At 70.9% G+C, this 57,671-nt stretch carries 44 protein-coding genes and 1 pseudogene (2 of these 45 cut by a window edge); 25 read left to right on the top strand and 20 right to left on the bottom strand.

The features are described 5' to 3' along the window. From ACWD3H_RS05815 to ACWD3H_RS05835, 5 genes are all read right to left on the bottom strand, one after another. Window positions 1-1,220 carry the 5' portion of a Na+/H+ antiporter subunit D gene (locus ACWD3H_RS05815; RefSeq protein WP_451954178.1) on the bottom strand. 385 nt of this gene lie to the left of the window's left edge, so 1,220 of the gene's 1,605 nt are visible here — the first part of the coding sequence; its start codon is at window positions 1,218-1,220; the stop codon falls past the left edge of the window. Further along, window positions 1,220-2,038 (bottom strand): Na(+)/H(+) antiporter subunit C, encoded by an 819-nt coding sequence (locus ACWD3H_RS05820; RefSeq protein ID WP_355557956.1) that lies wholly within the window; start codon window positions 2,036-2,038, stop codon window positions 1,220-1,222. The genes ACWD3H_RS05815 and ACWD3H_RS05820 overlap by 1 nt, the downstream gene beginning before the upstream one ends. Continuing rightward, on the bottom strand, window positions 2,035-4,824 hold the full coding sequence (locus ACWD3H_RS05825; protein ID WP_451954179.1) for a Na+/H+ antiporter subunit A: 2,790 nt from the start codon (window positions 4,822-4,824) through the stop codon (window positions 2,035-2,037). Before ACWD3H_RS05825 ends, ACWD3H_RS05820 begins: the two co-directional genes overlap by 4 nt. Before the next feature lie 210 nt (window positions 4,825-5,034). After that, window positions 5,035-5,712 carry an SRPBCC family protein gene (locus ACWD3H_RS05830; protein ID WP_451954180.1) on the bottom strand — a complete coding sequence of 226 codons (678 nt, stop codon included), beginning with the start codon at window positions 5,710-5,712 and terminating at the stop codon, window positions 5,035-5,037. A 108-nt stretch (window positions 5,713-5,820) separates the two neighbouring features. Beyond that, complete coding sequence (locus ACWD3H_RS05835; RefSeq protein WP_451954181.1) at window positions 5,821-6,888, bottom strand: fatty acid desaturase family protein; 1,068 nt, start codon at window positions 6,886-6,888, stop codon at window positions 5,821-5,823. Between the two features lie 261 nt (window positions 6,889-7,149). Here ACWD3H_RS05835 and ACWD3H_RS05840 point away from each other — a divergent pair, with 261 nt between their 5' ends. The 3 genes from ACWD3H_RS05840 to cydB all read left to right on the top strand — a co-directional run bounded on the left by ACWD3H_RS05840 (window position 7,150) and on the right by cydB (window position 10,894). After that, window positions 7,150-8,052: a polysaccharide deacetylase family protein gene (locus ACWD3H_RS05840; RefSeq protein ID WP_451954182.1), complete on the top strand. Its 903-nt coding sequence runs from the start codon at window positions 7,150-7,152 to the stop codon at window positions 8,050-8,052. A 464-nt stretch (window positions 8,053-8,516) separates the two neighbouring features. Then, complete coding sequence (locus tag ACWD3H_RS05845) at window positions 8,517-9,941, top strand: cytochrome ubiquinol oxidase subunit I (protein ID WP_355557945.1); 1,425 nt, start codon at window positions 8,517-8,519, stop codon at window positions 9,939-9,941. 11 nt (window positions 9,942-9,952) lie between these two features. Beyond that, on the top strand, window positions 9,953-10,894 hold the full coding sequence (cydB, locus tag ACWD3H_RS05850) for a cytochrome d ubiquinol oxidase subunit II (protein WP_350929428.1): 942 nt from the start codon (window positions 9,953-9,955) through the stop codon (window positions 10,892-10,894). Between the two features lie 171 nt (window positions 10,895-11,065). On the opposite strand, the gene ACWD3H_RS05855 is transcribed toward cydB, so the two are convergent. Beyond that, window positions 11,066-12,652 (bottom strand): LLM class flavin-dependent oxidoreductase, encoded by a 1,587-nt coding sequence (locus ACWD3H_RS05855; protein WP_451954183.1) that lies wholly within the window; start codon window positions 12,650-12,652, stop codon window positions 11,066-11,068. 119 nt (window positions 12,653-12,771) lie between these two features. Between ACWD3H_RS05855 and ACWD3H_RS05860 the strand changes: the two genes are divergently transcribed. Next, window positions 12,772-13,317 carry a MarR family winged helix-turn-helix transcriptional regulator gene (locus tag ACWD3H_RS05860; RefSeq protein WP_451954184.1) on the top strand — a complete coding sequence of 182 codons (546 nt, stop codon included), beginning with the start codon at window positions 12,772-12,774 and terminating at the stop codon, window positions 13,315-13,317. Window positions 13,318-13,406: 89 nt separating this feature from the next. Here the strand turns inward: ACWD3H_RS05860 and ACWD3H_RS05865 are convergent, their stop codons facing one another. Genes ACWD3H_RS05865 through ACWD3H_RS05890 form a run of 6 tightly spaced genes read right to left on the bottom strand, consistent with a single transcriptional unit; the run spans window position 13,407 to window position 19,383 of the window. Beyond that, entirely contained in the window at window positions 13,407-14,609 is a 1,203-nt protein-coding gene (locus tag ACWD3H_RS05865) for a hypothetical protein (protein ID WP_451954185.1), read from the bottom strand. Continuing rightward, window positions 14,606-15,553 carry an ABC transporter ATP-binding protein gene (locus ACWD3H_RS05870; RefSeq protein ID WP_451954384.1) on the bottom strand — a complete coding sequence of 316 codons (948 nt, stop codon included), beginning with the start codon at window positions 15,551-15,553 and terminating at the stop codon, window positions 14,606-14,608. The genes ACWD3H_RS05865 and ACWD3H_RS05870 overlap by 4 nt, the downstream gene beginning before the upstream one ends. Before the next feature lie 10 nt (window positions 15,554-15,563). Then, window positions 15,564-16,298: an ABC transporter ATP-binding protein gene (locus ACWD3H_RS05875; RefSeq protein ID WP_350916896.1), complete on the bottom strand. Its 735-nt coding sequence runs from the start codon at window positions 16,296-16,298 to the stop codon at window positions 15,564-15,566. Further along, window positions 16,295-17,314, bottom strand: a complete 1,020-nt coding sequence (locus ACWD3H_RS05880; protein WP_451954186.1) for a branched-chain amino acid ABC transporter permease — start codon at window positions 17,312-17,314, stop codon at window positions 16,295-16,297. The genes ACWD3H_RS05875 and ACWD3H_RS05880 overlap by 4 nt, the downstream gene beginning before the upstream one ends. Continuing rightward, window positions 17,298-18,185: a branched-chain amino acid ABC transporter permease gene (locus ACWD3H_RS05885; protein ID WP_451954187.1), complete on the bottom strand. Its 888-nt coding sequence runs from the start codon at window positions 18,183-18,185 to the stop codon at window positions 17,298-17,300. The genes ACWD3H_RS05880 and ACWD3H_RS05885 overlap by 17 nt, the downstream gene beginning before the upstream one ends. A 4-nt stretch (window positions 18,186-18,189) precedes the next feature. After that, entirely contained in the window at window positions 18,190-19,383 is a 1,194-nt protein-coding gene (locus ACWD3H_RS05890; protein ID WP_355557925.1) for an amino acid ABC transporter substrate-binding protein, read from the bottom strand. A 155-nt stretch (window positions 19,384-19,538) separates the two neighbouring features. Between ACWD3H_RS05890 and ACWD3H_RS05895 the strand changes: the two genes are divergently transcribed. The 13 genes from ACWD3H_RS05895 to ACWD3H_RS05955 all read left to right on the top strand — a co-directional run bounded on the left by ACWD3H_RS05895 (window position 19,539) and on the right by ACWD3H_RS05955 (window position 36,464). Then, complete coding sequence (locus ACWD3H_RS05895; RefSeq protein WP_355557922.1) at window positions 19,539-20,597, top strand: LacI family DNA-binding transcriptional regulator; 1,059 nt, start codon at window positions 19,539-19,541, stop codon at window positions 20,595-20,597. 449 nt (window positions 20,598-21,046) lie between these two features. Next, window positions 21,047-22,831, top strand: coding sequence for a PQQ-dependent sugar dehydrogenase (locus ACWD3H_RS05900; protein ID WP_451954188.1), 1,785 nt, complete (start codon window positions 21,047-21,049; stop codon window positions 22,829-22,831). An 89-nt stretch (window positions 22,832-22,920) separates the two neighbouring features. Further along, window positions 22,921-23,970, top strand: coding sequence for a LamG-like jellyroll fold domain-containing protein (locus ACWD3H_RS05905; protein WP_451954189.1), 1,050 nt, complete (start codon window positions 22,921-22,923; stop codon window positions 23,968-23,970). Between the two features lie 319 nt (window positions 23,971-24,289). Continuing rightward, entirely contained in the window at window positions 24,290-24,424 is a 135-nt protein-coding gene (locus ACWD3H_RS05910) for a hypothetical protein (RefSeq protein WP_451954385.1), read from the top strand. A 148-nt stretch (window positions 24,425-24,572) separates the two neighbouring features. After that, window positions 24,573-26,732, top strand: coding sequence for a protein kinase domain-containing protein (locus tag ACWD3H_RS05915; RefSeq protein ID WP_451954190.1), 2,160 nt, complete (start codon window positions 24,573-24,575; stop codon window positions 26,730-26,732). A gap of 373 nt (window positions 26,733-27,105) precedes the next feature. Then, a complete protein-coding gene (locus ACWD3H_RS05920; protein WP_451954191.1) occupies window positions 27,106-27,684 on the top strand; it encodes a GNAT family N-acetyltransferase in 579 nt (192 codons plus the stop codon). A gap of 186 nt (window positions 27,685-27,870) precedes the next feature. Then, window positions 27,871-28,398: an effector-associated constant component EACC1 gene (locus tag ACWD3H_RS05925; protein ID WP_451954192.1), complete on the top strand. Its 528-nt coding sequence runs from the start codon at window positions 27,871-27,873 to the stop codon at window positions 28,396-28,398. After that, entirely contained in the window at window positions 28,391-32,881 is a 4,491-nt protein-coding gene (locus ACWD3H_RS05930; RefSeq protein WP_451954193.1) for a caspase, EACC1-associated type, read from the top strand. Before ACWD3H_RS05925 ends, ACWD3H_RS05930 begins: the two co-directional genes overlap by 8 nt. Window positions 32,882-33,101: 220 nt before the next feature. Further along, window positions 33,102-34,178, top strand: coding sequence for an RNA polymerase subunit sigma-70 (locus tag ACWD3H_RS05935; RefSeq protein WP_451954194.1), 1,077 nt, complete (start codon window positions 33,102-33,104; stop codon window positions 34,176-34,178). After that, window positions 34,175-34,462: a hypothetical protein gene (locus ACWD3H_RS05940; protein WP_451954195.1), complete on the top strand. Its 288-nt coding sequence runs from the start codon at window positions 34,175-34,177 to the stop codon at window positions 34,460-34,462. Before ACWD3H_RS05935 ends, ACWD3H_RS05940 begins: the two co-directional genes overlap by 4 nt. Window positions 34,463-34,494: 32 nt before the next feature. Continuing rightward, a complete protein-coding gene (locus ACWD3H_RS05945) occupies window positions 34,495-35,313 on the top strand; it encodes an alpha/beta fold hydrolase (protein WP_451954196.1) in 819 nt (272 codons plus the stop codon). A gap of 81 nt (window positions 35,314-35,394) precedes the next feature. Further along, the gene (locus ACWD3H_RS05950) at window positions 35,395-35,817 is read left to right on the top strand and encodes a hypothetical protein (RefSeq protein WP_451954197.1); all 423 of its coding nucleotides are present in this window, start codon (window positions 35,395-35,397) and stop codon (window positions 35,815-35,817) included. Then, the gene (locus ACWD3H_RS05955; RefSeq protein WP_451954198.1) at window positions 35,814-36,464 is read left to right on the top strand and encodes a DUF998 domain-containing protein; all 651 of its coding nucleotides are present in this window, start codon (window positions 35,814-35,816) and stop codon (window positions 36,462-36,464) included. Before ACWD3H_RS05950 ends, ACWD3H_RS05955 begins: the two co-directional genes overlap by 4 nt. Before the next feature lie 131 nt (window positions 36,465-36,595). Here ACWD3H_RS05955 and ACWD3H_RS05960 read toward each other — a convergent pair whose 3' ends face one another. Next, window positions 36,596-37,141, bottom strand: a complete 546-nt coding sequence (locus ACWD3H_RS05960; RefSeq protein WP_451954199.1) for an ATP-binding protein — start codon at window positions 37,139-37,141, stop codon at window positions 36,596-36,598. Window positions 37,142-37,504: 363 nt separating this feature from the next. Between ACWD3H_RS05960 and ACWD3H_RS05965 the strand changes: the two are divergent. From ACWD3H_RS05965 to ACWD3H_RS05975, 3 genes and pseudogenes are all read left to right on the top strand, one after another. Beyond that, a pseudogene (locus ACWD3H_RS05965) lies at window positions 37,505-37,702 on the top strand (helix-turn-helix transcriptional regulator); the annotation flags it as partial. 120 nt (window positions 37,703-37,822) lie between these two features. Next, window positions 37,823-38,881 carry a hypothetical protein gene (locus ACWD3H_RS05970; RefSeq protein ID WP_451954387.1) on the top strand — a complete coding sequence of 353 codons (1,059 nt, stop codon included), beginning with the start codon at window positions 37,823-37,825 and terminating at the stop codon, window positions 38,879-38,881. A gap of 634 nt (window positions 38,882-39,515) precedes the next feature. Beyond that, a complete protein-coding gene (locus ACWD3H_RS05975) occupies window positions 39,516-40,904 on the top strand; it encodes an FG-GAP repeat domain-containing protein (protein ID WP_451954200.1) in 1,389 nt (462 codons plus the stop codon). Between the two features lie 190 nt (window positions 40,905-41,094). Here the strand turns inward: ACWD3H_RS05975 and cutA are convergent, their stop codons facing one another. The 6 genes from cutA to ACWD3H_RS06005 form a co-directional block, all read right to left on the bottom strand. Next, window positions 41,095-43,503, bottom strand: coding sequence for an aerobic carbon-monoxide dehydrogenase large subunit (cutA, locus tag ACWD3H_RS05980; protein WP_451954201.1), 2,409 nt, complete (start codon window positions 43,501-43,503; stop codon window positions 41,095-41,097). Between the two features lie 100 nt (window positions 43,504-43,603). Beyond that, complete coding sequence (locus tag ACWD3H_RS05985) at window positions 43,604-44,080, bottom strand: (2Fe-2S)-binding protein (RefSeq protein WP_350916965.1); 477 nt, start codon at window positions 44,078-44,080, stop codon at window positions 43,604-43,606. Beyond that, window positions 44,073-44,942, bottom strand: coding sequence for an FAD binding domain-containing protein (locus ACWD3H_RS05990; protein ID WP_451954202.1), 870 nt, complete (start codon window positions 44,940-44,942; stop codon window positions 44,073-44,075). The genes ACWD3H_RS05985 and ACWD3H_RS05990 overlap by 8 nt, the downstream gene beginning before the upstream one ends. After that, window positions 44,939-46,318: a uracil-xanthine permease family protein gene (locus tag ACWD3H_RS05995; RefSeq protein WP_451954203.1), complete on the bottom strand. Its 1,380-nt coding sequence runs from the start codon at window positions 46,316-46,318 to the stop codon at window positions 44,939-44,941. Before ACWD3H_RS05995 ends, ACWD3H_RS05990 begins: the two co-directional genes overlap by 4 nt. Window positions 46,319-46,647: 329 nt before the next feature. Further along, window positions 46,648-46,869, bottom strand: coding sequence for an RNA-binding S4 domain-containing protein (locus tag ACWD3H_RS06000; protein ID WP_343967406.1), 222 nt, complete (start codon window positions 46,867-46,869; stop codon window positions 46,648-46,650). A gap of 90 nt (window positions 46,870-46,959) precedes the next feature. Then, window positions 46,960-48,522, bottom strand: coding sequence for a PucR family transcriptional regulator (locus ACWD3H_RS06005; protein ID WP_350957043.1), 1,563 nt, complete (start codon window positions 48,520-48,522; stop codon window positions 46,960-46,962). A gap of 190 nt (window positions 48,523-48,712) precedes the next feature. Here ACWD3H_RS06005 and ACWD3H_RS06010 point away from each other — a divergent pair, with 190 nt between their 5' ends. The 5 genes from ACWD3H_RS06010 to ACWD3H_RS06030 all read left to right on the top strand — a co-directional run bounded on the left by ACWD3H_RS06010 (window position 48,713) and on the right by ACWD3H_RS06030 (window position 56,223). Further along, entirely contained in the window at window positions 48,713-49,597 is an 885-nt protein-coding gene (locus ACWD3H_RS06010) for a DUF2877 domain-containing protein (protein ID WP_355560238.1), read from the top strand. Further along, complete coding sequence (locus tag ACWD3H_RS06015) at window positions 49,594-50,979, top strand: FdrA family protein (protein WP_451954204.1); 1,386 nt, start codon at window positions 49,594-49,596, stop codon at window positions 50,977-50,979. Before ACWD3H_RS06010 ends, ACWD3H_RS06015 begins: the two co-directional genes overlap by 4 nt. 70 nt (window positions 50,980-51,049) lie before the next feature. Continuing rightward, complete coding sequence (locus tag ACWD3H_RS06020; protein WP_451954205.1) at window positions 51,050-52,456, top strand: DUF1116 domain-containing protein; 1,407 nt, start codon at window positions 51,050-51,052, stop codon at window positions 52,454-52,456. A gap of 225 nt (window positions 52,457-52,681) precedes the next feature. Continuing rightward, window positions 52,682-54,760 (top strand): protein kinase domain-containing protein, encoded by a 2,079-nt coding sequence (locus ACWD3H_RS06025; RefSeq protein ID WP_451954206.1) that lies wholly within the window; start codon window positions 52,682-52,684, stop codon window positions 54,758-54,760. Window positions 54,761-54,816: 56 nt separating this feature from the next. Further along, on the top strand, window positions 54,817-56,223 hold the full coding sequence (locus tag ACWD3H_RS06030; RefSeq protein WP_451954207.1) for an MFS transporter: 1,407 nt from the start codon (window positions 54,817-54,819) through the stop codon (window positions 56,221-56,223). Between the two features lie 48 nt (window positions 56,224-56,271). On the opposite strand, the gene ACWD3H_RS06035 is transcribed toward ACWD3H_RS06030, so the two are convergent. After that, a protein-coding gene (locus tag ACWD3H_RS06035; protein WP_451954208.1) for a bifunctional 3'-5' exonuclease/DNA polymerase crosses the window boundary here: on the bottom strand, window positions 56,272-57,671 show its 3' portion. 196 nt of this gene lie beyond the right edge of the window; 1,400 of the gene's 1,596 nt are visible here — the last part of the coding sequence; the start codon falls outside the window, past its right edge; the stop codon is at window positions 56,272-56,274.

A 57,671-nucleotide genomic window follows, 5' to 3' on the forward strand; every position in this document is an offset into this window, starting at 1 on the left:
GGACCGCCGTCCGCCACTCCCGCCTGGATCAACCCGAGTTTGCCCAGGAAGCCTGACATCGGCGGGATGCCCGCCAGGTTCATCGCGGGCACGAAGAAGAGCACCGCGATCACGGGTGTCAGTTTCGCCAGACCGCCGAGACCGTCCAGGGAGGTGGTGCCGGTGCGGCGCTCGATCATGCCGGTCACCAGGAACAGGCTCGTCTGCACGGTGATGTGGTGGGCCACGTAGAAGATGGCACCCGCCATGCCCTGGACGCTGAACAGGGCGACTCCGAACACCATGTAGCCGATATGGCTGACCAGGGTGAAGGAGAGCATCCGTTTTATGTCGGTCTGCGCCACCGCCCCGAGCACCCCGACGAGCATGGTCAGCAGCGCCGCCCACATCAGTATGTCGCCCACCGGACCGCCGGGGAACAGCAGTGCCTCCAGCCGGATGATCGAGTAGACGCCGACCTTGGTGAGCAGCCCGGCGAAGAGCGCCGTCGCGGGGGCGGGCGCGGTCGGATACGAGTCGGGCAGCCACGCCGACATCGGGAAGATCGCGGCCTTGACCACGAAGACCAGCAGGAGCGTCAACTCGACCAGCAGCCTGACATGCTGGGGCAGCACCGAGAAGCGCTCGGCCAGCTGCGCCAGCGACACGGTGCCCGTGGCGCCGTAGGCCACCGCGATCGCGACCAGGAACAGCAGTGACGAGGCCAGTCCTATCACCGTGTAGGTGGCGCCCGCCCGGATGCGGGACTCGGTCCCGCCGAAGGTCAGCAGCACGTACGAGCCGCCGAGCAGCATCTCGAACCCGACGAAGAGGTTGAACAGGTCCCCGGAGAGGAAGGCGTCCGACACTCCGGCGACCATGATCAAGTAAGCCGGGTGGAAGATCGACAGTGAGGCCTTGTACTCCTGGTCGGCCCAGGACTGGGAGAGCGAGTAGATCATCACGCAGAGCGTCACCGCGGAGGAGACCGCCAGCATCAGCGTGGAGAGCCGGTCGGCGACGAGCGCGATGCCGATCTGCGCGCCCCAGCCCCCGGCCCGGGCCACCAGCGGCCCCTGCTGATCCGCCGCGAACAGCAGGACCAGCGACACGAGCAGCACCACCGTGAGCGTGCCCACGCTGATGAGCGCCTGCAACCTGCGCAGCCTCTGGCCGATGGCCAGCTTGAGACCGACGGCCAGCAGCGGCAGCACCACGGGCACCGGGATCAGCGCCTCCATCAGTCCTCCCCCTCCAGCTCGGGATCTTCCGCCCTGGCCTGTCGTGCCCGGTCCTCCCGGATCGCGGCGCGCATCTGCCTGCGGGCATCGCGCTGGCGGGCGCGGAGCCTCTTGCGGATCTCACGCTCACGCGCCGCCTGCTCCCGCTGCCTGCGGTCGAACTCGGCGCGCACCTCACGGAGGCGCCTCTCCTGGCCCTCCTTGGAGACGTCCTCCGCCTGCTGGGCCTCGGCGAAACGCTCGGCGAGCCGCTCGGCGGACAGGCCGTCGTTCTTGTGCTCCTGCAACCAGTGGCCCAGGTCCACGTTGACGTCCAGGATCCGCTGCTCCAGCTCCTCGGCCTCCCTGCGCTCCCACTCGTGGTGTTCCTCCTCCAGCCGGGCCAGCTCGGCGCGCTGCTCGCGGACCAGTCGCTGGTACGCCGCCTGCCGGTCGAGCACGGCCTGGCTCAGCTCGCCTTGCCTGGCGCGCAGCCGCACCCGGCGGTCCTCGGTGTCGTCCTGCACCTCGTCGGCGCCGGTGAGCTGCCAGGATCGATGGATCATGGCAAGCAGGAAGGCGGTGACGCCCAGCGTGATGACGATGGAGGTGAGCACCATGGCCTGCGGCAGCGGGTCGGCCATCCGCTCCGGGTCGGAGGCGCCCAGGATCGGCGGTTCTCCCGGCGGCCCGCCCACGGTGAGGATCAGCAGGTTCACCCCGTTGCTGAGCAGGATGACGCCGGCCAGCAGCCGGACCAGGCTCCTCTCCAGCAGCAGCGTGACCCCCGCGGCCACGAGCACGGCGACCACCAGGAGCGGCAGCACGGGCGCGGTCACCGGCCCTCCCCCTCGTCGATCTGCCGATCCAGCTCGGCGCCCAGGCTGCGCAGGATGTCCCGCACCATGCCGATCACCGTGATGTAGACCCCGAGGTCGAACAGGAGCACCGTCGACAGGTGCAGCTTGCCGACCAGCGGGACGTACAGGTCGGCGGAGAGCATGTCCAGCACTCCGGCGCCGCCCAGCAGCCCCACCAGCGCGGTGAGCGTGGACAGCAGGAGCCCCAGCCCGATCATCACTCCGGGGGCGACCGGTGCGGCGGCGGCCAGCTCGTACCTGCCTCCGGCGAGGTAGCGCAGGACCAGGGCGAGGCCGGCCACGATGCCTCCGGCGAACCCGCCGCCCACCCCGCTGTGCCCGGTGAACAGCAGGAAGACCGAGACCAGCATCACGGTGTGGAAGGTCACCCGGGCCACGAACTCGAGGACCACCGTCCGCTGCCCCGGCGGCAGGGTGGTCGCCAGCCAGTACGTCCGGGGCTCCTCCCCGGTTCTCTCCGGCGGGGGTTGCGGCGCGTACGAGCGGCTGCGCAGGAAGATCAGGCCGGTCATGCCGAGGGTGAGCACGACGAGCACGGAGCTCTCCCCCATGGTGTCCCAGGCCCTGATGTCGACCAGGAGCGCGCTGACGATGTTGGCGGCCCCGGCCTCCTTCGCCGCTTCGGCCATCAGCGTGCCGATCGGTGTCGCCTGCCGCGCGTTCATCGCGAACATGCCGGCCCCCGCCACCACGACACCGCTCACGATGCCGAGGGTGAGCCGCGCGCCGAACGACAGCCGCCCCCGCTCCTCCCTCGGCCCGAGGGGAAGCCTCCGCAGCACCAGCACGAACACGACCAGGCTCAGCGTCTCGACGAGGAACTGGGTCAGCGCCAGGTCGGGCGCGCCGTGGACGAGGAAGAGCAGCGCCGTGCCGTACCCGGTCAGGCCGGCCACCAGCACGAGCACGATGTGGGAGCGCACCCTGAGCGCGATGGCCGTCGCGGCGATGATGAGCACGCCGATGACGGGCTGCTCGATGCGGTCCCAGGCCACCACGTCCAGCCGGAGGTCGGGTCCGGGGCCGTACGCCAGCGAGAAGACCCCCACCGCCGCCACCGAGACGAATGCGATCATGAGGTAGTCGGGCAGCGAGCCGCGCTGGACGACGCCGGTCAGCTGCAGGGAGAAACGTTCCAGCCCGCGGACCAGGCCCCAGTAGGCCCGGCCGGAGTCGATCACGTGCAGGCCCTCCCCGATCCGCGCCAGCGGTTTCCTGGCCAGGAAGAGGAGCGCTCCACCCGCCAGCGCGACGGCCGAGAGCAGCAGCGGCACCGGGGCGCCGCTCCACAGCGCGAGGTGGGTGCCGTGGCCGGGCCCGGGGAAGGTGTCGGTGTAGCTCCGCATCGCCTCGCCGTACCGTGCGGCGAACGGGGCGACGGCGAGGCCGAGCACGGAGAGCAGCGCGGGCGGCAGGAACAGCGCGGCGCCGAAGGGGTGCACGGACACCGGCTCGACACCGGGCTTGGCGGCGAAGGCGCCCCACAGGAAACGCGCGCTGTAGCCGGCGGTGAGCGCCGACCCGAGGACGACTCCGGCGAGCACCACCGTGTCGATGCCCCGTCCGGTCAGCAGCGACTCGAAGGCGGCCTCCTTACCGGCGAACCCCAGGAACATCGGGATGCCCGCCATCGAGGCGGCGGCTCCGGTGGCGACCGCGGCCAGCCACGGCGCCGAGCGCCGCAGGCCGCTCAGCTCTCGCAGGTCGCGGGTGCCCGTGGCGTGGTCGATGATGCCGACGACCAGGAAGAGGGAGGCTTTGAACAGCGCGTGCGCGAGCAGCATCCCGACCCCGGCGATCGCGGTGTCGCGGGTGCCCGCGCCGAACAGCACCGTCAGGAAACCCAGCTGGCTCACCGTGCCGTAGGCGAGCAGCTTCTTGAGGTCGTGTTCGCGCAGCGCCCGCCAGGCGCAGAGCAGCATGGTGAGCAGGCCCAGGGGTACGGCGGTCCACCGCCAGGTGGCGAGTTCCCCGAAAGCCGGGCCCAGGCGGGCGAGCAGGTAGATTCCCGCCTTCACCATCGCCGCGGCGTGCAGGTAGGCCGAGACCGGGGTCGGCGCGGCCATCGCGGCGGGCAGCCACATGCTGAACGGGAAGACCGCCGACTTCGACAGCGCGCCGACCAGGATCAGCACCACCGCCACCGCCACCAGGCCGCCGGACGGCGGGCTCTGCACGATCCGCGAGATGCGGTACGTTCCCGCCGCCTCGCCGAGCATGACCATGCCGCCCAGCATCGCCAGGCCACCGGACGTGGTGACGATCAGCGCCTGCATCGCGGCGCGGCGGCTGGTCCTGCTGGCGGGGTCGTGGCCGATCATCAGGTAGGAGAAGACCGTGGTCAGCTCCCAGAACACGTACAGCAGCAGCAGGTCGTCCGCGACCACCAGCCCGAGCATCGCCCCGGCGAAGGCGACGAGCACCCCGGCGAACCGGCCCAGCCCCTCGGCGCCCGCGGAGAAGTAACGCGAGCAGTACAGCACGACCAGCGCGCCCACGCCCGTGACCAGGGCCATCATGAGCAGGGCCAGCGCGTCGGCGCGGAAGGACAGCCCCAGGCCGAGGCCGGGCGCCCAGTCGTGGTGCGACTCGACGGGGATACCGGTCAGGGCGATCCAGATCGTGTAGCCGAACCCGCAGGCCGGTGGCACGGCGAGCATGAGGAACGCGGCCCTGCCGAAGCGGCGCACCAGCGCCGGAGCGAGCATCGCCGCCACGGCATGCAGGATCAGCAGCGGCTCCATGTTCCCCCGTGACCCGTCGTGGCAGACGTACGCCAGGATCCTAAAAGGCGTAAGTTTGCCTGGTCAAACGCGCGGACCGCTGACCCGGACACCGTAGATCCTTCATCGAGGCATGATCGACTCCTCGAACGTTCCTGCTGGCAGGGCCATTGACACCCCTCGGCACCGCCGCCGGCGGAAGCGCTTACCCCTCTCCTTTTGTGAGCGACGTCACCGCTTCCTGCCGGTACGGCCGAGCAGCCAGCCGATCACCGCGCTGCCGAGCGCGACGCCCGCGCCCATGCCGAACGCGGCGAGGAGCGACCAGGCGGGGACTCCGGCTCTGGGCTGTTTCGCCGGGCGCTCGAAGACATGCGCGGGGCCGGCTTCGACCGTCACTCCCGGCGCGGCGGGTGCGGTGGGTGCGGCGGCCTCCGTGGGTACCGTGGCGACGGGGGCCTCGACGGAGACGCCGGAGACGAGGTGGCTCTCCACCGCGGAGAAGAAGTCACCCGCGGTCTTCCTCGCGACGGAGCCGAGCATGCGCTGGCCGACGCCACCGATCATGCCGCCGATCACGGCCTCGGCGTCGTAGTCGATCCGGGTGCCGCCCTCGACCTCGCTGAGACGGACCTGCACCGTGGCGTCCACGGTGCCGGGGGCGCCCTGGCCGCGAGCCCTGAGCACGAACCGTTCCGGAGCCTCGGGCTCCGACAGGGCGACCTCGCCCTGGTAGACGCCCTTGATGGAGGCCACTCCCGCGGTGACGGTCATCCGGTAGGTGTCCGGGCCCGTCTCCTCAAGGCGCTCGCACCCCGGAATCGTGCGTACGAGCACGGCCGGGTTCTGGAGCGCTGACCACACACGATCTCTGTCGATGCCGAGCACGGCACTGCCTGCGAGCTTCACATCAGCACCCTAGGCAATTTCGGGGCGGGCGGATAACAGCAACATCTGCCCGCCGGCACGACCCTTCGTTGTCAGTGCTGCCGCTCTGACGCACGAGACCTGCCGGGGTCAGCCGGGCGCGGGGCTTCCGGCTCGCAGGGACGCGCCCACGTCGTGCAGGTGGCGCAGCGCCTGTGCGTACGAGCTGACGATCCCGGACTCCAGGTAGTCGACACCCAGTTCCTCGCAGTAGGCCCGGACGATCGGCTGGGCGCGGCGCAGGTTGGGCATCGGCATGCTGGGGAAGAGGTGGTGCTCGATCTGGTAGTTGAGCCCGCCGAGCACGGTGTCGAGGACCCTGCCGCCGCGCACGTTGCGCGAGGTCAGCACCTGGCGCCGGAGGAAGTCGAGCTTCTCCTCGCCCCTGAGCATCGGCATCCCCTTGTGGTTGGGCGCGAAGGTGCAGCCCAGGTAGATGCCGAAGATCGCCTGGTGCAGCAGCAGGAAGACCACGGCCTTGCCCGGCGACAGCACGGTGAACAGCGCGCCCAGGTACAGGACGGCGTGCACGGCCAGCAGCGACGCCTCCGCGGCCCGGTTCCTGGTCGTCGGGCGCATCAGGGCCCGGACGCTGGACACGTGCAGGTTGAACCCCTCGAGCGTGAGCAGCGGGAAGAACAGGAACGCCTGCCGGCGGCCCAGGAGCCTGGGCAACCCCCTGCTCTCGGCGGCCTGCTCGTGCGACCAGATCAGGAAGTCGGGGGCGACGTCGGGGTCGTGGTCCTCGTGGTTGGGGTTGGCGTGGTGGCGGGTGTGCTTGTCCATCCACCAGCCGTAGCTCATGCCGATGGCGAGGTTTCCGGCCACCAGCCCGGCGAGCTCGCTGGAGCGGCGGGAGCGGAAGACCTGGCGGTGGGCCAGGTCGTGGGCGACCAGCCCGATCTGCGCGAACACCACCGCGAGGAAGACGGCGACCAGCAGCTGGTACCACGAGTCGCCGACGGCGAAGAAGACGGCCCAGCCGCCGACGAAGGAGGCCGCCACCAGGCCGAGCCGTACGGCGTAGTAACCGGGGCGCCGGTCCAGCAGCCCCGCCTGGACGATCCGGCGCGACAGGCGGGCGAAATCACTACCCCGTTCCACGCTTTCAAGGGGGGCGGGGGGATCCGCGTCGTCGATCGCGGTGGAGTTGGTCACGGTTCTCCTCAGATGGGCCGGATCACTCGAATGATTACGTCAACCGGCGACGCCATATATCTACGTCAACCGAGCATGATGACTTTCCCAGGATTGCGTGCTCGCCGCGCTCGCAAACCCCCGCTCCCACCCCTACTCGTGGTAGTGCTGACCCTACCCCGCCAAATGCTGCGATCAAGGAATTACAACAACATAGCCATTTGAATCGCCCTCGCGCGGCATGATCGAACAGACTCCCGGCTGCTGGCAGGATGGTCGCCCATGGCATCGGGGACGCACTGGACGATAAGAGCGGCGGCGATGGCGACGGCCCTGGCGGTGAGCGCCGGGTGCGCCACCGGCCTGGACGGCGGGGCCGGCGAGGGCGCCGCCGCCGCGCCGGGTGCCTCCTCCGGTGCGGGGAAGGCCCCCGCCGGCGGGGACGGCCGGGCTGCGAAGACCCCGGCAGGGCCGCCGGGTGCGATGCCCAGGCCGGGCGAGGTGGGCGTGATCCCCCGTCCCGCTGACGGCCTGCCTCCGGTGATCAGTTCCATCCCCACCAGGCGGAAGGTCGTCTTCCTGACCATCGACGACGGCTGGGAGCAGGATCCCGGCTTCGTGGCACAGGTCCGTGACCAGCGGATCCCCGTGGCGGCCTTCGTCACCCGCGACGCCGTGGAGGCCAGGGGCGCGACCGATCCGACCGCCCAGGGCGGCAGGTTCCTGGGCGCGGGCAAGTGGAGGTACGTACGCGACCTGCGCGACGCGGGGGCGACGATCGAGAACCACACGCTGACCCACCCGAACCTGCCCGCGCTCGGCTACGAGGGACAGAAGGCCGAGATCTGCGGCACCTCCACACTGATCCGCAGGCACACCGGCACCGCGCCCACCCTGTTCCGCCCTCCGTTCGGCAACCACAACACTCTGACCCGCAGGGCCGCCAAGGCCTGCGGCATCGACGCACTCCTGCTCTGGACCGCGACCGTGCAGCCAGGCGGGAAGATCGCCTACCAGGTGCCCGACAAGAAGCTCCGCCCCGGCGATGTGCTGCTGCTGCACTTCCGTCCGAACCTCGCCCGTGACTTCGAGATCCTCGTCGCCAAGATCAGGCGCCGGGGGTTCGAGCTCGGCAACCTCGACGCGTACCTGAAGGCGGCGACCTCGAAGGCGGCGACCCGCTAGCACCGACCGGGAACCTCGACCGGATTTCCGGTCACCGTCCCGCCGCGGCCGTCACCGGCGACCGGGAGTCGCCGGACACGGTGCTGAGGGCCCTGAATCCGGCGCGGGAGGCTCGCGGTGTCGCCCGCGCGGCGTACCTCGAAATCACTCCGGAGGTGGACGCCCCGGGGGTGCCTCCCGCCCCACCATGGAGTCACGCCTCCGGGGGGATGGCGGGCGGCGGGGATGCGTCCATGTGACGGGACATGCGTGGAGACATTCCCCGCGGCAGGAGGAGCCGGCGCCGCGAGCCGAAGGACGGTCTCGGTCCGGCCGAGAAGTGCGGTCTCGCACCGGACCATGTGACAAAGATCGCACCAGCTCGCGGCGCCCCACCCTCCTGTTGCTCTACAGCTTGTAGTACTACTAAGGATAGAACTACGAGCCGTAGAGCAACAGGCCCGCGAGGGGAACGCGAAGGGAAGATGGACGCACTAGACCTGGCCCGGTGGCAGTTCGGGGTGACCACCGTGTACCACTTTCTGTTCGTACCCCTGACCATCGGCCTCGGCGTCTTCGTGGCCGGCCTGCAGACCGCCTGGCACCGCACGGGCAAGGAGCACTACCTGCGGCTGACGAAGTTCTTCGGGAAGATCTTCCTGATCAACTTCGCGATGGGCGTGGTGACCGGCATCGTGCAGGAGTTCCAGTTCGGCATGAACTGGAGCGAGTACTCGATCTTCGTCGGTGACGTCTTCGGCGCCCCGCTGGCGCTGGAGGCACTGCTCGCGTTCTTCCTGGAGTCGACCTTCATCGGTCTGTGGATCTTCGGCTGGGACAAGCTCCCCAAACGCGTTCACCTGGCCACCATCTGGATCGCGGTCATCGGCTCCACCGTGTCCGCCTACTTCATCCTCGCCGCCAACGCCTGGATGAAGCACCCTGTCGGCTACGAGGTAATCGACGGCAAGGCCCGGATGACCGACCTGTGGGCGGTGCTCACCAACTCCGCCGCCCTCGCGCAGGTGCCCCACGTGGTGGGGGCGGCCTTCGTGGTCGGGGGCGGTTTCGTGCTGGCGATCTGCGGCTACCAGGTCCTGAAGGAGCGGCGCGCCGCCACGGCGCGGCGGAACACCCCGAGCATCTGGCGGACCCCGATCCGGGCCGCGCTGGCCATGACGGCGATCGCCGGCGCGGTGGTCGCGGTCAGCGGGGACATGTCCGCCAAGCTGCTGTACGAGCAGCAGCCGATGAAGCTGGCCGCCGCCGAGGGGCTCACCCACGACACGGCCGGCGCGGCGTTCTCCCCGGTGCCGGGGGTGGAGATCCCCAAACTGCTCAGCTTCCTGTCCACCAACGACCCGAACGCGGTCGTCCAGGGCACGGCGGACATACAGGCCCGGTTCACCGAGCAGTTCGGCCCGGCCGACTACCTGCCCAACCTGCCGGTGGTCTTCTGGTCCTTCCGCGTGATGATCGTCTTCGGGATGGCCACGGTGGGCCTGTCGATTCTCGGCCTCTGGCTGACCCGAAGGCGCCGCGGCGGCAAGCACCCGCAGCAGGAGATCCCGGCCTGGTTCGCCAGGGCCGCCCTGCTGGCGCTGCCGCTGCCGACCATCGCGATGATCTCGGGCTGGCTGCTCTCCGAGATCGGCCGCCAGCCGTGGACCGTCCAGGGTGAGCTGCTCACCGCGGCGAGCGTGTCGCCCGGCGTGAGCCTCACCGAGGTGGCCATCTCACTTGCGGTCTTCACCCTGGTCTACGGCGTGTTCGCGGTGGCCGAGGCCGTACTGATCATCCGCCACGTCAAGGCAGGCCCCGAACCCGCCGTGCCCGCCGTGCCCCTCACCCCGCCCTCGCGCGACGACCAGACCGCGGACGTCCGGCTCCAGCCGACCCTGATGTACTGAAGGCGACCATCATGGAACTCACCACCTTCTGGTTCGTACTCATCGCGTTCCTGTGGATCGGCTACTTCGTGCTGGAGGGTTTCGACTTCGGCGTGGGCATGCTGGCACCGGCGCTGGCCAGGAACGAGGCCGAGCGCAAGCAGGTCCTGGGCACGATCGGCCCGGTCTGGGACGGCAACGAGGTCTGGCTGATCACCGCGGTCGGCGCCATGTTCGCCGCCTTCCCCGCCTGGTACGCCGGGCTGCTCAGCGAGTTCTACCTGCCGATCACGCTGATCCTCGTCGGACTGATCGTGCGCGGCATCGGCCTGGAGTGGCGCGGCAAGGTCCAGCACGCCTCCGACCGCGCCTGGTGCGACCTGAGCGTGCTGGTCGGCAGCGCGCTCCCCGCGTTCCTGTGGGGCGCCGTCTTCGCCGACCTGCTGCGGAACAGCGCGGCGGCCGCGCTGGTCGGCGGGGTGCTCTCCCTCTCGCTGTGCGTGCTGCACGGTGCGGTGTTCGTCGCGCTCAAGACCTCGGGACCGGTGCGCTCCCGTGCCCGGCGTGCCGCGATGATCGCCGCCGCGGTGGCGCTGCCCGCCGCGGTGGTGGCACTGCCGAACATCCCCGCCACGGACGCGGTGGCCGCCGGCTGGTCGGCGGCCCCGTGGCTCTGGGCGGGCGCGCTCGCCTCGATGGCGGCCCTGGCCGCGGGAATCGCGCTGACCTGGCGCGGCCGGGACGGCTGGGCGTTCGCCGCCACCGCCTCGTCCATCGCGCTGGGCGGCGGCGCCCTGTTCGGTGCCCTGTGGCCCGCCCCGCTCCCCGGCCTCACCGTCGCCGAGGCCGCCTCCGGCCCGTACACGCTGGGCATGCTCACCTGGATCGGCCTGATCGCGCTGCCGTTCGTGCTCGGCTACCAGGCGTGGTCGTACTGGGTCTTCCGCAAGCGCCTGGTCGCCGAGGTGTCCTGAGACACCCTGGCCCGCCTCTCACGGGTCAGGCTTCCCGCTTCACCGCCGGTCGCCGGTCGCCGGTCGCCGGTCGCCGGTCGCCGGTCGCCGGTCGCCGGTCGCCGGTCGCCGGTCGCCGGTCGCCGGTCGCCGGTCGCCGGGAGAGCCCTACCCCGAACCCGCGCGTGGCGTTCAGTGCAGGCCGAGCCTGGCGAGCGGCTCGACCAGTTCCCTCTCCTCGTACGACAGGTGGGACAGGAGCGTGTCGGTGAGCAGGTCCATGGCCGCCCGCAGTTCCTTGTGACCGTCCGGCCGGCCGACGAAGGCGACCAGCGCCCGGTCGACGCCTTCGAGGACCTCGTGGATGGCGTGGTGCTCCTGCTGGAGGCGGTCGACGACGGGCGTGAGCCTGGGGTCCGAACGGCGCAGGTGCGGGAAGAGGCTCTGGTCCTCCAGGGTGTGGTGGGTCGTGACGACGCGGCAGTAGGACTCGCAGTACGTGCCGACCGTCCAGTTGTTCTGGCGCATCGTCATCGTGTTGATGTGCGAGCGTGCGGCACCGGGATCCATGGCACCGGTGGTGACCTGGTCGACGAGCCCGCGAATCTCGGTGAGCTCCTTGCGAAGGTGGTCGTGGATGTCGACGAGGTGCTGTCCGGCCGCCCGCTGCCGGGCGGTGTAGGTGCGATCCGGGTCGGGATCAGGACCTGTCGGACGGGTGCTCTCGTCCCAGACCTGGACGTCGGCGAGCCGGACGCCGTCGTCCGGGGTGGGCGTGACTCCCAGGGCGGGAACCGCGCCCCTGACCTGGGCGGGCGGGACGACGGCCGCCGACGTACCGCGTACCTCGGCGTCGGCGGCCCCGGACCGGTCGGCGGCGGACGGCCCCGAACCGCCGCGCTCGGCCTCGACGAGTTCGCGGACGCCGGGAACGACCTCGGCGGCGAAGCGCCGGATGTCGTCGGGGTCGTCGCTCGCCAGGATGTAGGCGCTCATCCCCTGGGTGAGGGTGAGCTCGGCGAGTTGCTCGGCCCAGACCTGCGCCGGTCCCTGGAGGAAGTCGCGTCCCGAGCCGGTGAAGGCGCCGGAGATGTTGTACAGGCGCCGGACGTCACCGGGTGAGCGTCCCGCGTCGACCGCGGCCTCGTCGATGGCGGCGTTCATCGCCGGGAGCGCGTCCAGGGCGGCGTAGGCGCTGCTGGGCAGCCAGCCGTCCGCGAGCCGCCCGGTCAGGTCGAGCATCCGCCTCTTGTAGGCCCCCAGCCAGATGCCGACGTCGTGGGCGGGCGCCGGGCCGGGGTGGGCTCCCCAGACGCGGTGATACCTACCGTCGACCCGTACGGATCCGCCGCCGGTCGCCCAGACGGCCCGGATGACCTCGATGCCCTCCTTGAGGGCGTCGACCCCCTGCGCCGCGTTCAGCCGGGGGCCGCCGACGGCGGCGATGGCGTCCCAGAAGGCACCCGCCCCGAGCCCGAGCTCGACCCGGCCGCCGCTGAGGATGTCCAGGGTCGCGACGCTGCGGGCCAGCACCGCCGGCGGGCGCAGCGGCAGGTTCGCCACGTTCGGCGACACCCGCACCGTCGAGGTGCTCGCCGCGATGACCGACAGCAGCGTCCAGGTGTCGAGGAACCGCGCCTGGTACGGATGGTCCTGCACGGTCACCAGATCCAGGCCGACCTGCTCGGTGAGCTGGGCGAGCGCGACGACCCGCTGAGCCTGCTCGGCGACCGGGGTCAGGAAGGTTCCGAACAGCAGCTCGTGCCCATAGTCGGCCATGTCTCTCCTTGGAACGTCATGTCGGATGTGCGGCACCATGGCACGACAGATCGTATTTAAAACAGATAGATTGTCAAACAGAAGGTCTTTTTCACCTTTAGTACTGATAATCTGGCGACATGCCCGCAACCCAACGTCCCGGCATGGAGACCTCGGACGCCCTGGACAGCGACCTGGGCTGGACCCTCGGGGTGGTCTTCCGCGCCTACGTCAGGACGGCGAACGCGCTGGTCAGCCACCTGCCCGGCGGGCCCAGGGGCTACCAGGTGCTCACCGCGGCCGCCCAGGAGCTCCCCGGCGGCCAGGGAGCGCTGGCGCAGCGCCTCGGCGTCGACAAGACGGTCATGACCTACCTGCTCGACGACCTGGAGCAGGCCGGCCTGGTCGAGCGTCGGCCGGACCCCGCCGACCGGCGCAACAAACGCATCGTCGCCACCGAGCGGGGCAGGGCGACCTGGGCCGACACCCAGACCCGGCTCGAACACGCCGAGGAGCATGTCCTGGCACCGCTGGACCCGGCGGACCGCTCCGTCTTCCGCGAGCTGCTGAGGAAGCTGGCCATCCAGGCCAACACCCTGGACCCGGTGCACGACACCTGCCGGCTCGTCACCGAACTGGCCCCCGACACCACCCCCGCCAAACCACGCCGCGCCCCCCGCCGCTGAACCCAGGCCTCCACCTACGCCGAGGCTGACCTCAACGAGGCCTGAGTACGGCATCTTTGACGGGCGTTCCGACCGGAACGCGCACCGTGTCAGGAAAACGCCGCGGGCCTGCGCCCGAAGGTATTGAGCGCAGTGGCGGCGAGAGCCAGGGCGAGGCCGGCGACGGAGGCGGCGGGGACGCCGAGGAGGGCCAGGGCGGTGGCCGTGACACCGGCCGGGCCCCACGTCCAGACGGGGATCATGCGGGGTGTGCCGCCCCGGCGGCGGTGCCAGGCCTCGGCGGCCATCGGGACGACGAGCGGGGGCAGGGCGGCGGCCAGCGCCGAGAGCCAGGGCAGGAGATAGAGGTCGAACCGGAGGACGGCCAGCAGCGTGCCGGGGACGGCGACGGTCAGCATGGCCGCGGTCCTGGAGAGGCCGGGCCTGACCGACCTGATCGCCAGAGCGCCGGAGTAGGTGGTGGTCAGGCTGGGGGCGAAGACCGCCGCGGTGACGAAGAGGTTGCCGAACGCCGCGATGTCACCGGTGCCCGCCAGCGTCGCGACCACGTCGGGCGATCCGGTGCGCAGCCACACCCCGGCGCCGGCCAGGGTCGCCAGCGACGCGGGGACCACCAGCAGCGCCACGCACACCAGCAGGTCCCGCCGCCCGGCGAGGCCGTGGCTGAAGTCCGGTGCCCGCAGCGCGAAGACGGCGACGTACCCGACCAGGACCGCCACGTCCGGCAGGATGCCGCGGACGTCGGCGGTGACCGGCAGCACGGGCGGGCTCAGCCTGACCACGCACACGGCGACCAGCGCGAGCGCCGCCAGCGTGGTGACGACCGCGATCCGGTTGCCCAGCCGGCCGGAGGCGTAGGAGGCGGCCAGGACGGCGGCGGCCAGCAGCACCGCGCCCACCGGTCCCGGCAGGGAGGTCACGGTGCCGAGCGAGGCGCCGCCCAGCCCCACGTTGAAACCGTTCCAGCCGATCATGGCCAGGGTGAGCAGGACGCCCACCGCGGTGCGGGCGGCCGGGGAGAGGTAGGTGGGCGCGACATCCGTCAGCGTGCCGCCCTCGGCGCGGGACGAGCCCAGGCCCAGCATGCCCTGGCCGTACAGGAGCGCGGCCATGAGCGCAGCGCCGAGCAGGACGGCGACGATCGGCACCGCCCCGCCGTGGCGGTCGGCCATCGCCGCCCCCATGGTGAGCGTCGCCGGTGCGGCGCCCAGCCCGAGCCACGCCCCGGCCGCCCCGGTCCAGCGGCGGCCGGCCCGGCCCGGGGAGGACGCCGGCCGGGAGGACGACGTCACGCCGGAGTGCTGTCGGCCTCGACCGGCGTCCCTTCCGGCCTCCCGGTTGCGCCTTCCGGCCTCCCGGTTGCGCCCGACGCTCCGGCGGATGCCTCGCCTGTACCGCCGGCTCCGGAGCCCGCGCCGCCGGATCTCCCTGCCGCGCCCTCCGCCGCGGCGGGCGCCGTGCCCGCGCGGTCGGGCGGCCCGTCCGGGACCTGCGCCTTCCTGGCGGCGCTGCCGCCGAGGTAGAGGGCTCCCAGGCGGGGGTCCTCGACCAGTTCCCTGGCCGGTCCCGAGATGTGCACCCGACCCAGGTCCAGCACGCAGCCGATGTCGGCCATCTCCAGGGCGCGGCGGGCGTTCTGCTCGACCAGCAGGACCGCGACCCCGGTCTGGCGCATCAGGTCGATCTGCTCGAAGACGGTCGAGGTCGTCTTGGGGTCCAGGCCCATGGACGGCTCGTCCAGCAGGATCACCTTGGGCTCCAGCATGAGCGCGCGGGCGAACTCCACCTGCTTCTGCTGGCCGCCGGAGAGCAGGCCGGCGATGCTCGTCCAGCGCTCGCCGACCACCGGGAAGATCTCCTTGACCGCCTCGATGCGCCGCTTGATCCAGGCCTTGTCCCGGACGGTGTAGCCGCCCAGGCGCACGTTCTCCTCGACCGTCATCTCGCGGAACACGCTGTGCCCCTGGAGCACGTGGGCCATCCCCTTGCCCAGGAGGTCCTGCGGCGAGGCGCCGGTGACGTCCCGGCCGCCGAGCAGCACCGAGCCCGAGCGCGGGACGAGTAGCCCGCTGGCCACCTTGAGCACCGTCGACTTGCCCGCGCCGTTCGGCCCGACCAGGCAGACCACCTCACCCGTGTGGACCGTGACCGACAGCCCGCGCAGCACCAGCGCCGCCCTGCCGTACCCGGCCTGGACGTCGCGCAGTTCGAGAACGGTCCCCGGCGGAGCCGGCATTTCAGACACGTCAGACACCGAGGTAGGCCTCCAGCACTCGGGGGTCGTTCTGCACGACCGCCGGCGGGCCCGCGGCGATGGGGGCGCCGCGGTCGAAGACGATCACGTGGTCGCACATCCCCATGACCATGTCCATGTTGTGCTCGACGACGAGGAACGTCCGTCCCTCCCGGTTGAGCTCGCGGACGAGGGTGACGATCCGCTCGATCAGCGCCGGGTTGACCCCTCCGGCGGGCTCGTCGAGCAGCACCAGCTCGGGGTCGCCCATGAAGACGGCCGCGAGCTCCAGCAGCTTCTGCTGCCCGTAGGAGAGGTTGCGCGCCTCGGCGTGCTCCAGGTGGTCGATACCGACCCGGCGCAGCCAGTGGCGGGCCCGCTCGACCTCTCCCCGGTCGTGGCTGCCGGCCAGCAGCTCGCGCAGCCGGGTGCGGCGCACCGCCACCAGCATGTTCTCCAGCACGGTCATCCGGGGGAAGACCCGGCAGAGCTGGAAGGTGCGGCCCAGCCCGGCGTGCGCGATGCGGTGCGGCGAGTAGCGGGTGATCTCCCTGTCCCCGTAGAGGGTCCGCCCGGAGTCGGGCCGGATCATCCCGGTGACCAGGTTGAAGAAGGTCGTCTTGCCGGAACCGTTCGGCCCGATCAATCCGTTGATCTTGCCGTGCACCAGCTCGACCGTCGCGCCGTTCACCGCGGTCACGCCGCCGAACGCCTTGGTCAGGCCCTCGGTGCGCAGCGACGTGCTCATCGGGCCGCCTCCTGCAACTCCGCCCGCTGTGCGGCGGTCTCCTCGCGGATCGACGCCTCCGGGGGCCGTCTCCGGCGCAGCAGCTTCGCGGCGGCCGGGATGATCCCCTCGGGCATGAACAGGACCACGAGCACCAGCACCAGGCCGGTCGCGGTCAGATGGATCTGCGACTCGCCGAGCGCGACCAGGAAGTACTCCCCGGCCGGGGCCACGATGAGCGCGCCGAGCAGCGGGCCGAACAGATAGCGGACCCCACCGAGCAGGCTCATCAGCACCATGTAGGAGCCGATCAGGATGGAGAAGACGAAGATCGGGTCGAGGCTGCGGAACCAGACGGCGTACAGGCCGCCGGCCAGGGCCACGAACAGCGCCGACAGCGCGTAGGCGGCGACCTTGAACGCGACCGTCGGCACGCCGAGCGACTCGGCCTTGTCCTCGTCCTCGCGGATGGCCCGCAGGCCGCTGCCGAACCGGGAGCGATCGACGAACCACCAGGTCAGCAGGGCCAGCGCGAGCAGGGCCAGGAAGAGGTAGAAGAACACCAGGTGCGCCTCGCCGCGGTTGAGCTCGCGGAACGGCGTGGGCACCCGCAGGCCGGTGGAGCCGCCGGTCAGCGACCGCCAGCCCTGGACCAGCAGGTTCATCATGGAGACCAGGGCGATGGAGACGATCACGAAGGAGGCCCCGCGCACCCGGACCGCGGCGATACCGACCAGCACGGCGAAGAGCGCGACCGCGACGGCCGAGGCGAGCAGCGCGAGGATCCAGTTCCACTCGGCCCGGGTGATCAGCAGGCCGGTGCCGTACGCACCGAGCCCGAAGAACGCCGAGTGGCCGAGGGAGACGTATCCGGTGAACCCGCCAAGCAGGTTCCACGAGGTGGCCATCACCGCGTACATCACGGTGAGCACGCCCGCGTAGAGGAGATAGGTGTTGGGCGCCAGCCACGGGTAGGCCAGGGCGAGGAGCGCCCCGAGCGCGACGAGCCCGGCCTTCGTCTTAGAACCGTTGCGCAAGGCGGCCTCCGAAGAATCCCTGGGGACGCACGACGAGGGTCAGGAAGAGGAAGACGTAGAACATCATCGTGGCCCAGGTCGCGTCGACGGTGACCAGCACCAGGCTCTCGATGACGCCGAGCATGAGCGCGGCGGCGGCGGCCCCCTGCACGCTGCCCAGGCCACCGACGACGATGATCGCCATCAGCTTGCCGATCCAGGCCCAGTGCGCGGCCGGGAAGAACGGGGTTATCAGGGCGAGCACAGCGCCGCCGGCCGCCGCGGTGGCCAGGCCCACCCCGAAGCCGTATCCGGTGACCCTGTCGGTCTTGATGCCCACCAGCCGGGCGGCCTGCGGGTGCTGGATGGTCGCGCGCAGGGACTGCCCGAAGCGGGTCATCCGCAGCACCACGAAGAGCAGGCCGAGGGTGAGCGCGGCGACGCCGAAGGCGATGATGCGGTCGTACGGTAGGCGGACCGCGCCGAGCGACAGCGACTTGGTGGCGTAGTCCATGCTGATCGACCGGTAGGAGCCGGTGTAGACGGTGCCGAGCACGCCCTCGATGATCAGAGCCATGCCGAAGGTGAGCAGCACCGACATCATCGCCATCGTGTCGGAGGCGAGCCTGGAGATCAGCAGCCGCTGGATCGCCACGCCCGCCGCGAAGAACAGCGGGACGGTGAGCGGGATGGTGAGCAGCGGGTCGAGCCCGAGGCGGACGTTGAGCGTGTAAGTGAGGTAGGCGGCGACGATGAGGAACGCCGGGTGGGCGACCATCACCACGCGCATGACGCCGAAGTACAGTGACAGGCCCGAGGAGAGCAGGGCGTACAGGCCGCCGGTCAGCACGCCCAGGACGAGTCCCTGCAGCAGGAGGGAGCCTGACGGCATCAGGTCACCAGTCCTTCTTGGGGAAGACCAGCTTGGTGGTCTGCGCCTTGGAGCCCTCGGGCAGCACGATCTGGACCTTGCCGTCCACGTACTGCTGGATCATGTGCGCGGCCTCGGGGCGGCCCTTGTCGTCGAAGGAGAGCGGGCCGACGATGGTGTCGAACGTGCCCTCGCGGATGTGGTCCGCGAGCTTCGTCTGGCACTCCTCGGTCGGGTCGACGCAGCCGACCGCCTTGACGGCGGCCTCCACGATCTGGCCGACGGTGTAGCCGTTGGCCGCGTCCTCGTTGGCCTCGCCCTTGAACATCTCCTTGTAGCGCTTGACGAAGGCGTCGTTGCCGGGGAAGCCGGAGGTGAGCGACCAGCCCACGGGCGACAGGATGCCCTCGACCGCGCCGCCGACCGCCTCGGGGAACTCCTGCAGGGTGGGGCCGGTGGAGAAGGCCGCGAGCTTGGGCTGGGCGCCGAGTTCCTGCAGGGCGCGGACCAGGCCGACGGAGTCCTCGAACTGGGTGCCGCCGACCACGATGTCCGGCTTGGCGTTGGCGATCCGGGCGGCGATGGGGGCGAAGTCGGTGGTCTCCGGCGGGTAGACCTCGTCGGCCACGGTCTTGATGCCGGCCGCGGCGAGCTTGTCGCGCAGGCCGTAGGCGGTGCCCTGGGCGAACGGGTCGTCCAGGGAGGCGTACGCCGCGGTCTTGGGCCGCTTGTCCGCCGGGAGCGCCAGGATGTATTCGGCCAGGTAGTTGTAGTGGTCGCCGGCGATGGCCGGGGCGGCGTAGAACAGGTTCTTGAACCCCTGCTCGAAGACCTCCTTGGCGGCGCCCGCGGGCTCGACGAACAGCATGTTGTAGGACTCGGCGACCTCTGCGGCGGGGATCACCAGGCGGGTCGAGAACGGGCCGAACACCAGGTTGACCTTGTCCTGGGTGATGAGCGACTCGTAGTCGGAGACGACACGGTTGGGGTCGGAGGCGTCGTCCCGGAAGATCAGCTCGACCTTCCGGCCGAGGAGGCCGCCTGCCGCGTTGACCTGGTCGGCCCAGACCTCGTACCCCTCCCGCACACCCTTGCCCGGTTCGGAGAAATCGCCGGTCAGCGGCAGGGAGATGCCGACCTTGACCGGACCGGTGCCACCGCTCTCGGCGGTCGGCTCATCGCCGATGCCGCCGCAGGCGGAAAGGCCTAGAGTGCACATCGCTACCAAGGCAAGGCTTCTGAGGGCGAGGGGAGCCCTTACCATGTCGAACCCTCCAGAGCGTGGGTCGGTTTCGCCTTCGTAAGCGCTTTCGTAAGCGCTTTCGGTTACCATGGCACGCATTACAGCGACGTGACAAGGGGGTAATCTCGCGAATGGAAGAGCGCACAGCCATTCCGCGTCTGGTGGACGTCGCACGAGCCGCAGGGGTCTCGCTGGCGACGGCCTCCCGCGCGATGACCGGGAGCAGCGGAGTCAGCTCCGCGCTCGCGGCACACGTCCAGGCCGTGGCGGCCCAGGTCGGCTACGTCCCCAACAGCCACGCCCGAGCCCTCGCCGGCGGGCAGGCCTCCATGATCGGGCTGATCGTCCACGACGTCGGCGACCCCTACTTCGCCGAGATCGCCCGGGGCGTGCTGCGCGAGACCGAGAGCCGCGGCTACATGGCCATGATCAGCCAGACCGAGCGCGACCCGAGCGCCGAGCTGGCGCGCATCCGCACGCTGCGGGCCCACCGGGTCACCTCGATCGTCCTGGCCGGATCGGGATACGTCGAGGCGAGCACCGAGGTCGGTACCGCCGCCGAGCTCGCGTCCTTCAGCTCGGCGGGAGGCCGCGTGGCGGTGATAGGCCGCCACCACCTGCCGGTCGACGCGGTGCTGCCGGACAACCGCAACGGCGCGGAGACCGTCATGCGCCACCTGCTGGACCTCGGCCACCGCGACATCGGCGTGGTCGGTGGCCCGGCCAACCTCACCACCGTGGAGGACCGGCTCGCCGGCCTGCGGAGCGCCGCCGAAACGCACGGCCTGAGCTGGGAGGCGATCCCCGTCGTACACGGCGACTTCACCCGCGAGGGCGGCGCGTCTTCGACCGCGCAGCTGATGCGCGGGCACCCGGAGCTGACCGCGGTCATCGCGCTCAACGACCCGATGGCCGTCGGCGCGCTGTCCTGGCTGCTGCACGACGGCCGCCTGATCCCCGGCGAGGTCTCGGTCGCGGGCTTCGACGACATCCCGGTGGCCGCCGACGTCTACCCGGGCCTGACCACAGTCCGTCTGCCGATGATCGGCATGGGCCGGCAGGCGCTCGAACTCGTCCTCAAGCCTCCCGCCGCCCGCCCCCGGCGCCGGCGCACCGGCCACGAGCTGGTCGTCCGCGCCTCCACTGGCCCGGCCCCCGCCAGATCCGGGGCGGCCCGCCTCACCCGCTGAACCCGCACCGGCGTACCGGCCCGGCCGCGAGGGCGATTTCAGCCTCGAAGAAACATGTCATTGACGCAACCGTAATCGTCTCCTACTTTCAGGGAAGCGCTTTCCAAGCGCCCCCCCTCGACTGTTAGGTAGGCGGGATGCGGAAGTCCAAATGGTTCCTGCTGACAATCGTCGCCGTCCTCGTAGGCCTTCCCCAAGTGCCACAAGCAGCCGCTTCGTCCACACGACCGGCGGCCGCGCGACTCGATGAACCGATCACCGATCCGATCCCGGAGGAGCCGATCACATCCGGGCTGGGGCTGACCGTCGAAGAGTTCGCCTCGTTCCCCAAGTCGGAGCCGACCCCGGCGCCGACCGATCCACGGATGGTCCGCTGGGCCCGGATCAACCACGTCGGTGAAATTCCGGATGGGTCCGGACGCAAGTTTGTGCCTGACCTAAATGGCAAGATGTACCTGCTGGAAAACGGCGCGCCACACGTCTACCTCGACGTCGGCGCCACATTCGCCCCCGAGTTCTTCTCCGGCCGCGGCCTCGGCCAGGGATTCGGCTTCGCGACCTTCCACCCCGAGTTCCGGAAGAACGGCACGTTCTACACGGTCCACACCGAGCTGGCCTCGGCCACCGCGAAGACCCCGGACCTGACGCCCCAGCCGGGCACCCTGTACCACGGCATCGTGACCGAGTGGACGGCGGACGACCCGTCGGCGGGCACCTTCCAGGGGAGCCGCCGGGAGATCCTCCGGCTCGGGTTCGCGGGCCAGATCCACGGCATCCAGCAGATCGACTTCAATCCGACCGCCAAGCGGGGCAACAGGGACTACGGGCTGCTCTACGTCGCGGTGGGCGACGGTGGCACGGGCGTCCGCAACGACGAGCCCCAGAACCTGGCACTGCCACACGGGAAGATCTTCCGGATCGACCCGCGGGCCGGGAACAGCGCCAACGGCAAATACGGGATCCCTGCCGACAACCCGTTCGTCGGCAGGCCGGGCGCGCTCGGCGAGATCTATGCCTACGGGATGCGCGACCCGCACCGCTTCAGCTGGGACCCGGCGGGACGGCACCGCATGTTCCTCGGGCACATCGGCGAGAAGAGCGTGGAGTCGGTCTACGAGGTCCGCGCGGGCGCCAACTTCGGATGGAGCGAGCGCGAGGGGTCGTTCGTGTTCGACAAGGCCACCTCGAACCCCTGCGAGCGCCTCCGCCCGCTGCCCGCCGACGACGAGAAGCACGGCTACACCTACCCGGTGGCCGCCTACGACCACAACCCGCCGCCGGGCTGGAACTGCACCGCCGACGTCGGGCGCGGGATCTCGGGCGGCTTCGTCTACCGCGGCCACAAGGTGCCCGAACTGCGTGGCAAGTATCTCTTCGGGGACATCGTCACCGGCCGCATCTTCTACACCGACGAGCGTGAGATGCGCATCGGCGCCGAGCGAGCCCCGATCCACGAGCTCATGGTCTACGACCGGACGGGCAAGCGGGTCTCGATGCGGGACCTGGCGGGCGACGCCCGGATCGACTTCCGGTTCGGCCGCGACGCCGCCGGCGAGCTCTACATCCTGTCCAAGGCCAACGGCAAGATCTGGAAGGTCACCGGCACGCGGTGGTTCGCCGGCTGCGACACCGGCCGCACCCGGGTGACCAACGTGACCCGGGCTGCGGACTGGGCCCCCGTCACCCCGGCGAAGTGGCGGTTCCCCGGGAAGGAGATCGTCCTGGCCGAGGCCGGCCAGTCTCGCCCCGGCCCTCGCCGTCCCTTCGAGTACGCGGTGCTCTCAGCGGGGCCGAAGTTCGGCTCGGTCCGGTTCGACGGCGAGGTCAGGCTGGACACCCCTGTCGAGATCACCAATCGCGATGTGATCGTCGTGTTCGGCTACCAGAGCGACACCCAGTTCTACTACGCCCACCTGTCGACGGATAACACGATCTACCCGCACAACGGGATCTTCGCCGTGAACAACGCCGACCGGGTGCGGATCGAGGATCAGTGGGACGAGGTGCGCTCCAGAGGCGCCAGGCCCGCCGTCACCGACACGCAGTGGCACCGGATCCGGGTGAAGCACTGCGCCGACTCGGGGGAGATCGCCGTGTACGTCGACGGCGCGAAGTCTCCGCTGATGACCGCCGTCGACACCACGTTCACCTCCGGCAGGGTGGGCTTCGGGTCGTTCGACAACATCGGCCGGCTCCGCGGCCTCAAGGTCACCGGCACCCGGGTGGACGACTGATCGTACGCGCGTGACCACGGCCGCCGGCGGGGCGGGTTCCCCGCCTCGGCGGCGGCCGCAGGATCCGGCGCCGCACCAGGGAGAAGACATTGAGAAAACGCCACCCGTACATCAGCCATGACGCCGCGGCGCGGGAACACCGCCGGCCACGTGTGCTCTCGACAGCCCTCGCAGCCGCGGTGCTGTGCGGGTCGCTCACGACGGTCCCGGCCGCCCAGGCCCGGGCCGGCGCGCAGACCGCCCCCGCCGGCACGGCGGCTTCGCAGCAGTCCCGGCCGGACGTGTTCCCCGGCCTGAAGCGGAACCTGGTCGCCTACTACGACTTCGAGCACCCCACTCCCGGGAACGCCGCGCGGGAGCGGGACCAGGGCCGTTCGGGAACGGACATCGACCTCGTCAACGGCGGCGCCTCGATGCGCGTGCCGGACGGCGCCCATCGGGGGAGCCGGTCGTCGTTGCAGACGCGGCAGGTCAACCCTGCCCTCGTCGGCAACGACGACTGGAAGGCCGGCGTCTACTCGGAGACCGGGGTGCCCACCCTGAACGCCTTCAACGGCGCGAAGGGGACCACGATCATGGGGTGGTTCAAGATGACCGGCTCGAACCCGGGCCTCAACTCCAACACGCCGGCCCCGGACGACCGGTACAACGCGGTCGGGCTGGCGGGCGTCCTCACCGGCACCTCCCAGGGGCACGACGTCCGAGCCCTGCTCGAAGTGATCAACGTGTCGGGAGAGCTGCGGGTGGTCGCGCTCGGCAGGCGCGTGGACGGCGGCAGGTCCCAGACGTTCGCCGCGAGCGAGGCCTGGCAGAGCGTGCTACCGCTCGACGAGTGGGTGTTCCTCGCCGCGACGTTCGACTTCGACGAGGGCACCATGGCGCTGTACAAGAACGGGCGGCCGCTCGACGGGTTCTACACGCTCTCGGACGATCCGTGGGGCGTCTCGGGGCCGCCGGAGCCGGACCTCACCTCGGAGACGGACCCCAGGGGCATCAAGATCGGCGGTAGTTTCCCGCAGAACACCCGGGAGCAGAACCCGTGCGACTGCCGGCTCGACAGCCTGATGTTCCTCGACCGGTCCGTGACCGGCAAGGAGGTCTTCCAGCAGTATCGCTGGGCCACCAGGCACCGCCCCTGACCGGCCCCCGGGTGTGTTCCACGGATCTTTCCGCCTGCCGCGGCGGAGACCCGCGGAACGCCCCCGGGACGGCGTGACCGTGCCGCGGTGCGGGGAGCCCGACGACGCGCCCCCGCCCCGCGGGCATCTGGGCGCCCAACACCTGGCAGTGCGTGTGGCTGGTCGCCGACAACACGATCTACCCGCACAACGGCATCTTCGTGGTGAACAACGCCGACCGGCTACGCATCGACGACCAGTGGACCGGCACGGTCGGCGCTCCCCCATCCACGCCCTCGGCGGTGACGACGTCGTCTGCGGCGGCGAGGGCAACGATGTCGTGCACGGCGGCGACGGCGCCGACCGCCTCTACGGCGGCTCCGGGGACGACACTCCGTACCGCGACCGCAGGCGACCGCGGGATCGACGCGCTGATCGGCGGGACGGGTTCCGGCGCCCTGACCGCCGGCCGTGATCCCGGGCCGGGGAGACAGCGGGACGGAACCCACGCCGAAAGCGCCTATCCTGGGGCATGATCGAGTCGGGCAGCCCCGCGGACACGGCCGCCATCCGCCCCGCCGTGCCGCGTCGACCTCAAGGTCGCGAGACGCCGGGAGGCACACGTGTCGGAACCACGCCCGTTGCGTCCGGGCGAACCGACCCGGCTGGGGAAGTACCGGCTGCTCGGATGCCTGGGGAAGGGCGGCCAGGGATCCGTGTACCTCGGGGAGTCCCCTTCGGGGACGCGGGTCGCCGTCAAGGTCCTGCACGGCCACGTCGCCGGTGACCCGAAGACCCACAAGCGGTTCCTCCGCGAGGTGGAGGCGGCCCGCCAGGTGCCCCACTTCTGCACGGCACGCATCCTGGACGTCGGTACGGCCGACGATCAGCCGTACGTGGTGAGCGAGTTCATCGAAGGGGAGTCGCTGGAGCAGCGGGTCGGCTCACGTGGGCCGCTCGACCCGCGTGACCTGGCACGGCTCGCGATCGGTACGGCCACCGCGCTGGCGGCGATCCACCACGCGGGGATCGTCCACCGCGATTTCAAACCCGCCAACGTGCTGCTCGGCCCGGACGGGCCACGGGTGGTCGACTTCGGCATCGCGCGCAGCACGGACCTGGCCACCACGTCCGTCAGCCTGATCGGCACCCCGCCGTACATGTCGCCCGAGCAGCTCTCCGGGGATTCGGTGGGCCCGCCCTCCGACATGTTCAGCTGGGCCGGCACCATCCTGTTCGCCGGGACGGGCAGGACCCCGTTCGGCCATGATGTCGCCCTCGCGGCCCTGGTGTACCGGATCCTCCACCAGGAGTGCGACCTCACCGGCCTGCCGGACGGCCTGCGGCAGATCTCCGGCCGGTGCCTGGCCAAGGCAGCCGAGCACCGCCCCACGGCCGAGGAGGTCCTGCTTGGTCTCATCACCGGTAACGGGGCGGCGGTCCCCACCGGTGACCTGCTGACGACGGCCATGGGGCGGATGGCGCAGCCGTCTCCGCCGGACCCGGCATCCTCTCCGGACCTGCCGCTCACCCGGGAGCGATCCGGCACGGCACCGCTTCCCACCGCCCCTCCCCCGACACCGCCGGCCGACGGCCCGCCCCGGATGACACTCCCCACCGGCCCCTCCGGCGGGCCGGCGGCGTCACCCTCCTGGGGGCTACCCCGCCGGAGCTTCCTGATCGGCGGAGGAGCCGCGCTGGCCACCTGCGCGGCGGCGGGGGCCGCGGTGCTGGTTCCCCGCTACCTGAGGGAGGCGGCCGGTTCGGCCACGTCTTCGCCCGGGGCGAGCCCGAAGGCCGCGATCGTCCCGCCGTCGTCCTCGGCCACCCCGGCGACCTCGCCCACGGGCGGGCCGGCGGCCTCCCCGAGCCCGTCCGGGCTGATCCCGCCCGGCCCGGACGGGCCGCTGGTGCTCGAGAACGGCAACACGGTGCAGGGCCTCGCGGTCTCCGCCGACGGCCGCCTGGTGGCCGCCGGGTGCTGGGACGGCAAGGTCCGCCTGTGGGAGGTCCCCACCGGGAAGATGATCGCGAAACTCGACGACCGCAGGTTCTACGTCGAGGGCGTGGCGCTGAGCCCGGACGGCCGGACCCTGATCAGTGTCGGCGGGGTGACCGACACCGAGACGCACGTGTGGGACGTCGAGTCCAGGCGTCGCGTGTCGAAGTCCGTGATCGGCTCCGTCTTCGTGGAGTTCAGCCCGGACGGCGAACAGTTCGTCACCGGCAGCGGGTACGAGTGGGTCCGGCTCTGGCGGACCTCCGACCGCAAGCAGTCGGGCGCCTCCATACGTCACACCGAACTGGTCAGGAATGCGGCGTTCAGCCCCGACGGGCGCCTGCTGGCCACCGCCGGGTGGGACGACACCGTACGGCTGTGGCGCACCTCCGGATCCAGAGCGGTCGGCAGACCGTTGACCGGGCACAAGGACGATGTCAACGCCGTCGTGTTCCTCGACGGCGAGACCCTGGCGAGCGCGGGGTACGACAAGGTGGTGCGGGTCTGGGACGTGACATCCCGCAAACCGAAGGGAACGACGTTCAAGGGGGCCGGTTCGACGATCAACAGCATGGCGTGCAGCCCCGACGGGACCGTTCTCGCCGCCGGGACCGACAAGGACGGCGTCCTGCTGTGGGACGTCGCCACCCGGCGGCGGCTCCGGCAACCCCTGGAGACCGGCCAGGTCCACACCGTGACCTTCAGCGCCAACGGGTCCGTCCTGGCGGTGGCCGCAGGTAACGACGTGCTGCTGTACGACGTCGGCAGCCTGCGTACCTCCTGAGGATGCGGCGGTGAGAGCTCAGCCCGCCGCGCGGCGCAGGCCGAGCGGCTGGCCGCCTACCGTGACGCCGGGGCGCGTCACACGGTCCTGTGCTTCGCGGGCGGTGACCGGCGCGAGCAGTGCGACCTGCCGGCCGAGGCCCGCGCGCTCCTGACCTGACCCACGCGCGCCGAGCATCACCGCTCGGGCAGCGATCTCACGGAACGGAAATACTCCTCCCGCCCGACCATTCCCAGGAGACCGCGGGGCAGCCCTGCGGTCTCCTGGGAATGGTCGGGCGGGAACCGACGCCTCCTCCGCCCTCGGACGAACCGCCCTCTCCCCGACCCGATATCCGGTGGCGGACCCGGTTGCCGGTGGTGAGGATTACGGCATGCATGTCTTCCTGGAGACCGACCGGCTCGTGCTCCGCGCGTTCACCGAGGCCGACGCCGACCACCTGCTCGCACTGGACAATGACCCCGACGTCATGCGCTTCATCAACGGCGGCCGGCCGACGAGCCGCGAGGTGATCCAGGCACGGACCCTGCCGCGGCTCCTCCATGACCACCCGTGCTTCGGCACCCGCGGCTACTGGGCCGCGGAGGAGAAGGCCACCGGGATCTTTCTGGGCTGGTTCGAATTCCGGCCCCTGGCCGACCACAGTCCCGTGGTGGTCGAACTCGGCTACCGGCTGAACAAGGCCGCCTGGGGCGCCGGCCATGCCACGGAGGGATCGCGAGCCCTGATCCGCAAGGGATTCACGGATCTCGGGGTGGAGCGGGTGACCGCGAACACCATGGCCGTCAACACGCGATCCCGCCGCGTGATGGAAAAAGCCGGTCTGTCATTCGTCCGGAGCTTCACCGGGGACTGGCCGGAGGCGATCGAGGGCTCCGAGCATGGCGAAGTCGAGTATGAACTCACCCGGGCCGAGTGGAGACGGCATCGGCAGGCGCCGGCCGTCCGGTAGAACGGCGCCGCTCCGCACTTCGCGGGTTTCGTCAGCTGTGACAGGTAGCGAAGCGGAGGTTGGAAGCGATATCCGGAGTGGGTCTCGCACCGGCGAGAACCCGGGTCTCGTGCCGAGGGGGAAAGACGATCGCCATTACCGGTGGTCACCCCACCCGCTCTGGACCACGAACGGGAGAGGTGCGGCGTGGAAGACGGCGTGCAGGATGTCGCGCTCGTGTTGGTGGACGTGCCGAGCGAGGTGCGGGACGTGTACGCCTGGCTGCGGGAGGATCCCGAGCTGCGCCGCTGGGTCGACCTCGTCGAAAGCCCACCGGCAGAAGGCATGCTCGGGCCCGTCGCGGAGGCCGTCCAGATCGTGGCCGACGCGCCTGAGGTGGTGGCCACGCTCGCCGGCGTTCTCATCGCCTGGCTGCGCTACCGGACCAGTGACGTCAAGATCAGGATTCGGAGGAGCGCCACCGACACCGAGATGGAGGTCACCGCCAACCGGGTGAAGACCATGAACGCCGCGCAGGTGCAGGAGCTGAGGACCCAGCTCGAAGCCGCCCTCAACACCCACCCCCCGCTATTGCCGGCATCCGGATCGGCAGGGTCCGCGGCGGACCCCTCCCCGGCCGAGGGAGAGGCGGACCCTTCCCCGTCCGAACCTGAACCCGAATCCGAGGAGGAGGCGGATCCCTCCCCATCCGAGGAGGAGACGGGCGGTGGCTGAGGCCGCGCCGAAGCTCCTGCTGTCCGGATCCGGCGTTCGCGTGCTGATCGTCGGCTCTGGCCGGCACGTCGCGGAGGCGAGGATCGGCGACGTGCCCCAGGCGGTCTCCGCCGCGACCGACCTGGCCACCGCCCTGGTCGAGCACACCGATCTGGCTCCCGAGCAGCTGACGCTCCTGGTGAACCCGGACGATCCCGCCCGGCTGGCGACGGCGATCGACGCCCTGTCCCAGCAGGCCGCCGACGTGCTGGTCTTCGTGTATGTCGGGCACGGTCTCATCGGTCCCGACAACCACCTGTATCTCGCCACCCAGGCCACGGTGGACCTCACCCGCGGCCCGGTCAGGAACCAGGCGCTGCCGTACGCGGAAGTCGCCGACCTGCTGTCAGGGAGCAGGGCCCGGCTGAGCGTGGTGATCCTGGACTGCTGCTGGGCCGGACGCGCCACCGGCTGGCCGGACACCTATCTGCTGACCTCCACCAGCCGCGACGAGGCGGCCTGGGCGCTGCCCGGGGATCGCCACACCGCTTTCACCGGCGCGCTCATCCGCCTGCTCACCGAAGGCGACCCGACCGGACCGTACCTGCTCGGCCTTGACGACGTGCACCGCTGTCTCACCCGTGGCCTGCGCGAACGCGGCCTGCCCGTTCCCCGCCGCCAGGCCGCCGACCACGGTGGCCGCCCGATCGTGGTCAACGCCGCGTACCGTACCCCGGCCGGTCACCGCTTCCCGGCGGCACTGCCCGATGACGGGCAGCACAGCCCTTACCGAGGTCTGCGCGCCTACCGCGCCGAGGACACGGCCTTCTTCTTCGGCCGCGAAGCACTCACTCGTACCCTTGCCGATCGGGTGATCTCCGAGCGAGGCGCACCGCTCGTCGTCACCGGTCCCTCCGGTTCAGGCAAGTCCTCCGTCCTGCAGGCCGGGCTGATCGCGGCGCTGGGCCCCGAACGTTGCCTGCTGCTCACCCCTGGCGCCGATCCCTTCAGCGGTCTTCTCCAAAGCGTGACCGACCTGACCGGAGGCAACCGGCCCGGCCCAGATCGCACGGGCGACACGACAGCTGGACGAGAGCAGCGGCTCGCGACGCCACCTGACCACGATCGCCTGGGGGACACGGGTGGAGGACACCAACGGCTCATAGCCCCGTCCGACCCCGATCGCCTGGGGGACGCCCTTCCTGAGGACACCGTTCTCCTCATTGACCAGTTCGAAGAGGTTTTCACCCTCTGCGAGGACGAGTCTCGCCGCGCATCGTTCATCAGGGCACTCGTCGCGATCTCCCGCAGGGTGCCCGTGGTGATCGGCGTGCGCGCCGACTTCTTCGGCCATTGCACCGCCTACCCCGGACTCGTGGACGCGCTGGAGCACGCGGCCGTCGTTCCGCCGCTGACCCGCGACCAGTTGCGCGATGTGATCGAGGAACCGGCCCGGCTGGCCGGCCTCACCCTCGATGAGGGCCTGGTGGAACAACTGCTGGACGACCTCGGCGACAGCACCGACAGCACCCCTCTGCCGCTGCTGTCCCATGCGCTGCTGGCCACCTGGCAACGCCGCGAGGACGGCGTCCTCACCCTGGCGGCCTACCGCGCGACCGGTGGAATCACCCAGGCGCTGGCCCGCACCGCCGACGAGACCCTGAACTCCCTCCGCTCACCAGACCTTCTCACCACCGTGCCCCGGTCACCGCAGTCGTCCGGCACCGCGCCGTCCCACAGCGCGAAGCGGCTGCCAAGCGGGCCGGAGCCTCCCGATTCCTCGGCCCGGGACGCCGCGCGCCGCATGTTCCTGCGCCTCGTCCGGCTTGGCGAGGCCACCGACGACACCCGCCGAACGGTCCCCCTGCTGGAACTGCTCCCTGCGGCCGGCAGTCCGGAACATGATCAAGCCCGGGTCATCCTCGACGCCTTCACCCGAGCCCGGCTGATCACCGTGGATCAGGATCGGGCCCACATCGTCCACGAAGCCCTCATCCGTGCCTGGCCGCAACTGCGATCCTGGATCGACGCCGACCGCGCCGACCTGCTCGTGGGCCAGCAACTCTCCGAGGACGCCGCGCGCTGGGACCGCCAGCGACGCGAGCCCGGCTATCTCTACACCGGCGCCCGCCTGGAGGCCATCGACCGGACCCGCGAGCGCTGGCGCTCCGGCCCGACCCGCCACCCCTTTCTGAACGAGGTCGTCGCCGACTTCCTGACCAGCAGTGACGCGGCCGCGAAACGGGCCAGACGGCGCCGCCGGGTCACTTTGGTGATCCTCATCGCCCTGCTGATCGCCTCGCTGGGAGGCGCCGGGGCGGCCGTCCTCGCCGCGAACGACGCCAGGACCCAGCAGCGTCTCGCCGAGACGCGGAGCCAGGAGGCCACGTCACGCGAGCGGGCGCTACAGAGCGAGTACATCGCGGCCGCCGATCCGGTACGGTCCGCCGCGCTGGCCGCCAACGCCTGGCGCATCGCCCGTACGCCCGAGGCGCGCTACAGCGTGCTCGACATCCTCGCCGGCGCCGGCCGAGGCGTCATCGCGGTAGGCGAGGGCTCCGCGTGGGCCGTGGCCTACAGCCCGGACGGAAAGACTCTGGCCGTCTCGGAAACCGATGGCACCATACGGCTGTGGGACGTCGCCACCCGTCGTCCGCTCGGAACCCCGCTCACCGGCCATCAGGATGTCGTCCCCTCCGTCGCCTTCAGCCCGGACGGGAAGACATTGGCCAGCGCCGGACTGGACGGCACCGTACGGTTGTGGAACGTCACCACTCATCGCCCCATCGGTGCTCCCCTTACCGGCCACAGCGAATTCGTCTGGGCGGTGGCCTTCAGCCCGGATGGGCACACGCTCGCGAGCGCAGGAAACGATAAAACCATACGTTTGTGGGATATATCCGCCCATCGGCAGCTCGGCGCCCCCCTCATCGGACACCAGGGCCCCGTCTACGCGGTCGCCTACAGCCCGGACGGGCACACCCTCGCCACTGCCGGAGACGACAAGACCCTACGGCTGTGGGACATCGCCACCCATCGCCCGCTCGGAACCCCGCTCACCGGCCACCCGGACGACATCCGCGGCGTCGCCTTCAGCCCGGACGGGAAGACATTGGCCACCACGGCCGCCGACAAGGCCGTACGGCTGTGGGACGTCGCCACCCGTCGTCCGCTCGGCGCCCCGCTCATCGGCCACACGGACGCCATCGATTCCGCATTCAACCCCGTCAACGGGGTGCTCTTCAGCCCCGACGGACGCACTGTGGCCACGGCGGGAAACGATGGCACCGTACGCCTGTGGGACGTCGCCACTCACCGCCAGCTCGGCGCCCCGCTCACCGGGCACAAGAACGCCGTCATCGGGCTGGCCTACAGCCCGGACGGACGCACTCTCGCCAGTGCCGGATTCGAGGGAACCGTCCGTCTCTGGGATGTCACCGCGCACCGCCAACTCGGTGGCCCCCTCGACGCCGCCGCCGAGTTCGCCTGGACCGTCGCCTTCAGCCCTGACGGCCGTACCCTGGCCAGCGCAGGAAGCGATGGCATCGTGCACATCTGGGACGTGGCCGCCCACCAACGTCGCGGCGAACCCCTCACCGGCCACAAAGAGCATGTTCTCCGGCTGGCATTCAGCCCGGACGGGCGCACCTTGGCCAGTGCCGGAGCCGACGGCACCGTACGGCTGTGGAACATCGCGACGCACCGCGAAGTCGCGACCCTCGCCGGACACCGGGAAGGAGTCCAGACCGTCGCCTTCAGCCCGGACGGGCACACCTTGGCCAGTGCCGGAGACGACGGCACCGTACGCCTGTGGGACGTCGCCACCCATCGCCCGCTCGGCGCCCCGCTGACCGGGCACGGCGGCCGCGTTCTTGAGGTGGCGTTCACCCGAGACGGGCGCGGTCTCGCCAGCGCGGGAGTCGACGGAAGCGTCCGCCGGTGGAACATCACCGGCCACAGTGGCGACACCGTTCTCCCGCCACGTCGCGAGGGCTCGGTGAGCGCCCTTGCCCTGAGCGCCGACGCGCGTACCCTCGCCACCGCCGACACCGACGAGAGCGTGGTGCGCCTGTGGGATCTCTCCACCGGACAGGAGCGCGGCAATCCCTTCGCCGGGCACCAGGACACCCGCAACCAAGCGGCCGTCAACTCCATCAACGGCGTGGCCTTCAGCCCCGATGGACGCAGTCTCGCGACCGGGGGAGCCGATGGCACCATCCGTCTGTGGGACACCACCACCCACCGGCAACTGGGCGACCCCCTCACCGGGCACACCGCCTCCTCCAATGGATTGCCGTTCGTCAGCGGCGTGACCTTCAGCCTTGACGGAGGGACCCTGGCCAGCGCCGGTGGTGACGGCACCGTACGCCTGTGGGGTGGCGTCGCGGTCCCGGCTGACAGCGATCTATCGCGACTGATCTGCCCGCTGGCCGCCCGATCCCCCTACTCCGAGGGGTACGACGATTACGCCGTTCCACCACCTGATCGAGAAGGGCGGTGCTGAACCTCAGGCCGTTTCCGAGCATGTCCCGGAGGCAGTTGCCTGGTTACTTGAGGGTGAGAGTCGCCGGTCAGTTGTGGTGAAGGCGGCAATCTCGTGGAGCGGCCAGAAGGCAAGATCAAACACCAAGGTCTCTTCCGAGGGGCACAGGCGATCCGATTCCTTCTGGTGGTGGTGGCCGTCTTATCGTCATCAACACGTGTTGGCGTAGGGGGCGGTAGTCGTGGTCGAGGAGCAAGGCGGTGGCGGTCAGGCGGAGGACGCGGCCGTGGTGGGCGCCGCGCTGGCCGGTGACGAGGGGGCGTTCGGAGCGCTTGTCGAGCCTTTGCGGTGGGAGTTGCGGGTGCACTGCTACCGGATGCTGGGCTCCTATGACGACGCGGAGGACATCGTTCAGGAGACGTTCCTGCGGGCATGGCGCCGCCGGGAAACCTATGAGGGACGGTCGACGTTCCGGGCCTGGCTGTACAAGATCGCGACGAACGCGTGCCTGGACCTGATCGACCGGAACAACCGGCGGGCCGCGCCGTACCAGGTTCCGCCGCTGGTCGAGTCGGGCACGCCGGTGCAGCCACCCACCGAGGTGTCGTGGTTGCAGCCGGTCCCGGATCGGCTGCTGGAGCCGACCGTCGACGGTGCCGAGGAGCCGGAGTCGGTGGCGGTCGCGCGGGAGACGATCGAGCTCGCCTTCTTGGTGGCGATCCAGCGACTCCCTGCCCGGCAACGAGCCGTGTTGATCACCAGGGATGTGCTGGGCTGGCCCGCCACCGAGACGGCCGCGCTGCTGGACACCAGCGTGGCGTCGGTGAAGAGCGCGTTGCAGCGGGCGCGGGCGACGCTGAAACAGCACCTACCCCAGCGGCGCGAGGACTGGGCACCTTCGGCCGAGCCGAGCGCGGACGAGCGCGCGCTGTTGCGACGTTACGTCCAGGCGCATCAGCGAGCCGATCTGGGTGCGCTCACCGGATTGCTCGCCGAGGACGTGCAGATGACGATGCCGCCACACCCGGCGTGGCTGGTCGGGCGGGATGCGCTGCTGGCCCTTACCGGACAGGTCTTCGACTCCGGCTCGGAGTGGCATCACGGGCGCTGGCGCAGCGTGGTCACCGGCGCGAATCTCCAACCCGCGGTGGCGCACTATGTCGAATACCCCACCGCACCCGAGACCAAGGACCTGACCGGGCGGTTCCGCGGCCAGGTGCTGGATGTGCTGCGGATCGATGGCGGCCGGATCACCGCGATCACATCGTTCGCACCACGCCACTTTGCCGCGTTCGACCTGCCCCTGGTCCTGTCGTGAACGTGCGATTCCGGCGGCGCGAGGTGGTCCTGGCCTGCGGTGAGGTCCGTGACTACGACGCGGCTGCCTGGCACGACGCGATCGTCTGGGTGCAAGGCGGGGAGGTCGAACTCGAGACTATCGACGGCACCTGGCAGCGCTTCGGCGTCGGCGCGGTGCTGTGTCTGGCCGGCCTGCCACTGCGCGTGCTGCGCAGCCCGGGACCGGTGCCCGTCACCCTGGTCGCGATAAGTCGAAACCGGACCGATTCCTTCTCCGCCCAGGCGCCGTCATACAGCCGTTAACACCACATGACACCTGAGACGGGGAAATAATCATGTCCACCACCGGCGAAACGACGGTCATCTCCCGGGACGGAACCGAGATCGCGTTCGAGCGGCTCGGTGCCGGGCCTGCGGTCATCCTCGTGTCCTCGGCGCTGGCTGACCGCTCCGACGCCGGTAAGCTCGCCGGTCTGCTCGCCCAGCACTTCACCGTGATCAACTACGACCGGCGGGGCCGGGGCGCCAGCGGCGACGCCGCCGGGTACGCGGCCGAACGCGAGGTCGAGGACATCGCGGCGTTGATCGACCATGCCGGGGGTTCGGCGTCGGTGTTCGGGAGTTCGTCGGGGGCGGTGCTGGCGTTGCGTGCCGCGGCGGCCGGGCTCGACATCGAGAAACTGGCGCTCTACGAGCCGCCGTTCGTGATCGGCGACGACGGCTTCGGCCCGCCCAAGGACTACGCCCGGCATCTCGACGCGCTGCTGGCCGCCGACCGGCGCGGCGACGCGGTCAGGTACTTCATGACCAAGGCACAGGGCATGCCCGCGTTCATGGTGACCATGATGCGGCTGATGCCGGGTGTGTGGTCGAACCTCAAGGCGCTGGCGCACACGCTGCCCTACGACGCCGCGGTGATGGGCGAGACCCAGCAGGGCAAGCCGCTGGAGGCCGACCGATGGTCTGCTGCGAAAGCGCCGTCCCTGGTACTGACCGGCGGCAAGAGCCCGGCCGGATTCCACGACGCCGCACGAGCGCTCGTCCGCATCCTGCCCGACGCCGAACACCGTACCCTGCCCGGCCTCAACCACGGCGCCGTGGTCATGGCCCCCAAAAAGCTCGCGCCCGCGCTCGTGGAATTTCTGCACGGCTGAGCCGGGCACCGATTCCTTTCCGGGCGCCGTGCCGTCACACAGACAAACCCAGCAGCATCGAAGCGGACAGGAGAGGTCCTCATGTCGAACAAGCAGGACACCGCGATGACCGAGCTCGACCGGCTCACCGGCACCTGGAAGGTGAGCGGCGAGGCCACCGGCCAGGTCACCTACTCCTGGCTGGTAGGCCGTCACTTCCTCAAGCAGGAGGTCGACCTCCAGCATGCCGGCCGGCACATCACCGGCATCGAGATCATCGGCCGGGAAAAACCGTTCGGCGCCGAGGAAGCGGGCGAGGACATCACCTCCCGGTTCTACGGCAGCCAGGGCGAAACCCTCGACTACGTCTACGAGATCAACGGCGACACGCTCACCATCTGGGGCGGCGAGAAAGGCTCACCCGCCTACTACCGCGCCCTGTTCAGCCCCGACGGCAACAGCCTGTCCGGGAACTGGGTCTGGCCCGGCGGCGGCTACCACGCCGAACTGAGCCGCGTCCGATGACTGACACCACGATTACGAAGCGACTGCTGATCGCCGGCGCGGTCGCGACCCCGCTGTTCTTCACGGTGGCGTTCACCCAGGCGTTCACCCGAGACGGCTTCGATCTCTCCCGGCACATGCTCAGCCAGTTGGCGACCGGAGACCTCGGATGGCTGCAGATCGCCAACTTCATCGTCACCGGCACACTGTTCATCGCGGCGGCCATCGGGATGCGGCGGACACTGCGCCAGGGCCGCGGGGCAAAATGGGGCCCCCTACTGATCGGAGTCTTCGGCGGTGCACTGATCCTCGCGGGTATCTTCGTCACCGACCCGGCGAGCGGCTACCCCGCCGGGTCAGCCGACGGAGTGATCTCCTGGCACGGCGCGCTTCACAACGTGGCCTCCATGGTGGCCGGCCTTGCCCTGCTGGCAGCGAGCCTGGTGTTCGCCCGCCGGTTCCTCACCGGCAAGCAGAAAGGGTGGGCGATCTACAGCGTGGCCAGCGGGATCATTTACGCCGTCCTGCCACAGACCAACCCCGGGCTGATGAGCCTGCTGTTCGCCATCGCATCGCTGATCGGCTGGGCCTGGATCTCCACGCTCTCCCTCCACCTCGTCAACACCAGCACGGCTGAGGCGACCACGCCCCAACTCCAGCGCGCATAACAATCATCAGTGGGGCCCGGTGTCAAAGGACACGGGCCCCACTTTCCATGCTCCCGCTCTCGGAGCTGCGCGAGCCCGCAGGCTCAAAGGCGTCCGAGGCCGCTCCCCACGAAGGCCCGTCCACCCAGCGCTTATCCCGATGACCAGCGGCGGAGTTCGGCCAGGCCGGGGCGGAGGTCGGGGAGCGGCGGGAAGATCAGGCGGTTGCCGGAGAGGGTGGGCAGGGCGAAGGCGACGGCCTTGCCGGAGGTGGCGGTGGTGAGGGTGATGACCGGGTAGGTCTGGCAGTGACCGTGCGAGAACCGGTGGGCCAGCAGCAGGCCGCGGCCGTTCTCGGCGAGCAATGGGAGACCGATCTCCTTCACCGAGTGCAGCAGGTTGAGGATGATGCCGATCTCGTGCGGGTCGGGGTCACCGTCGACGATCTCGCACCAGGTGGGGATGCCGTCCAAACTGAAGATCCGCAGCTCGTACGGCGGGCGGGCATGCTTTTCCGCGTTGGCGGCGAGTTCGGCGACGACGAGTTCGGCGGTGTCGATGTCGTCCTCGGGCAGGCCCGCGTGCTGGAGCACCTCCCGGACGATGGCCCGGGCACGACGCGAGGCCGAACCGGGCTGCAGGACCTTCACCAGCGCACGGATGTCACTCTGCCTGGCCGCACCATCCCGCCCCGTCATCCCGGCGCCCGGCCCTGTCACCCCGGCGTCATGTACTGGTGGGGTGGTGCTCTGACCGGTTGCATCGAGCTGTTTCCAGTTCTGGTCCGGCAGGGGTGCCGGGCTTTCGACCGGGTGGTGTTGGGCGCCTGGGAGGATGTCGCCTGCTGGCCGCATGAGCACGCTCCGTTCACTGCGGGGGTTGTGCACAGCAGGAAACGCCAGGGCGGTCGAGAGGGGAACGTCAACGCTGCTCATTGACCGCTGGCCGATCACGTTACGTTCCGGAGGCGGACGTTAACTGAACGTTTTCTCGGAGGGTAGCGATCAGAGGTCTTCGAATATCACAATGAGTTGTCATTCGATTACCAGGGGAGAACGGTCGTGGGTGAGCTATGCGGCGGTAAGGGGCGTCCGGAGCCGGCCAGGGCGCGCAAGCGACGAGGGATGACCCAGGAGGCGGCTGCGGAGGCGGTCGGGGTGTCCGCCGCAGCCTGGGGAAGGTGGGAGCGGGGCGAGCAGGGAGTTCGGGCCTACAGCCGGAAGCGGATCGCGGCCGTGTTCGAGGTGGATGCGGTGGAGGTCGAGCGCTGGATAGAAGGGTGGGCCTTCGCAGCGACATCATCGTGGCCGAACGCTGACTTCGGAGACGGTTCACAGGCGGCTACCGTGAAGGCGGTCACGCATCTGTGGAGGTGTGAGTTGGACTCGTCCCGGCGCGAGATGCTGGCCACGTTGCCGTTCGTACCTGCGGCCCTGGGCGAGTGGCTGGTCTCCTGGAGCTACGGTCTCCCCGCCGAGTCGGCCGCGCACCACGGGTCCGGGCCGATCGTGGGTCTGGCCGATGTCACCCGGATCAACGAGTCCCGCAGGGCGTTCAGCCAGATGGACCAGCGGTTCGGGGCCGGGGTGGTGCGCCCGGTGGTCATGAACTACTTGAACGGCAGCGTGACACCGCTACTGCGTGGTCGCTACAGCGACAAGGTCGGGGCCGAGCTGATGGTCGCGGCGGCGGGGCTGACCGAGCTGGCGGGCTGGACCGCCTTCGACCTTGGCCAGCACGGCAAGGCTCAACACCACTTCGGCCAAGCACTCAAGCTGGCGAAGGCCGGGAACGACCTCCTGGCAGGGGCCTGGGTGCTGATGACACTGACACAACAGGCGATTTATCTACAGCAGCCCAAGTGGGCGGAGTGGCCGGCTCGCGCCGCCGTCGACACCGCGCGCCGGGCCGGAGCTCCCCCACGTGTCATGGCGTTGATGCTGGTCAAGGAGGCCGGGGCGACAGCTTCGCGGACCAGGGGAAACAGGACCTCTGGCGGGCATGCCACCAAGCAGGTCGAGCGGCTGCTCGCCGAGGCCGAGCGCGCACACGACCAGGGTTCTGACGACCGTGACCCGGAGTGGCTCGCCTCGTACGGCAGATCGGGACTGGTCGCGGCCATGGGCTGCTGCTGGCAACAGATCGGCGAGCACCGACGGGCGGCCGGCTTCGCGGAAACCGCGATACAGGGCTACGACGGACGCTTTGTCCGCGCGGTGCAGTTCGCCCAGGTAAACGCCGCCGAAGCGTACCTCGGGATGGGTGAGCTGGAGGAGGGGATCACCCGTGCACGGGCCGCGATCCCGGCGATCAAGGCGCTGACCTCTCCCCGACTGGTGGAGCGTCTCCGGCAGTTCGCCGGTCAGCTTGAGCCGTACCAGGGCAGCATGATGGTCCGCGAGTTCCGCGACCACCTCAACCACGAACTCGCCGCCTGACCTTCACCCGCCCGGTAGCCTGCGGCATCGAAGCCCTCTGCGACGGGGGCAGCGGTGACGGCGTCCCTCTTGGGGTCCCGGTAGTAATCGCAGAAAATCCAACGGATATCGCCGACCGGCGTCGACACGGAGCACCCGGGCGAGGTCAGCGGCATCCTCGGCCCAGCCCGCAGCATCCACCAACCGGTACACCACCCCTGCGACGCCATCACATCAGAGCAGGTCAGGGGTATATCCGTTGGATTTTCGGCCAGGAACCCAGGGAACCCCATTGGGCCTTGTCATTCCCGGTCGGCACTGCCACAGTGTTCTCATTATCCGGTAATTCAGTTATGTCTTCGAAATGTCGAAGATACCTCTGCTGGTACGTCCGGCCGGCGTTTCACGCCCGCCGTTCGAGGAGGCTGTCCAGTGACCCAACATCCAGACGTCACCTGCTCATGGTGACCGGCGAAGCGCGGTCCACCGCACCCCCTGGTGGGAGCGCCTACGACGACATCGCCGTCAGGGGTTGCCGCCCCCGGCCCTGACCCCGGCCGGGGGCGGCAACCCCCCTCCTCGATCGGCAACCCCCCACCTCGATCGGAGACGACTCTCTGTGATCCCCCGTAATTTAGGCCGGTTACGCAAAGGCGTGACCGCCGTCCTGCTCACCGCGTCCGTGATCCTCACCCTGCTGCCCTCCCCCGCGTCCGCGGCCACCGCGCCCAGCGCCCCCGACTTCGGCCCGGTCATCGACGGCTATGCCGCCTTCCAGGGCCAGAGCACCTGTGACCCCACGGCTAAACCGGGGGTGGTGGCGGTACGCGACATGCTCAGGGCGACCTACGGCCGCGCCGACTCCGGCATCGTCCGCGCCTGTGGTGTTGGCGGCGCCAGCGAGCACAAAGAGGGCCGCGCCCTGGACTTCCCCTTCAACGCCAACGACGTGGGGCAGCGCGCCCAGGCCGACGGGCTGGTGGCGTGGCTGCTGGCCACCGACCGGCACGGTCACGCGCACGCCCTGGCCCGGCGGCTCGGCGTCATGTACATCATCTGGAACCGCCGTATCTGGATGGCCAACAGCGCCACCTGGTCGTCCTACAGCGGCCCGAGCCCGCACACCGATCACGTCCACCTCAGCTTCGGCTGGCCCGGCGCCCTCAAGCAGACGACCTGGTGGACCTCCTCCATCAGGCCCGTGGACCGCACTGTGGGGGACGTCACCGGGGACGGCTACGCCGACCTGACCACCGTCACCGCGCAGGGCCAGCTGGCGGTCTACGGCAATGTCAAGCTGATGCCCGGATCCGGCGGAAAACCGTTCCAGGGCGTCAGCTGGCAGACCGACAACACCAACTGGAACCAGGTGGCCCGCTCCATCAGCACCGCGGACGTCACCGGAGACGGCTACGCCGACCTGGTGGCCCTCACCACCGACGGGCGCCTGCAGATCTACGCCAACGGCTCCAGGCTCAGCGGCGGGGACTTCTTCGGCGGCGTCTACCGCGAATACCTCAACTGGGGCGGCTTCACCAACATCGCAGCCGGTGACATCAACCACGACGGTTTCGCCGACCTGGCCGCCACCACAACCAGCGGCCAGCTGCACATCTACCTCAACACCCGCGAAAGCGGTGCACAGGCGCTCCCCTTCCGCAACCTGACCTGGTCCTACCCCGCCAACTGGGGCAGCGACGTCATCGACATCGCCATCGGCGACGTCACCGGGGACGCCTACGGCGACCTGGTGTCCATCCGCACCGACGGCACCCTGGCGGTCTTCGGCAACGGCATCCTGCAGCCCGGCAACGGCGGCCGGCCATTCGTCAACACCACCTGGTCGGTCCGCGGAGGCTGGGGCGGTGTGGCCGATGTGACCGTGAGCGACGTCACCGGGGACGGCTACGCCGACCTCACCGCCGTCACCAACGGCGGCGAGCTGCAGGTATACGGCAACATCAGCGGCTACCCGCCGCACGCCCCCTACGGTGGCGCGCAGTGGACCTACCCCAACTGGGGTGGCGTCCGTCATATCGCCTGACCCGCCGCTGAGTTGCGATTGTCACAAGGAGTGATCGTGCCCGAAGTCGTGACCTGCGGGGAGGCCATCATGTTGATGGTGGCCGAGCCGGGGGTGCCGCCGGCTCGCGCATCGACGTGATGTACCACCGGGTGGGAACAGCGACCGCGCCGCTCCCGCCCGGCTGGCCCGACCCGGCGGCGCTGAAAGGTCAGATTTCGGAGGTGGATCGCCCGGGGGCCGCGCGGCGCAGGTCAAACAGGTCGGACGGGGAGATGGGCATCCGGTCGATCCGGATCCCCTCGGCGTCCTCGATCGCCGAGGCGATCACCGCGGAGACCGGGATGACCCCCGCCTCGCCCGCTCCCTTGATGCCCAAGGGGTTGAGCGGGGACGGGGTCTCCAGGTGGGCGGTCTCGATGAAGGGCACCTCGGTGGCGTACGGCATCAGGAAGTCCATGAACGAGGCGTTCAGCAGCTGGCCGTGGTCGTCGTAGACCATCTTCTCGTACAGGGCGCCGCCGACGCCCTGGGCGACCCCGCCGTGGATCTGCCCCTCGACGATCATCGGGTTGATCAGGTTGCCGCAGTCGTGCACCACGGCGTAGCGCAGGATGCGGATCTCCGCGGTCAGCGGGTCGGTCTCCACGATCGCCGCGTGCATGCCGGAGGCGAAGGTCGAGCGGATCGGCGAGTAGTAGTCGCGCCCCTCAAGACCCGGCTCCTCCCCCTCGGCCACCGGCGGCCGGTCGAAGGACGAGGCGCCCGCGAACTGGGTCGCCCTGGCCGCCTCGGCGTCGAAGGCGTAGCGCAGCGGGTTGGACAGCACCGCCACCGTCGCCAGCGGGATCGTGGTGCCGGGAGCGCCGACCACCCGCACCTCCCCGTCGACGATCTCCAGGTCGCGGGGGTCGGCCTCCAGCGCCTCCGCGGCGATCCGCAACGCCTTCTCCCTGACCTTCCTGCAGGCCAGGGCGATCGCGTTGCCGCTCATCACCGCGGCCCGCGAGGCGAACGTGCCGACCGCGTAGCCGAACCTGCGGGTGTCCCCGGTGACCACCGAGACCCGTTCCAGCGGCACGCCCAGCTCGGTCGCGGCGATCTGCGCGAACACCGTCTCGTGCCCCTGGCCCTGGGAGGTGAGCCCGGTGGAGACGTGCACCCGGCCGTCCGAGGTGATCTGGACGTGCCCGCCCTCGTACGGGCCGACGCCGGTGCCCTCGACGTAGCAGCCGATCCCGATCCCGATCGCGCGCCCCTCGGCGGCGGCGCGGGCCTTCAGCCCGGGGAAGTCGTCCCAGCCGATCAGCTCCTTGAGCAGCCGCAGCGACTCCGGGTAGTCGCCGCTGTCGTAGATCAGCGGGCGGCCGTCCTGGAAGATCAGGCCCTGGTCGTAGGGGAACTCGTCGGGCTGGATGAAGTTGGCCGCGCGCACCGCGGTGCGGTCGGCCCCCAGGTGCTCGGCGATGTGGTCCATGGTCCGCTCCATGCAGAAGACCGCCTGCGGACGGCCCGCCCCCCGGTACGGGGTGACCTGCACGGTGTTGGTGTAGATCGAGGAGAACTCGACCCGATAGGCGCCGATCCGGTACGGGCCGAGGAGCTGGGTGGAGGTGATGATCGGCACGATGATCCCGTACGGCGTGTAGGCGCCGTGGTCGTGCAGGATCTCGACGTCCAGGCCCAGGATCCTGCCCTCGTCGTCGAAGCCGACCCGGACCGACTGCACCTGGGCGCGCTCGTGCGCGGAGGAGATGAAGTGCTCGCGCCGGTCCTCGGTCCACTTGACCTCCCGGCCGAGCGTGATCGCCGCCCACGGGACCAGGATCTCCTCCGGCCAGGGGTGCACGATCTTCACCCCGAAACCGCCGCCCACGTCCGGGGCGACCACCTCGACCTTCGGCAGCGGCAGGCCGAGCTTGGCCGCGATGGCCATCCGGACGCTGGTGGAGGTCTGGGTGCTGGAGTGGACGCGCAGCGAGCGGTCGTCGGCGTCCCAGCGGGCGTGCACGCCGCGCCCCTCCAGCGGCATGGACGCGCTGCGCTCGATGTCGAGCCGGAAGGCCAGCGTGTGCGGCGCGGCGTCGATGGCCTCGCGCGCGCCGAGCCCGGCGACCGAGGGCACCTCCTGGACCAGATGCGCGCCGACGTTGCCCGGCACGTCGGCGTGCACGAGCTGGGCGGACTGCGTGGCCTCCTCCACCCCGACCACCGGCTTGAGGATCTCGTAGTCGACCTCGATGAGCGCGCAGGCGTCCTCGGCGAGGTAGCGGTCACGGGCGACGACCATCACGACGGGCTCGCCGACGTGCCTGACGATCTCGCGGGCCAGCGGGTACGCGGTGCGGCCGTGGGTCAGCGCCGGATGCGGGATGAGCAGCGGCAGCGGCTCGGCGAGCGCGCCCGGCAGATCCTCCCAGGTGTAGATCGCCACCAGCCCCTCGACCTCGATGGCGGCCGAGACGTCGATGTCGCGGATCCGGGCGTGGGCGTGCGGGGAGCGGACGAAGGCCGCCTGCAGCGCCCCCGGCGCCAGGTCGTCGAGGTAGAGGCCGTGCCCGGTCAGCAGCCGGGGGTCCTCGCGCCGCCTGACCGGCTCGCCGAACAGTTTCGTGGTCATGATCGCCTCACCGGGACGTGTCTCCTGCCTCGCCCGCCCGAGGGTCCTCCGGGACCGCCCGGAAAGTCCTCGTGCTCCCCCGAGAATCCCCCGCGCCCGCTCAAGGCTCCTCCGCCATGATCTCGGCCGCGCGGTGGACGGACTTGACGATGTTCTGGTAGCCCGTGCACCGGCACAGGTTGCCGGAGATGCCCTCCAGCACCTCCTCGTCGCTCGGCGCCGGGTTGTCCCGCAGCAGCGCGGTCACCGTGCACAGGAAGCCGGGCGTGCAGAAGCCGCACTGCAGGCCGTGGCACTCGGCGAAGGCCCGCTGCACCGGCGAGAGCGTGCCGTCCTCGCCGGCGAGCCCCTCCACCGTGGTGATGTCGCGCCCGTCCACGGTGACCGCGAACGTCAGGCAGGAGCGGACGGGCTCGCCGTCCAGCAGCACCGTGCAGCACCCGCAGACCCCGTGCTCGCACCCGACGTGCGTGCCGGTCAGGCCGAGGTCGTGCCGCAGGCAGTCCGAGAGCAGCCGCCGCGCCGGGACCGAGGCCTGCCTGACCACCCCGTTGACGGTCAGCGTGATCTCATGCATCTACGGCCTCCCTGGCGGCGTCACGGAGTGCCTGCTCGGTGAGGACTCCGGCGAGGTGCCGCCGGTAGGCGGCGGTCGCGTGGATGTCTGCCTCCGGCTCGATCCCGTCCTGCACGGCACGGGCCGCCGAGGCCCAGTCCGCCGAGTCCGGCGGCCGATGACCGACGGCCTCGGTGACGTCGACGAGCACCGGGACGGGGCCGAGGCTCACGCACGCCACCGTGGCCGAGGTGATCCTCAGATCGTCGTCCAGTGCGACCAGTGCCGCGATCCCGGCCAGGGCGTAGTCGCCGTGCCGCCGGGCGACCTCGCGGAACGCGGTGCCCGAGCGCGGGGGCGGGACGGGGAAGAACGCGGAGACGGCCAGCTCGCCCGGGTCGATCGCCGACTCCAGGGGGCCGGTGAAGAAGTCCTCGGCGGCCACGTCCCTGACGGCGCCCGGCCGGGCCAGCCGTACCGAGCCCCTCAGCAGGGCGAGCACGGCCGGCAGTTCGGCGGCGGGGTCGGCGTGGGCCAGGCTGCCGACCACGGTGCCCCGGTTGCGGATCACCGGGTGGGCCACCAGCCGGAGTGCCTGGCGCAGCAGCGGCTGGGCCGCGGCGACCTCCTCGGAGCGTTCCACCGCCGCGTGCCTGGCCAGGGCCCCGACCCGCACGCCGCCGGGCTCGACGTCGACGGCCGCCAGTTCGGCCAGCCGGTTGATGTCGACCAGGTGCGCGGGGGCGACCAGCCGCATGTTCAGCAGCGGGATCAGGCTCTGCCCCCCGGCGAGCACCTTGCCGTGCTCCCCGGCCCCGGCGAGGGCGTCGAGCGCCTCGCCGAGGGAGCGGGGGGCGTGGTATTCGAAGGGGGGTGGTTTCACCCGGTGGCCTCTCGTTGTGGCTCGGACACCTCTGCCGGACCGGCGCCGCCCCGTCCGGAGATGGCCCGGAGCAGGTGGTAACCCACCACCACCACGATGGTGCCGAGGGCGATGCCCTCCAGCGTGAAGTCCGAGCTGATCATATGCTTGACCGGGCCGATGGCGAGGATGATTCCCGCCCCGATCGGGACGAGGTTGACCGGGTCCGCGAAGTCGACCCGGTTCTCGACCCAGATCTTCGCGCCGAGCAGGCCGATCATGCCGTACAGGATGACGGTGATGCCACCGAGCACGCCGCCCGGCGTGGCCGCGACCAGCTCGCCGAACTTCGGGCAGAGGCCGAACAGGATCGCGATGACGGCGGCGATGTAGTAGGCGGCCGTCGAGTAGACGCGGGTGGCGGCCATCACGCCGATGTTCTCGGCGTAGGTGGTGGTCGGGGAGCCGCCGAAGGTGCTGGCCACGACCGTGGCGGCGCCGTCGGCGATGACCGCCCGGCCCATGTACGGGTCGACGTCGGTCTTGGTCATCTCGCCGACGGCCTTGACGTGGCCGACGTTCTCGGCGACCAGCGCGATCACGGCGGGCAGGACCAGCAGTACGGCGGAGAACTTGAAGTCGGGGAAGTGCATGCTCGGCAGGCCGATCCAGTCGGCCTGGGCCACCTTGTCGAAGCTCACCCTCGGATGCGTGTTGATCGCACCGACGCTGGCGTTGAAGGCGGTGATTTCACCGAAGACCCTGTCGGCCCCCCAGGAGAGCACGAAACCGGTGATCAGGCCGAGGAGGATGCCGATCCTGCCGATGAAACCCTTGAAGAGCACGATGGCGACGAAGGTGACGATCATCGTGATCAGCGCCATCCACTGGTCCTGTGGCCAGTAGACGTCGGCGACGACGGGCGCCAGGCCGAAGCCGATCAGCATGACGACGGCGCCGGTGACCACCGGTGGGAAGACCCGGTTGATGACCTGCACGCCGAGGAAGTGGACGGCCACACCCACCAGGGCCAGTACCAGTCCCGCGACGAGGATGGCGCCGGTGACGATCGCGTCGGTGGCGGGCGTGTCACCGCCCATGAGCGCCCGGATGGCGAGCACGCCTCCCACGAACGACGCGCTGGTCCCGAGGTAGCTGGGGACCTTCCCCTTCACGATGAGCAGGAACATGATCGTTCCGACGCCCGAGAACATGATGGCGACGTTGGGGTCGAGCCCCATCACCAACGGGAAGACGAACGTGGCACCGAACATCGCGACGACGTGCTGCGCCCCGAATCCGACCATCCGCGGCCAGGACAGCCGCTCGTCGGGTCTGACCACCTCTCCCGGGGCGAGTGTTCGGCCGTCGCCGTGTTTCGTCCAACCTGAAACCATCGAGCCCCACCTTTCACCGGGCCGTCGGTCGGTGGCCACCCCGCGGGCATCCCTCCGGCGAGTCCCTTACTACCATTGCGGGCACATTAGGACTGAGTCCATGTGCGGACATCGTCATGATCTGCCAAATCTGAGCAGCTGACCAGTGAATGCCTCGCGCACCACCAGTGAGAACGCCCGGTGAAGGACACGGGGGACGGTGAAAGATATAGGTATGTGACATGGCCGGCAGCGCGGACGGCCCGTCGTGGCCCGGAAGAGCGGCCCGAGAGAGCGGCCGGAGGCAGGCGGACGGCCCGCCGGAGAGCAGGGCGGGGCCGGTGACGGGATCAGGCTCCGGCGGCGACCACCCGGATCTCGAAGCCGTCGCCGGTCACCACCTGGCCGTTGCGTATCTTGCAGGTCTTGCGGAGCTCGACCTCACCGTCCACCAGCACGTTGCCGTCGGCGATGAAGTGCTTGGCCTGGCCGCCCGTCTCGGTGACGCCACAGTACTTGAGCAGGTCACAGAGCGGGATGTAGTCGGTTTCCAGCTCGAAGGTCTCGTTCACGCCGAACAGCTTAGGTCCCGCGCGCTCCAGGACGCGGGTGCTCCTGCGGACGCCGGCTCCCGCGCACGTCCGGGACGCGGAGCACCGGTCTCAGATCCCCCTCATCCGCAGGACGTGCAGGGCCAGGGTGAGGTTCAGCCGCAGGTGGGCGTCCTCGGTGAAGCCGCCGAGCATGCGTTCCAGCTTGCCGATCCGGTAGCGCAGCGTGTTGTAGTGGAAGTGCAGCCTGCGCGCCGTCTCCGCCACGTTGAGGTTGGTCTCCAGCAGCACCTGCAGGGTGCGGCGCAGGTCGGCGTTCTCCGCGTCGTCGTCGGAGGCGAGCGGGCCGAGCGTCTCGCGGACGAAGGCGTGCAGCTCGGCGGTGTCGTTGACCAGGGAGAGCAACCGGTAGACGCCGAGCTGGTCGAAGTGCGCGACCGCGCCGTTGCCGTGGAGCTGGCGGCCCACCCGCGCGGCCTTCAGCGCCTGGCCGTACGCCTCGGGCAGCGCCTCGGCGCCGACGGCGGTGCGGCTCGCGCCGGTGGAGAAGGTGGCGGGCAGGCACTCGGCGAAGGCCACGGCGGCGTCCTTGGCCAGGCGGCCCGCGTCGACCGCCGCGTCCACGATGGTGACGACCTCGTGGGAGAAGCCCGCCACCGCGCCACGCGCGTCGTGGCGGCGCATCGCGCCGGTCCAGCAGGTGACCAGCCGGTCCTGGGCGGCGCGCTCGTCGCCCTCCGGGTCGAGCTCGGCCACCAGCACGGTGACCGGGCGCTGCAGGTCCCAGCCGAAGGCCCTGGCCCGGGAGGAGACCCGCTCGGAGCCTCCCGCCCTGCCGGTGAGCACGTCGCGCAGGAAGTCGGCGCGGTACTTGCTCTCGACGGCGTTGACCGCCTCCTGCCGGGTCACCACCAGCGCGGCGACCGTGGCGGCACGTTCCAGAATGCCGACGTCGCTGTCACCGATCGAACCGACGGGGCCGCAGGCGACGATCCTGCCGTGGTGGTGGCCGCCCGCCACCACCGGCACCGAGGTGTGGCGGGAGTCGGGGGCGCCGCGCAGCGCGGCCACGTGCTCGGCCGGCCCGGCCGAGGCCAGCACGTGGCCCGTCCCGTCCAGCACCGCCACGCCCACGTCAAGCAGCCCCGCCACCTCGGCCGTCACCTCGCGCAGCCCGCCCCCGGCGAGCACCACCTGGACCAGCGCCCGGTGCGCCTCCTCCGCCCTGGCCAGCACGACGGCCTGGCGGTTGAGGATGTCGGTCAGTACCTGGTTGAGGATGTCGTCGAAACCGACGTCGTCGGGAAGCTGGATCAGCGGGAAGCCCAGCCGGTCGGCCTGCTCCACCATCTCCTCCGGCAACTCGTCGAGGTAGCGGCCGAGCTTGATGGCCAGCGCGGCCAGACCGCGCTCGTCGAGGTCGGCCACCAGCCTGCCGAGCGACTGGGGGGTGTTGCGCAGCGGGTAGCCGGTGGTGAGCAGCAGCTCGTGCGGCTTGACCCAGGCCAGGACGTCGGGCACCTCCATCACGTTGAGCCGCTGCACCACCCGGTCCAGGCCCCGCTCTCCCGCGATCAGCCGGGCTCCCGCCAGCGTCGAGACGCCGAGGACCTCGCCGACGGCGACTCCGTGAATGATCGTTCCGGTGCTCGCCGGCCGTACGGGAGGTTCCATGAGGCGATTGTGACCGATAGACCCGTCTGTCAGGAAGAGCCAACCTTTGGGCTGACTGTTGGCAGCTTTATCCGTACGGCCTGCGTCCACGCCCGTTCTACCGTACGGCTCAATGGATGGGGGAGTCCGTGAGCGAGCGAACCGCTGGAGAGAGCACCTTCACACCCACGGGGCCTGCCGAGGAGCGCTCATGAGCGTTGGAACGCGCCCGAAGGCGCGGCACGTGCACGTGCGGACACATGGCACCGGTGCGGCCAGCACGACCCTGCGCCAGGTACTGGAGGCGCCTCGCCGCCCGGCGCGGGTGCTGGCGGCCTTCCCCGCCGGCGTCTACCTTGAGGTACGCACCGAGCTGGAACCGCAGGTCATCGCGGTGGTGACCGGGCAGGCCACCCGCCTGCCCAACGCCATGGTGGTCACCGACCCGATGCCTCAGGTCGCGGTGGGTGACGAGGCGTGCGTCGGCGACGGCTCGATCGACGTCGGGCGGCTCAGCCTGCGGGCCCATCGCTGGTGGAACCCGGCCCCGCCACTCGGCACCGTGAAGGTGGCGGAGCTGATCCGCTCGCTGCCCGCGATGGCCGAGCTGTGCGAGCGGTCTCCGAGGCGGTCGGGGCTGGAGGGCAACGGCGCCGCCGGCCTGCTGGCCCAGGGGTGCGCCGAGGGCTCGCTGCTGAAAAGCGTCGTGGCCGCCGAGCAGCTGGTCGGTCTGGGCCCCGGGCTCACGCCGAGCGGTGACGACGTGCTCGCGGGACTGCTGGTCGCGCTGCGCCACCTGGGCGGCGCGACGGGGGCCGGCCGTGCCGTCTGGCTGGCCGACTGGCTGGCCGCCGCCGTCACCTTCGACGTACGGGGCAGGACCACCCCCATCTCGGCGGCGCTGCTGCACTGTGCCGCCAGGGGCGAGGGCAGCGGCGAGGTCCTGGCCGTGCTGCGGGGCCTGGCGGGGCGGCAGTCCCTGGAGCCGGCGCTCCGCCGCCTGCTCCAGCTGGGTCACACCTCAGGGGCCGACCTGGCATGGGGGCTGCGCATCGGGCTCGCGGCGGTGATCGATCTGGAAGGCAGGGGCAATTGAGCACTGATGTGGTCCGGGTGCGCACCGGGGTCTACCACGACTCCGTGAGCCTGATGCGGGTCAGCCGGACGGCGGCCGCGCTTCCCGGCGTGCAGGTCGCGGTGGTGGCGATGGCCACGGAACTCAACCTCGGGATCGCCGCCGAGCTGGGGTTCGACCTCCCCAAGGCCGGTCCCGCCGACCTGCTGATCGCGCTGCGCGGCGGCGAGGCGGACGCCCTGGAGGCCGCCCTCGCGGAGCTGGACGGGTTGCTGGCGGGACTCTCCACCCCGCCGGCCGGCGGCGCCGCCGAGCACCCCCCGCACACGGTCCGTGCCGCGGCCCGCGAACACGCCGCCACGCTGGCCCTGGTCTCGGTACCCGGGCCGTACGCGTTCGCCGAGGCGCTGGACGCGGTCGAGGCCGGCCTGTCTGTGATGATCTTCAGCGACAACGTGCCGGTCGAGCAGGAGGTACTGCTCAAGCGACGCGCCGCCGAGCTCGGCGTGCTGGTCATGGGCCCGGACTGCGGCACCGCGGTGATCGGCGGAGCCGGTCTCGGATTCGCGAACGTCCTGCGGCCGGGCCCGGTCGGTCTGGTGGCCGCCTCGGGGACCGGTGCGCAGCAGGTGGCCTGCCTGCTGGACCACGCGGGAGTGGGGGTCTCCCACGTGCTGGGCGTGGGCGGCCGTGACCTGTCCGCGGACGTGGGTGGGCTGTCCACCCTGCGCGCCCTGGAGGCCCTCGACGCCGACCCCGCGACCGAGCTGATCGTCCTGATCTCCAAGCCTCCCGCACCCGAGGTCGCGCGGGCCGTCGCCGAGACCGTCGCGAGGCTCGGCACTCCGGTCGTGACCGCCCTGCTCGGCCCCGGCCAGGACGACCTGACCACGGCGACCGAGACCACCCTGCGCGCCCTCGGCGCCCCGGTCCCCGCCTGGCCGTCCTGGCCCGCCCCCGGCACGGCGCGGGAGCACGCGGGAGGTCTGCGCGGCATCTACTCGGGTGGGACGCTCTGCGTGGAGGCGCGGCTGATCACCGGAAGCGGGGAATTCACCGACTTCGGCGACGACGCCTACACGGTCGGCCGGGCCCACCCGATGATCGACCCGACGCTCCGCCTGGAGGCCCTGGCCGAGGCGCCGCCGGGCGAGGTCGTCCTGATCGACGTGGTCCTCGGCCACGGCGCCGACCCCGATCCCGCCGCGACGCTCGCGCCCGTGATCGCCGGGGCCACCGCGAGAGGTGTCACGGTGATCGTCGCGTTGGTCGGCTCCGAGGGCGACCCGCAGGGACTGAACGCGCAGGCCGAGGCCCTGAACGCGGCGGGCGCCGCGGTGTTCACCTCCAACGCCCAAGCCGCGGGACACGCCGCCGAGGTCGCCGCCGGGATCGCTCGTTGACCGCCGTCGGACGTCGGGGAGCGGCTGCCCTCTCCCCGGACGTCACCGTTCTTCGCTCAGGAGTTCACCCATGACGCTGACCATGCTTTCCGGCGAGCCGGAAGTGATCACGGTGGGGGCCGGCGTGCTCGGCGAGGCGCTGGACGCCCAGGCCGTCCCCCGGACGCGGGTGGAGTGGCGCCCGCCGATGCCCGGCACCGAGGCCGACCTGGCCCGGGTGCTGGCCGACCCGCGCAGGGGCCGCGCCAACGAGACGGCGGTGGGCCGCCTGGTCTCCGCCCGGCCGCAGCTCGTCGGGGTGCGTCCCGCGCACGAGGTACTCGACCTGCCGAAGGGCACGTTCCTGCACGCGGGGCCGCCGATCGAGTGGGAACGGGCGTCGGGTCCGATGCGGGGCGCGCTCATCGGGGCGATGCTGCTGGAGGGGCTGGCCGCCGACGCCGCCGACGCCGAGGAGCGGCTGGCCCGCGGCCAGGCGCGGCTGGACTCCTGCCACCACCACCGGACCGTCGGGCCGATGGCGGGCGTGGTCACCCCGTCGATGTGGATGTTCGAGGTCCGTGACGCCGAACACGGCGGCACCGCCTACTGCTCGCTCAACGAGGGGCTGGGCAAGGTGCTGCGCTACGGCGCGTACGGCCCGGAGGTGCTGAGGCGACTGCGCTGGATGGCCGAGGTGCTCGGCCCCGTGCTCCAGGCCACCCTGGAGCGGAGCGGTCCGCTGGACCTGCGGGCGCTGACCGCGCAGGCCCTGCAGATGGGCGACGAGCTGCACAACCGCAACCGCGCCGCCACCTCGCTGCTGGTCCGCGAGCTGGCTCCCGAGGTGGTGGAGGCCGCTCCCGGCCACGCCGCCGAGGTGCTCCGCTTCATCAACGGCAACGACCACTTCTTCCTCAACGCGGGCATGGCCGCGTGCAAGGTCAGCGCGGACGCCGCGCGGAACGTCCCCGGCTCCACGATGATCGTCGCGATGGCACGCAACGGCACGGACTTCGGGGTCCAGGTCTCCGGGCTGGGCGATCGCTGGTTCACCGGCCCCGCGGGCGTGCCGGACGGTCTCTACCTCGGCGCGTACGGTCCGGACGACGCCAATCCCGACATCGGCGACTCCACGATCACCGAGACGGCCGGCCTGGGGGGCTTCGCGATGGCCGCGGCCCCGGCGATCGTGCGGTTCGTCGGTGGCGACGTCTCGGACGCGATGGCGGCCACCCGTTCCATGTACGAGATCACCCTGGCCGAGCATCCCGCGTACCAGATCCCGGGGCTGGACTTCCGGGGCACGCCGGTCGGCGTCGATGTCACGCTGGTCGCCAGGACGGGCCTGCTGCCCACCGTGAACACCGGTATCGCCGGCCGGGTCGCGGGGACCGGACAGGTCGGCGCGGGTCTGGTCAGCCCGCCCCCCTCGGCTTTCACCACGGCGCTGGCCGCGCTGGCCGAGGCGGCCGATCATGGAAACGGATCGGTTTAGCGCGATCCCTTGGCTATTGGGAACGGGCGAAGCTGACAATTCACCCGCTCGCCGGTAGCATTCGGCGACGTCAGGGCGCGGACACAGGTTCAGTGATCCGAAGAACACCGATCACTGACAAATGCCGTCACGCGCTTTCTCCGTATGCCAACTTCCATTACCGAATGACATCCCGATATCGTGTCCAGCCTTACAAAAAGGGCTGGTTGTGGGGAACGGGGTACGATGACCGATCGCTTGCTCGGGAGAAACCCCCAGGGGCCTGAGGGTGGCGATTCCGCCGGAGCCACACCGGAGGGCCAGGGCAGGCTGGTGGGCAGGCGCTACCGCCTGGTGTCTCCGGTGGGCCGTGGTGGGATGGGCATGGTGTGGCACGCCCACGACGTCCTGCTCGACCGGGACGTCGCGGTCAAGGAGCTGATCCTCCCCTACGGGCTCGACCACGCGGGCAAGCAGGGGGCGCACCGGCGGATGCTCCGCGAGGCCCGCTCGGCGGCCCGGCTCAGCCACCCCGGCATCGTCACGGTCCACGATGTCGTCGAGGAGGACGGCCGCCCCTGGATCGTGATGGAGCTGGTCCGCGCCTGGTCGCTTGAGCAGGCCGTACGGCAGAGCGGACCGCTGCCCGTGGTCCAGGCCGCCGAGATCGGCATCCGGGTGCTCGACGCGCTCCGCCACGCCCACGCCGCCGGGATCATGCACCGCGACGTCAAACCCGGCAACGTGCTGCTGACCTCCGACCGGGTGGTGCTCACCGACTTCGGCATCGCCGCGATAGAGGGCGACGTCACGATCACCCAGACCGGCCTGCTGATGGGCTCCCCCGCCTACATCCCGCCGGAGCGGCTGTCGGGCCGGCAGGTCACTCAATCCTCCGACCTGTGGTCCTTCGGTGCCACGCTCTACGCGGCGGTCGAGGGCCGGCCCCCCTACGAGGGTCCTGACGCGGTGGCCGTGCTCGGCGCGATCCTCACCCAGGAGCCCAACCGCCCCCAGCGAGCCGGCGCCCTGATCACCGTCATCGAGGGCCTGCTCCGCAAGAACCCCGCCGACCGGATGAGCGCCGCCCAGGTGTCGGATCTACTGGACCGGGTGCTGCGCAGCCACGGCTCCAGCACCCCGAACCGCACGCCCAGCCCGGTGCCCTCGTCGATGCCGGTCCCCGGCGACTCCATGCCGATGCACCTGATGCCCCCGCTGGACGTGCCGTCGGGGCCGATGCCCTCCCGGATCATCGAGACGCCCTCCGGCCCGATCCGGGTGCCCTACGACCCCGCCGCCGACTCCTCGGGCGGTCACGCGCTCCCCTACGACGCACTCGCCGGCCCGAGCGGGGGCCACCGCGCGGACCTGCTCTCCCTCCCCGAGCACTCCTCAGCTCCCAGGTCCGCGCAGACCGGCGGGCACCAGCGCGGGTACGACGCGCTGCGCATCCCGGCGACCGGACCTGACGGCAACCCGTTCGACGCGCTGACCAGCTTCTCCGGCGACCTTCCCGGCGTCCCGCCGTCCGCACCACCGCGCGACGGGCGGAGCGGGGCCGCCCCCTGGCCGATCCCGGGGCCCACCCCGGCCTCGCAGGAGCAGGCCCCCTCCGACGCCGTACGGAACTCCCAGGCCCTGACCTCACCCGGCAGGGTAGGGACACGCGCGGGCACGCGCCGCGCTCCGGAGCGCGAGGGCGGCCGGTCGCGCGGCAGCGGCCCCGACAGCCGGCTGCTGATGCTCGGCGGGGGCGGTGTGCTGGCCATCGTGGTCGCCGGGCTCATCGTCTTCCTGATCGGCGACGACTCCGGCACCGCGAACCCCACGGGCCCCTCGGCGGCGATCTCCGCGCCCGCCGACCCGGGGACGTCCTCCGGGGCCGACGAGGAGATCCCCGACGGCTTCAAGTCGGCGAGCGCCGCCGGGGTCTCCGGCGCGGTGCCCGGCGACTGGACCGTGAAGGCCGGCCCCAAGGGAACCGTCACCTTCTCCGGGCCGAAGGGCGGCGGGCAGAACATCGTCGTCGTCGAGGTACCGGTCGAGGACCCGGTGACGGCGCTCGGCAAGGCGAGCAAGAAGGGCCTGGACGAGTACACCGAGGTAGGCGTGACGGTGGTGAACTATCGCTCGTGGAAGGCCGCGGACTGGGAGTACACCTACGTCCAGCCCAACGGCGTCCCGATGCACGGGCTGACGCGCTACGTCGCCGTCAACGGCCAGACCGCCTACCAGATCACGTTCAGGGTTCAGGATCTCGACTGGGAGAAGAACTCGGAGATCCTGGGCACCTTCTTCGCCACCTTCACCTCCGCCGACTGAGCCTGTCCGCGAGCACGACTTCCTGGTCCGGTCACGAGTGATGACAGACTTCACTCGTGACCGCCGACACCACGCCCCCCGACATCTCCGGTGCCCGCAGTGACGGCGGTGAGCGGGTCGCCACGGTGCAGCGGCGGACGCTCGCCGTCCTCTCCGCCGCCCAGATCAGCGGCGGGATCGGCGTCGCCGCGGGACTCGCCTTCAGTTCGGTGACCGTGAAGGAGCTCTCCGGCTCCACGACGCTCAGCGGGCTGGCCGGGACCGCGACGGTGCTGGGCGCCGCGCTGCTGGCGCTGCCCACCGCCAGATCGTCCGGCCGGGGTGGCCGGCGGGCCGGGCTCACCCTGGCCTACGGGTGCGCCCTGCTCGGCTGCCTGGTCTCGCTGCTCGCCCTCACCATGGGTTCGTGGCCGCTGCTGCTGGCCGGGCTGGTGCTGTTCGGCGCGGCCAGCGCGGGCAACCTGGCCTCCCGCTACGCCGCGACCGACCTGTCGGCGCCGGGGCACTCGGCCTGGCACCTGTCGCTGGTGGTGTGGGCCACCACCATCGGGGCGGTCACCGGCCCGAACCTGGCGGGGCCCGCCGAGCGGTTCAGTGCCGGGTTCGGCCTGGCAGCGGGTAGCGGCCCGTTCCTCCTCGCCCTGCTGAGCTTCGCGATCACCCTCGGCGTCATCCTCCTCGCCCTGCGTCCGGACCCCCTGCTTCTGGCCCGCTCCGCGTCCCTGCCCCCATCCCTGCCCCCGGACACCGTTCCGGACGGCACCGCCCTGGACGGCACGGTCCCGGAGGCCGCGTCACCCTCCCCCGGGGAGCGGAGCACGACGCCGCACGGCTCCGGCTCCACTCCCCCCTCGGTCCCGGCCACGGCCTCGGGGAAGGGCGGGGGCACGTTCCGCGCCGCCTGGCGGGTACTGCGTGAGACCCCCCTGGCGGGGCGCGCGCTGGCCGCGATCGCGGTCAGCCACACCGCCATGGTGTCGATCATGTCGATGACCCCGGTCCACCTGGACCACGGCGGCTCGACGTACACGGTCATCGGTGTCGCGATCAGCCTGCACATCGCGGGAATGTACGTGCTGTCCCCCGTGGTCGGCTGGCTGGCCGACCGGGCCGGACGGACACCGGTGCTGTTGCTGGGGATGGGCCTGCTGCTGACCTCCGCCGTCCTCGCGGGTGGGGCCGGGACGCACGACGTCACGCGGATCACCGCCGGGCTGATCCTGCTCGGCCTCGGCTGGTCCTGCGGGCTGATCGCCGGCTCGGCGATGCTCAGCGAGGCGGTGCCGCTGGCACACCGCACCTCCGTGCAGGGCCTGTCGGACCTGCTGACGAACCTCTGCGGCGCGACCGGAACCGTGGCCGCCGGGGTGATCGTCGGCGGTCTTTCCTACGGCGCGCTCGGCGTGGCCGTCGGGGGCATGGTGACGATCACCGGCGCCTGGCTGGTCCTGAGCGGGAACTGACCCGCCGGGATCCGGGGCTCCTGGCCGCTCATGCCCGCCGGGCGGAGCTCACTTGGCGTCGGCGTAGCACCGCACCTGGACCGCCTGCATCGGGAAGCGGACGGGAGTCGATCCGAACAGCAGCCGGCTCGCCTCCTCCGCCGCCCTGCCGACCGCCGCGACGACCTCGTCGGCCTGCTCGGCCGGACAGTGCACCATCACCTCGTCGTGCTGGAAGAACACCAGCCTGGCCGGGTCGGGCAGCAGGCCGCGCAGCACCGCCATCAGCGCGAGCGCCCACTCGGCCGCGGTCGCCTGGACCACGAAGTTTCTGGTGAACCGGCCGCGGTCGCGGGCCGCGCGGCCTCCCTCGGGCCCCGAGACCAGCTTTCGCCAGCCGGCCGAGGGCGGCGGCGAGGTGCGGCCCAGCCAGGAACGGACCACCTTGCCCTCCTCCCCCGCGCGGGCGGCGTCCTCCACGAACTGGTAGGCGCGGGGAAAGCGCTGGCGCATCACGGCCAGCAGCTTGGGCGCGTCTCCGCTGGTGCCCCCGTACATCGCCGACAGCATGGCGATCTTGGCGTTGTCGCGCTCGCCGCCGAACGCCTGCGCCAGCGCCTGGTAGAGGTCGATCTGCCCGGCCGCCTTGGCCAGGCCGCCGTCCCCGGCCATGGCGGCCAGCACCCGCGGTTCCAGCTGGGCCGCGTCGGCGACGACCAGCGCCCAGCCGTCGTCGGCCACGATGACCTTGCGCATCAGCTTGTGGATCTGCAGGGCGCCGCCGCCGTTGGTCGCCCAACGGCCCGTCACCACGCCGCCCACCACGTACTCGGGCCGGAAGCGGTGGCCTCGGACCCACTGGTCGGCCCAGGCCCAGCCGTGGAAGCTGTAGAACCTGGCCATCTCCTTGTAGGCGAGCAGGGGCGCGACACCGGGGTGGTCGACCTGCCTGATGTCGTGGGCCTTGGTGGAGGAGACGGGCACGCCCGCCGCCTTGAACGCCCTGACGATCTGCTGCGGGGAGTCGGGGTTGAACGGGGTGCCGAAGGCCGCCGCCACCTGGTCGGCCAGGGCCTGGAGCTTGGCGGGCCGCATGCCGTGCACCGGGCGCGGGCCGAGCAGGTCCGTCAGCAGCTCGTCGTGCACGTCCTCGCGCCAGGGCATGCCCTCGGCGGCCATCTCCGCGGCGATCAGCGCCCCGGCCGACTCCGCGGCGACCAGCAGCCGGAACCGCCGCGGGTCCGCGGTGGCCTCGATGCGCCGCAGCTGGTCGGCGTGGACCTCGGCGACCAGGTCCGCGTCGGGGGCCGGCGCCTCCTCCTCGAAAAGGGTGGCCTGCCGCGCCTGGGGCCCCTGATGGTCGTCCGGCACGGGGAGGCCGTGCAGCCTGGCGTGGGCGGCCCTGGCCGAGCGGGGCTCGCCGAACCGTCCCTCGTGGGCCAGGAGCAGGCTCTCGGTCAGCGCCAGAT

It is taken from the genome of Streptosporangium sp. NPDC002607 (assembly GCF_053592655.1).

What these genes read in the sequence shown, in the direction of transcription:
- ACWD3H_RS05825 (WP_451954179.1), bottom strand. Translation starts at nt 4,824, where the DNA reads ATGGAGCCGCTGCTGATCCTGCATGCCGTGGCGGCGATGCTCGCTCCG.
- ACWD3H_RS05840 (WP_451954182.1), top strand. Translation starts at nt 7,150, where the DNA reads ATGGCATCGGGGACGCACTGGACGATAAGAGCGGCGGCGATGGCGACG.
- ACWD3H_RS05845 (WP_355557945.1), top strand. Translation starts at nt 8,517, where the DNA reads ATGGACGCACTAGACCTGGCCCGGTGGCAGTTCGGGGTGACCACCGTG.
- cydB (WP_350929428.1), top strand. Translation starts at nt 9,953, where the DNA reads ATGGAACTCACCACCTTCTGGTTCGTACTCATCGCGTTCCTGTGGATC.
- ACWD3H_RS05855 (WP_451954183.1), bottom strand. Translation starts at nt 12,652, where the DNA reads ATGGCCGACTATGGGCACGAGCTGCTGTTCGGAACCTTCCTGACCCCG.
- ACWD3H_RS05860 (WP_451954184.1), top strand. Translation starts at nt 12,772, where the DNA reads ATGCCCGCAACCCAACGTCCCGGCATGGAGACCTCGGACGCCCTGGAC.
- ACWD3H_RS05870 (WP_451954384.1), bottom strand. Translation starts at nt 15,553, where the DNA reads ATGCCGGCTCCGCCGGGGACCGTTCTCGAACTGCGCGACGTCCAGGCC.
- ACWD3H_RS05875 (WP_350916896.1), bottom strand. Translation starts at nt 16,298, where the DNA reads ATGAGCACGTCGCTGCGCACCGAGGGCCTGACCAAGGCGTTCGGCGGC.
- ACWD3H_RS05885 (WP_451954187.1), bottom strand. Translation starts at nt 18,185, where the DNA reads ATGCCGTCAGGCTCCCTCCTGCTGCAGGGACTCGTCCTGGGCGTGCTG.
- ACWD3H_RS05890 (WP_355557925.1), bottom strand. Translation starts at nt 19,383, where the DNA reads ATGTGCACTCTAGGCCTTTCCGCCTGCGGCGGCATCGGCGATGAGCCG.
- ACWD3H_RS05895 (WP_355557922.1), top strand. Translation starts at nt 19,539, where the DNA reads ATGGAAGAGCGCACAGCCATTCCGCGTCTGGTGGACGTCGCACGAGCC.
- ACWD3H_RS05900 (WP_451954188.1), top strand. Translation starts at nt 21,047, where the DNA reads ATGTACCTGCTGGAAAACGGCGCGCCACACGTCTACCTCGACGTCGGC.
- ACWD3H_RS05920 (WP_451954191.1), top strand. Translation starts at nt 27,106, where the DNA reads ATGCATGTCTTCCTGGAGACCGACCGGCTCGTGCTCCGCGCGTTCACC.
- ACWD3H_RS05945 (WP_451954196.1), top strand. Translation starts at nt 34,495, where the DNA reads ATGTCCACCACCGGCGAAACGACGGTCATCTCCCGGGACGGAACCGAG.
- ACWD3H_RS05950 (WP_451954197.1), top strand. Translation starts at nt 35,395, where the DNA reads ATGTCGAACAAGCAGGACACCGCGATGACCGAGCTCGACCGGCTCACC.
- ACWD3H_RS05955 (WP_451954198.1), top strand. Translation starts at nt 35,814, where the DNA reads ATGACTGACACCACGATTACGAAGCGACTGCTGATCGCCGGCGCGGTC.
- ACWD3H_RS05960 (WP_451954199.1), bottom strand. Translation starts at nt 37,141, where the DNA reads ATGACGGGGCGGGATGGTGCGGCCAGGCAGAGTGACATCCGTGCGCTG.
- cutA (WP_451954201.1), bottom strand. Translation starts at nt 43,503, where the DNA reads ATGACCACGAAACTGTTCGGCGAGCCGGTCAGGCGGCGCGAGGACCCC.
- ACWD3H_RS05985 (WP_350916965.1), bottom strand. Translation starts at nt 44,080, where the DNA reads ATGCATGAGATCACGCTGACCGTCAACGGGGTGGTCAGGCAGGCCTCG.
- ACWD3H_RS05995 (WP_451954203.1), bottom strand. Translation starts at nt 46,318, where the DNA reads ATGGTTTCAGGTTGGACGAAACACGGCGACGGCCGAACACTCGCCCCG.
- ACWD3H_RS06005 (WP_350957043.1), bottom strand. Translation starts at nt 48,522, where the DNA reads ATGGAACCTCCCGTACGGCCGGCGAGCACCGGAACGATCATTCACGGA.
- ACWD3H_RS06010 (WP_355560238.1), top strand. Translation starts at nt 48,713, where the DNA reads ATGAGCGTTGGAACGCGCCCGAAGGCGCGGCACGTGCACGTGCGGACA.
- ACWD3H_RS06020 (WP_451954205.1), top strand. Translation starts at nt 51,050, where the DNA reads ATGACGCTGACCATGCTTTCCGGCGAGCCGGAAGTGATCACGGTGGGG.
- ACWD3H_RS06025 (WP_451954206.1), top strand. Translation starts at nt 52,682, where the DNA reads ATGACCGATCGCTTGCTCGGGAGAAACCCCCAGGGGCCTGAGGGTGGC.